This is a genomic window from Verrucomicrobiia bacterium (assembly GCA_023953615.1).
Lineage (GTDB): Bacteria > Verrucomicrobiota > Verrucomicrobiia > Limisphaerales > JADLHS01 > JADLHS01.
In genome coordinates, this window is the sequence record JAMLJH010000001.1 from 1 (window position 1) to 57,671 (window position 57,671).

A 57,671-nucleotide genomic window follows, 5' to 3' on the forward strand; every position below is an offset into this window, starting at 1 on the left:
ATGCCACGGCTACAACTTTAATTAAACCGCTGTAGTTGACTACAGCGCGCTTAAACGTCACTTAATCGGAGGTTAGCCGTTGACGCGATCAACCGGCTGACTAGGCTTAAAGCAATGTGAATTCTTTTTATATTAAAAATCACAATGCGAATTGACACCCTCAAAACCTTTTGCGACGTGGTGCGCCTCCACAGTTTCTCTCGTGCCGCCGACGCCAATGACGTCATGCAGGCCACGGCCAGCCTGAGCATCCAACGGCTGGAAAAGCATCTCGGGGTAACGCTCATTGATCGTTCACGGCGCCCGTGGGTGCTGACGCAGGAAGGCCGCCTGTTTTACGACGGGTGCCGAAAATTATTGGACGCTTACTTCGCACTGGAACGCGAAGTCAGCAGCAAACCCTTGAGCGCCGAATCGGTGGTGCGCGTGGCGGCGATTTATTCAGTGAATCTGGTGGACATGAGTCGTTGTGTGCGGCGGTTCAGCGAATTGCAACCGCAGGCGCGAATCGAGTTGGAATACCTGCATCCCAGTCGCGTTTGTGAACGCGTGCTCAACGATGAAGTGGACCTCGGAATTGTTTCCTTTCCACGAGGGTATCGTGGCTTGTCCATCATTCCGTGGCGCAATGAACCAATGGTGGTGGCCTGCCCGCCGCAACATCGCCTGGCTCGGGAAAAGCGGCTTTCAGTCAACCATCTGGCCGGTGAAGCTTTCGTAGGATTCGATGCCAATTTGCTGGTCCGAAAAAAGATTGATAGTTTTTTGCGGTTGCACGATGTCGCCGTGAAGGTGGTGTTGACCTTCGACAATGTTGAAGCGGTCAAGCGCGCGGTCGAGGCCGGCTCCGGGGTGGCCATTCTGCCGCGACCGACGCTGGAATTTGAGGTGCGCGCGAACACCCTCGTCGCCGTGCCTTTTACCGATCACAATTTCGTGCGGCCGCTGGGCATAGTCCATCGGCGCGGGCGCCAACTCCATCCGCATGCGACGGCCTTTGTCGAGCTGTTGCAAGCTGGCGCGGGCCGCGTGAAACGCTGAGGAGCCACAATCCTTCGTAAGGTTTGTTCGTCAGGCTGGATCTGCAAAAGTGCGGATCAGCAAATGCCAATTTGAGTCCTCGCTCCTTATCTCGTTGGGCAAAAAAATTCGTCTTTTGCAGTTGCTGCCACTCTCGACCATACTGGCGTGTGCTTGATCTTGCGGAATTCGATTACGGGGCGAAACAGAATTTGATCTCGATTCACGGCGCGCGCCAACACAATCTCAAAAACCTTTCGCTCGCGATTCCGCGCGATCAATTTGTGGTCATCACCGGGGTCAGCGGTTCCGGCAAGAGCACGCTGGCATTCGATCTTCTGTTCAACGAGGGACAACGTCGGTTTCTTGATTCGATGAACGTTTATGCGCGGCAGTTCATCGAACAGATGGCGCGCCCGGAAGTGGATTTGATCACCGGCCTGCCACCCACCGTCAGTATCGAGCAACGCACCACACGCGGTGGCGGCAAAAGCACCGTGGCCACCGTCACCGAGATTTATCACTTCATCCGGCTGCTGTTCGCGCGGCTCGGCACGCAGTATTGCCCGGATTGTCAGGTGGCCGTGACCGCGCAAACGCACGACGAACTCACCCGTCATCTGCAATCCGAGCGGCAGCGACGCGGCGAGCTGGTGCTGCTTGCGCCCGTGGTGCGGAATCGCAAGGGTTTTCACAGCGATATCGCGCATTGGGCGGCGGCGCATGGTTATCGCCAAATCCGTGCCGATGGCCAATTCCACCGTTCGGACCAACCCTTTCGCCTGGACCGATTCCGGGAGCACGACGTGGAAATTGTGGTCGGAATGTTGACGGCAAAATCTTCGCCTAAGGGTCGCGCGCCAGAGCAATTGGTGGACGAAACGCTCAAACTTGGTACCGGGACATTGTTCGCACTTGATCGGCGCCAACAACTCACCGTTCATTCCACGGAACGCGCCTGTCCGCGCTGCAACCGCTCGTTCGCGCCCCTCGATCCGAAGAATTTTTCCTACAACTCCTCGCAAGGCTGGTGTCCGCGTTGTCGCGGTTTTGGCGAGTTGTTCTATCTGCCTGATGTCGAGCGCGGCGCGGATGCCGACGCCATTGAAGAAAGCTGGTGGAGCTGGGCGCAGGAGCGCGAGGTGTGCCCCGAATGTCACGGCTCGCGATTGAATCCGGTGGCGCGCGCGGTGCGATTGCATCAAAAGCCGCCTCTGGTTGGTCGCCCCAAAATTACGCCGACAAAGGAAATTGCCCCGACGATTGACGATTTTTCTTCGTTTGATGTGGCGGCGGCACTGGCGTTCGTTCGTCGTTTGAAATTCACCGGACGCGCCGCCGAGATCGCGCGCAACATTTTGCCCGAGATTCGCGAACGCCTGCATTTCCTTAACGAAGTCGGACTGGGCTATCTGCAATTGGGTCGGGCCGTGCCGACGCTTTCCGGCGGCGAAGCCCAGCGCATTCGTCTGGCCGCGCAACTGGGTTCAAATCTCAGCGGAGTCCTTTACGTATTGGACGAGCCGACCATTGGTCTGCACGCCCGCGATAACGAACAACTCCTGGATGTGCTTCAAAAATTGCGCGCGCGTGGCAACTCGGTCGTGGTCGTGGAGCACGATGAAGCCACCATGCGCCGGGCGGATTGCGTGATTGATCTCGGGCCGGGCGCGGGCGAACACGGCGGCGCGGTCGTGGCCGTCGGCACGCTACAAGAGCTACGGCGACATCCGCAATCCGTCACGGGCCAGTGTTTGCGAGAGACGCGAAACTTTCCCGCTCGCGGACAGCGCCGTCCGCTATTCAATTCCCACCACCGCCGCTTGACCGGCAAGCTCACTTTGCGGAGCGCGGCCATCAACAATTTGAAACAGCTCACCGTCAATTTTCCGCTGGGCCGTTTTGTGGTGGTCAGCGGGGTCAGCGGTTCAGGCAAAAGCACGTTGATTCGCGAGTGTCTGTTGCCTGCGCTCGAAACGGCACTGAAGAAGCCCAGCGCCCGAACGACGGGACATTCGCCAAATCGCGCCATCGGTCGCTTGAGCGGCTATGAAAACTTGAAGGCGGTTTACGAAGTGGATCAATCCCCGATCGGACGCACTCCGCGTTCGATTCCCGCAACTTACGTGGGGTTCTTCGATGAAATTCGACAGTTATTCGCGCTGGTGCCGGAAGCCCGGATGCGTGGCTACACCGCGAGCCGGTTTTCCTTCAACAGCGCGCAGGGTCGTTGTCCCGAATGTCAGGGTGCGGGTCAGATCAAACTGGAGATGAACTTCCTGCCGCCCGCATTCGTGCGCTGCGAAACTTGCAACGGCTCGCGTTTCAATCCGGAAACGCTGGACATCCGCTACGGCGGGAAAACCATCGCGGAAGTGCTGGACCTGTCCGTCGAGGCCGGCATCGCGCATTTCGCCGGTGTGCCCAAAATCAGACGCGCCCTCGAAGCGCTGCGCGACACGGGCCTGGATTACCTCAAACTTGGGCAACAAAGTCCGACGCTGAGCGGTGGCGAGGCGCAACGCGTGAAGTTGGTGACGCACTTGTTGAGCGGATTGAAACCGCAGCTCGATTTGCCAGCGCGCGCACAATCGAAAGCCACCAAACACAACCTTTTCATTCTCGAAGAACCGACCATTGGCCTGCACATGGCCGACGTGAAACGGCTCGTGGAAGTGTTGCAACGGCTCGTGGACGCCGGGCATACGGTCATCGTCATTGAACACAATCTCGATCTGATCGCCGAAGCGGACTGGGTCATTGATCTCGGCCCGGAAGGCGGCGCGGACGGCGGACGCATTGTCTGCGAGGGAACGCCGGAACAAGTGGCACGGAACCAAGCTTCACATACCGGTCGGTTCCTGCGCAAACTGCTCCCACCATGATTGCCTCGGGCGGCCAAGAAATTCTGAACGGAAAAACTACGTTCCAACCAGTCTGAATGTCATCCACTGCTTTCACCCGCTTGCGAGCATCGTCCGTTGCGCGGAGGCTGCGGAATCCATGCGGATTGATTTTGCTGAGTTGCGTTCTGTTCGCCAGCGCGTGTCACTCGGTCCGCCCCACTCCCCCGCCACTGGAGTGGGTTCAGGTAATCACGAGCCAACGCGAATTCGCCTTTGCGGAAAGCAAAAGAAAATTCATTCCGTGGGGGTTCAATTACGATCACGACCATAAAATGCGTTTGCTGGAGGATTATTGGGAAAGTGAGTGGGAGACGGTCGCTGCGGATTTTCATGAGATGAAGCAACTCGGCGCCAACGTGGTGCGCATCCATCTCCAATTGGCCCGGTTCATGAACGGCCCTGAGGAAGCGAACCCAACTTCATTGCAACAACTCACCCGCCTGCTCCAGCTCGCGGAGCGCACCGGGTTGTACCTGGACCTCACGGGTCTGGCCAGTTACCGCAAATCGGATGCGCCCAAGTGGTACGACGCCATGGACGAATCCGAACGCTGGCGGACGCAGGCGAAATTCTGGGAATTCATCGCCGCCACCAGCGCCAACAGTCCGGCCATCTTTTGCTACGACCTCATGAACGAACCGTTCGTGCCCACGGAACCGCGCGCTCCCGGCGACTGGCTTACGGGGCATCTGGGCGGATTTTATTATGTGCAGGCCCTCACGCTCACTCCCGCGGGGCGAACTCCGCCACAAATTGCCCAGGCGTGGGCGGCGCAAATGGCGCGCGCCATTCGACAGCACGATCAGCGACATCTAATCACGCTCGGCATGTTGCCGAACAGCGGCCGCGCGTTGGTGGAAGCGGTGGCGCCGCACCTCGATTTCATTTCCGTTCACGAATACCCTCGGAGTGGCCAAGTGGAGGAAAGCTTGGGCCGGTTGAAAAAGTTCGATGTGGGCAAACCGCTGCTGATCGAAGAGCTGTTTCCCTTGACCTGCACCGCGCCGGAACTCCGTGAATTCATCGAGCGTTCCTCCCCGCCCGCGTCCGGGTGGATTGGTTTTTATTGGGGGCAAACCCCGGAGGAGTTGGAGCAAATCGAAGGCATTCCCGCCGCCCTTACGCGCGCCTGGTTGCAGTTATTCGAGACCGCCAATCCAAATCAGAATCACTGAGGCACGGTTGGTTCGGACAGAGCCGCAACGCCCCCATCAAAGCCCCCGGCTTTACTTTGCCTGCCGCGCCCCACTTCCGTCCAGTCTGCAAACGCTGGCTGAAATTAAGATCGCCCGTCCGACCGGCGTTTCCACAATCGAGCGACCTGCAGCACGGTGACTAGAAACAGGGAAAAGGCTGTGACCGCTGTGCCCAAAAAAATTCCCCAAATCATTCCCACGGCCATCGCGTAGCGAGTCAGGTTTGCCGTTTCCGCCGGCGAGAACAGTTCACGCACGAAATCAGGAGAAATGAGCGCCACCATCGCGGCAAATAATCCACCCAACACCGCGGAAAACAGCGCTCCCAGCACCACATAGAAGAAATATCGTAAAAACATCATAAGCCAACTACATCTCGCCGGTCGAATAGAGCCAGTCTCGTACCGGGTACCGATTAAACCGGACTGCAGACGCACCCCGTTCCGAATTTTACAAGTAAAGCGACTGCTTCAGATCGCGAACCAGAATGCTCAGAAACGGATAGCGTTTGGCTGGATCAAGTTCCAGACACTTGAGAATGATTTTTTCCAGACCAATCGGCAGATCGGGATTCAACTGACGCGGGAGCAAAAAATTGGTGCGGTCGATTTGCGCCAGCAAAATCTCGGTTGAGGTCTCGCCGGAAAAAGGTTTCTGATTGGTCAACAATTCGTACGCCGTGACGCCAAAAGCAAAGACGTCTACGCGCCGATCAATCGCTTGTCCCGACAATTGTTCCGGGGCCATGTAAGTTGGCGTGCCGGGGTTTTTACCGATCTTCAACGGTTTGTCGCCAATCGGTTGCGCCAGATCAAAATCCACCAAGCGCACGGCGGCATTGGGCGAAACGATCACGTTTTCCGGCTTGAAATCGAGATGTAAAAATCCGCTCTCGTGGACATGTTCCAGCGCCTCGGCCATGTCTATGAGAATTTGCGCCACGTTATCGAGCAGCACCTGATCGTGGCGCGCGTAAAGCACCTTCAGACTCGCGCCTTCGACGTATTCCATCAGGCAGTAAAGCAATCCGTCAATTTTACCGTGCTCGTAATAGCCGATGATCCCGGGATGCCCCTGACAGGTTTCCAAGGCATCGCAACCATGCAAAAACCGTTTTTTGGCCGTGGAATCTCCGCGCAATTCGGGCAGCAATCGCCGGACGGCAAATTGCTTCCCGGCCGGATCGCTCGACAACCAGATTTCCGCCATGCCGCCGGTGGCGATCAATTCATGCAGGGTGAACTTCCCGAACGGCCCGGGCGTGGCGGAACTAACCTGATGGGATTTGTTAAACAAACCGAACACGCAAGTGATTTAGCAGGAAACCCGCTCGCTCGCCACTTTGTTTTATTGGCCGGCGATACCGGCAAACCGCATCGGCAAACCATCGGCCGGCCCATGCAGTTTAGGCTTGGTCTGAGGCGCGGCGATTTTTAAGGTGACGCATGACCCGACATTCCGCCTTGAAATCCTTCAGCGAAGCGGGTCTGGCTTGGTTTTATCCGCGTGTCTGTCAGCTCTGCGCGAATGAAATGGCCTCGCCGCAGGACGGCTTTGTCGGCGCGAACTGTCGGAAGCACCTGCAATTCATCGAACCGCCCTTTTGCGGGCGGTGCGGATTGCCCTTCCCGGGAGACATTTCAGGGACGTTCGAGTGCGCCAATTGTCGCGACATGGAATTGCACTTCTCCACCGCGCGCTCCGTGATTGCCGCGAAAGGAATCGCGCTGGACGTCATCCATCGCTTCAAATACCAGCGCGCACTTTGGTTCGAGCCGTTTTTGATGGATTTGCTCATTCAAGCGGCGGGGCCGATTCTGCAAACGCCACCCTGGGACTGCGTGGTTCCCGTGCCGTTACACCCGCTCAAACAGCGCGAGCGGGAGTTTAATCAAGCCGAACGACTGGCGCGGCCGCTGGCCCAGGCGTTGGGAATTCCGCTGCGAATGGATTTACTGCGACGCATTGTCCCAACGCGAACGCAAACTTTGCTATCAAGAAAGCAACGCGCCGAGAATGTGCGCTGGGCCTTTGCGGCGCGGAATAACGCTAAATTGAATGGCGAGAGGATTATCCTCGTGGACGACGTTTTGACCACCGGGGCGACCACCAGTGCCTGCGCCCGGGTGTTGCGGAAAATCGGCGCGGGCGAAGTTTGCGTCTGGACAGTTGCGCGCGGACTTTGAATAATAAATTGGCTGTTAAGATGAGTCGTAGCTTTGAAACCGAGCCTGCCCATTCAGGCGACTTGCTGGCCATGCCAGCCGCAATCCCTTTTTGACCATGTCCACCACCACTTTCACCAAAGCCGGGCCGGACGTTTCCCCGGTTGAACCCGCACTCACCCCGCCGCCTGAACCACAGGTCGGCACGTCCACCTTCGTCAAAAAGAAACTTAAAATCGCCACCGGTAAAACCAAAAAGAAGGAATTTCCAGCGGGGTTGTGGACGAAATGCCCGAAGTGTGAGGAAATGCTCTTTGACAAGGAGCTGGATGAAAATCTGAAGGTTTGCATGAAATGCGGCCACCATTTTCCAATCGGGGCGCGTGAACGCATTCATTCGCTTGTGGAAACGTGCTCCTTTGAGGAAACGAACGCCACCATGACCAGCGTGGATGTGTTGGGCTTCACCGGCGCGTCCTCCTACAAAGACAAGCTGGCGGCCAGTTGGAAGAAAACGAACCTCAAAGACGCCGTCATCACCGGAATCGGACAGATCGGCACGCAGCGGGTCGCGTTGGGCGTGATGGATTTCAGCTTCATTGGCGGCAGCATGGGCTCGGTGGTTGGGGAAAAACTAACGCGCCTGATTGAAACCGGAACGGAAAAAGAAATCCCGATCATAATCATTTCCACCAGTGGCGGCGCGCGCATGTACGAGGGCATGTTCAGTCTGATGCAGATGGCCAAAACCTGCGGGGCGCTGGCTTATCACGCACGGGCCAAATTGCCCTTCATCAGCGTCCTGACCCATCCCACCATGGCTGGAGTGATGGCCAGTTTCGCGACGGTGGGCGATTTGATTCTTGCCGAACCCGAAGCGATGATCGGCTTTGCCGGAGCGCGCGTAATCAAGGACACCACCCAGGCGGAATTGCCGCCGGATTTTCAAACCTCGGAATTCCTGCTCAAACACGGATTGATTGACGCCATCATCTCCCGCAATGAAATGAAGGAACGCCTGATCGAATACATGGCTTTCCTCATGACCGGTCGCAAAGCGACAGCGACTGGAGCTGCGGCTTAACCTCCCGTTTCCTGACCAATCACTTCACCCTGAACGTCAGACTGTCGCCTTTGGCGCTGACGTGGATTTTTTCGCCGGGCTTGAATTCTCCCGCCAACAGCTTGCTTGCCAGCGGATCGAGCAGATGGGTTTGAATCGCGCGTTTCAGCGGACGCGCGCCAAATTGCGGATCGTAACCTTCGCTGGCCAATAGCTTCTTGGCCGCAGCATCCACGTCGAGCGTGAGACTCTGCTGCGCAAGACGCGCTTCCAACCGCCCTAGCTGGATGTCCACAATGCGCGCCAACTCACCTTCGTCGAGACTCTGGAAAATGATCACGTCGTCCACGCGATTCAGAAATTCCGGTCGAAAATGCCGTTTCAATTCCGCCATCACCTTGTCCTCCATGGCCGTCCGCGCGCCGATGGTGGTATGCCCGTCCATGAAGTATTCCTGAATGATGGGCGAGCCGAGATTGCTGGTCATGATGACAATGGTGTTCTTGAAATCCACAGTCCTCCCCTGCCCGTCCGTGAGCCGGCCATCATCAAGCACCTGCAACAACACGTTAAACACATCATGGTGCGCCTTCTCGATTTCATCGAACAGCACCACCGAATACGGACGCCGCCGGACCGCTTCGCTGAGTTGCCCGCCTTCCTCGTAACCAACGTAACCTGGCGGCGCGCCAACCAGCCGCGCCACGGTGTGCTTCTCCATGTATTCGCTCATGTCAATGCGGATCATGGCGTTCTCATCGTCGAACAGAAATTCCGCCAGCGCGCGGGCGGTTTCCGTTTTACCCACACCAGTAGGGCCGAGGAAAATGAACGAGCCGATGGGGCGATTCGGGTCCTGCAAACCGCTGCGCGAGCGGCGCACGGCATTGGCAACCGCCACCACGGCTGGTTTCTGACCAATGACGCGCTGCTGCAACCGGGCCTCCATCTGGAGCAATTTCTCGCGTTCGCCTTCGAGCATTCGGGACACGGGAATATGTGTCCATGACGCCACGACGCGCGCAATGTCCTCATCGGTGACTTCCTGCCGCAACAGCCGCAGTGGCGACGAGGCGTCGCGCCTGGTGGAGGTGACGCCATCGTCACCTCGGGATGAAGTTCCACCGACGGAAGCCAACTCGCGGCTACTGCCGCTCTCCGGCGACGAGGCGTCGCGCTTGGTGGAGGTGACGCCATCGTCACCCCGGGACGAAGTCCCACCGACAGAAGCCAACTCACTGTTACTGCTGCTCTCCGGCGACGAGGCGTCGCCGCCACGTTCCAGCGTTGCAGCCACGGCCGCCAGTTTCTTCTCCAGCGCAGGAATTTTGCCGTATTGAATCTCAGCGGACTTGCTCAAGTCTCCCCCGCGTTGCGCTTTCTCCAATTCAATTTTCGCCTGCTCCAACTGCTGCTGCACGATGCTGACCGCGTTGACCGCAGTCTTTTCGTTCTGCCATTGCGCCGTGAGCGCTTTGGATTTCTCTTTCAGATTGGCAAGTTCCTGTTCCAGCAATTTGAGGCGCTCCTTACTGGCGGCATCTTTTTCCTTGGCCAACGACGTGCGCTCGATCTCCAATTGCAAAACCTGCCGGTCCAGTTGATCCAACTCAGTGGGTTTGGAATCCAGCTCCATTTTGATGCGCGAGGCCGCCTCATCCACGAGATCAATCGCTTTATCCGGCAGAAACCGGTCCGCGATGTAGCGATGCGATAACGTCGCCGCCGCCACCAGCGCCGCGTCTTGAATCCGCACACCGTGATGCACTTCGTAACGCTCCTTAAGACCGCGCAAAATGGCAATGGTTGCCTCGACCGTTGGCTCGGTCACCATCACCGGTTGAAAGCGGCGCTCCAAGGCCGGGTCTTTCTCAATGTGCTTGCGGTACTCATCCAGCGTGGTGGCCCCCACGCAACGCAGTTCGCCGCGCGCCAATTGCGGTTTCATGATGTTGGCCGCATCCGTCGCGCCTTCCGCCGCACCGGCGCCGACGAGCGTATGCAACTCGTCAATGAACAGAATGATTTTGCCTTCGCTGGCGGCAATCTCCTTGAGGAACGCCTTCAACCGATCCTCGAATTCGCCCCGATATTTCGCACCGGCAATCATCGCGCCGAGGTCCATTGCCACCAGTCGTTTGTTCTTGAGCGATTCCGGCACGTCACCGCTCACGATGCGCCGCGCCAATCCTTCCGCGATGGCGGTTTTGCCGACACCCGGTTCGCCGATGAGCACCGGATTATTCTTGGTGCGCCGCGTCAACACCTGCATCACACGCCGGATTTCCTCGTCGCGCCCGATTACTGGATCAATTTTGCCCTGCCGGGCCAGCGCGGTAAGATCGCGCCCGTATTTTTCGAGCGCCTGAAATTTGCCCTCGGGGGCTTGATCGGTGACGCGCTGATTACCGCGCAACTCTGCCAGCGCTTTAAGTACCACCTCGCGTTTAAGCCCGTGGGTTTTGAAAATCTGCTGCAATGCCGAACCACCAGCGTCGAGGATGCCCAGCAACAGATGTTCGGTGCTGAGGTAATCGTCTTTGAGTTTGCCGGCTTCCGCCTGCGCGGCGTCCAAGGCTTTCTTCAATTCGCTGCTGAGATAAATATCCGCACTGCTCGTACCCTGCACCTTATGGCGACGTCCCAGCTCCTGCTCCACCTCCGATTGCAACGCGCTGGGCGGCACGCCGATCTTTTCCAACAGCCCCGGCACGAGGCTTTCGCCCTGCCCAATCAACGCCAGCAACAAATGCTCGCAATCCACCCCCTGATGCGAGTAGCCGTGAGCGATCCGTTGCGCTTCAGCCAGCGCTTCCTGGGACTTAATGGTCAACTTGTCCAATTGCATAGTTCATCAATGTGCTAAACAACTTCGCCGCGTCAAGTTTCCCCCGGCGACACCGCAAAACCTGCCTGAAAACGCGGGATGAACTCTGGATTTTCATTCAGTCCGGCGCGGAAGCGCTCACTCGCGGCGCAAAGAAATTCTGTTGAACCCAGACCTTCTGCGCTACGCTGAATGTGTTGCCCAAATGGCTTCGGCAAAATTTCGCGAGCATGGAGAAAACTTTACTGTGAAACACATGGGTTTAATTGGTGGGCTGAGTCCGGAATCCACCGTCCACTACTATCAGATCATCTGCCGCGAACATAACCGTCGCTGCGGCGGATTGAATTTTCCCCGCCTCACCATCGAAAGTCTGAACCTCGCCGAGTTGGTGCGTTTATTTGAAGTCAATGATTGGGAGGGCGTAGCGACCATTCTGCTAGCCGCCCTGCACCGCTTGAAAAACGCCGGAGCGGAATTTGCCGCCATCCTGGCCAACACTCCGCACAACGCCTACGAGCGCATCCAAACCGCGACACCGCTCAAAATCGTCACCATCATGGAAGCCACGGCGGTGGCCCTGAAACGGGCCGCCCACAAAAACGTCGCCTTGTTGGGCACCAAAGCCACCATGGAATTTGGCTTCTTCCAAAAATACTTTGCGACCGAAAACATTCAAACCGTCGTGCCTGACGCCGCGCAACGCCAGGAACTGGATCGCATTATCTGGGACGAACTTGCGCATGGTCAGCTCCGTCCCGAATCGCGGCAGGCGGCGTGCCGGATGCTCGCGACTTTGCAGGAACGCGGAGCGGAAGCGGTTGTGCTTGGTTGCACGGAGCTGTCGCTGTTGATTCAACCGGCAGACACGCAACTGCCTCTTTTCGACACCACAAAAATTCACGCGGAAGCGATTCTGGAATTTGCCAATTCCTCCGACGAACCACCAATCACTCCGACCACTCGGATCAACGCCGCCCGATCATGAGTTCACCGCAACGATCTTCCGAATCCGACCGTCCCGCCCAAGCGCCGATGCCGTCTCAATCCGAAGGCAGCGAAGACGAAATACTGGAGGCCTCAAGCCCCACGTGTTATCTGGGTGAATTCGAAAATCTTCTAAAACCACCGCCCAACATCCAAATCAAAAGCATCCACGAAGCTCCCGCTCCCTCTGACGGCACACGAGTTTTTGTCGAATGTGCCAAGCCTACGAAAGCGGAGCCCGTTCGCGACTCGACCGCTGATTGGCATCAACAACTCGCTCCCAGCGCTGGCTTGCGGGAGTGGTTCCTGGCCGATCCGCCAACGCGTTGGATTGAATTTCGCGAGCGCTATTGGAACGAACTCAACGGTCGGCAGGAAGCACTGTCACCATGCTATGCCGCCCTTCAGAACGGCGCGCTGGCATTGATTCATGACGGTTGCGACGCGCGCCATAATCCAGCCCTGGTGTTACGCGAATACCTGTTGGCCCACCTGCCTTGACACACGCACAGCGCAGCCCGAATTTTTGTTTCCATTTCACCTCGGCGGCTAATCCCGACTCCACGAACGACTGACTTGCAACTCAAAGCGACTAGGAACTGGCGCTGGTATAGCGGCGCACGGACCGACGCCAGATCCATTCCGAGGCCAGGGCGCATAAAATCGCCATGCCCACCAGCAGCCAGATGGAGGTGGGGGTCAGGCGATCGGTCAAGAGGCGCACGGGCACGTTGGAGACGAGCAACACAGGCAGCACAAAGGTGAATACGGAACGAAACACGCCGCCGCGTGGAAACGCTTCGTCGGGCATTCGGGCGATGTTGAACAGGTTGTAGTAGCCGTGGACAATCCCCTGGGCGCGCACGGTCCAGAAGCTGATCGCGGCGAGCGAGAACATCAGGCAGTAATGGATGCAAATCCCCAGCACGCAAAGTCCCAGAAAAATCAGCAAGCGCGACAGGGTCAGCGTCAGCCCGAGTTTTCCTCCGGCGTAAAGCATCACGATCACGGCAAAGGAGGCATTGACCAATCCGCCCAGATCGAGTTGCCGCAGGGAGAGCAGGAAGCGCGTGTTGACGGGCAGCATCAGCAGAAAGTCCAGTTTGCCGCTGCGCACCAGTTCGGAGAGGTTGAGGCAATTCACGAGGAAAAGGGTCTGGTAAAGTTGCTGGATGAAATGGCTCGCGCCGATCAATAGCACCACCTGCCATTTGGTCCAGGTGCCGATGGCTTCCGTGTGCAGGTAAAGCACGGAGATGAATCCAATCTGCATGGCAAACCAGGCAATCTCGACCACGATCCAGAGCAGGAAGTTGCCCTTGAACATCATTTCGCGGGTGACGGAATTTTTCAGCAGCGCCCGGTAAATCGCCAGGTAACGGCGGCCGCGTTGCAATCCATTGGTTGAAGGGGTCGTCATGTCAGCCTCCTGCCGCCGCGTATTTTTTGATGCCGCACCGCCACGCAAAGCGCGCCAACAGGTAGGCGACGAAAACCCAGGCGGCTTGCATCAACAAGCCGATGGCAAGTTCGCGCCCGGAGATTTTTTCCAGATAAATGGCCACGGGCAAATACAGTTGATAGGGAAACGGAGTGAAGTTCATCAAGAAAAAGCGGAGTGAGTCCGGCAAAATATCGAGCGGGAACATGTGGCCGCTGGCGATGTATTCCAGCGCGTACAGAATGAACACGAAGGTGGAGATTTCGAGCAACCAAAACGCCAGCATGGCCAGCGTGTAGGAGAGGAAAAATTGCAGCAGGGCGGTCAAGACCACCGAGAGCAAGAATAACAGCAACACGCCAAAACTGGACGGCAGCAGGAAGTATTGGTGCAACAGCAAAATCACGGCGGTGATGGGTAGCGCGGCCACGGTCAGATAAACCGCGCGCCCAGCCAGAAACACGCAAAACCGGAACCACAGGTAGTCAATGGGCTTGAGCAAAAACTGGCTGATGTTGCCGTCCTTGATGTCAGCGGCGATCTGCCAATCGTCATCATTCACGGCGGTCAAAACATCCACCACGGTCACGATCAAATAATAGGTGGTCATTTGCGCCAGCGTGAAGGTGGCCACGGCGGCGCCCGCCTCTTTGCCGGCGTAAATGGTCCGCCACAACAACAGCAACGCGGTGAGCGGAATGAAATCGAACAGCGTGCGCGCGAGAAAATTAAATCGGTACGTCAGATGGTTCTGCACCCCGATTCCAATGACCTGCCAGTATTTCCTCATGCGCTACCAAGGCAAAATTATCAGGCGCCCGGCGCGGCTCCCAGCCGTTTGTGCGACGCCCTTTGCCGACGAAATTTCACGGCGAACGGGCGGCGGAGAAACCCGCGAAACGCGCGCGGTCGCGCAAATCGCGGTCAATGCGAATCAACTCGTTCCACTTCACCAGGCGTTCGCTGCGAGTGAAAGAACCGACCTTGATCTGGCCGGCGTTGGTGGCAACCGCAAGGTGCGAGATAAAGGCGTCCTCGGTTTCACCCGAGCGGGCGGACACGATGGGCTGCCAGCCGGCCTGCTGCGTCAGGTGAATGGCGTCCAGCGTTTCCGTCACCGTGCCGATTTGATTGAGTTTGATCAGCACCGCGTTGGCGACCTTTTGCTCGATACCCTGTTGAATCCGCGCGACCTGGGTGGTGAACAGGTCATCTCCCACCAACTGTACGCGCGCGCCAAGGGATGACGCGATCTGCCGCCAACCCGCCCAATCGGTGTCCGCCAGCGGATCTTCAATCGAAACAATTGGATAACGGGCGCACCAATCCTCCATCAGTTGAATGAACTCAGCCGAAGTAAATTCCCGGCGTTCGAGGCGAAACTGATATTTCTGCGTGGCCGCATCGAACAGATCACTGGCGGCGATATCAAGCGCGATGGCCGCCTCGCGACCGGGAGTGTAACCGGCGCGTTGCATGGCCTCGACGATGACGGCGAGCGGCGCTTCGTTGGTGGCAAACTCCGGCCAAAAGCCGCCCTCGTCCGCCACGCCAAAATACTGGCCGCGTTGTTTCAGCAAATCACCGACGGCGTGATACACGTTGTGGGTGATTTCCAGCGTCTCGGCAAAATCGCGCGCGCCGACGGCGATCAACAAGTAATCCTGCACGTCCGTCCGCCAGTTCGCGTGCGCACCACCGCCGATGATTTGGATTTCCGACACCGGCAGCAACGTCCCCTTTCCCGCTCCCAAGCTGACATGCAACGCTCCACCGCGTGCGTGCGCGGCGGCCCGAGCCACGGCCATGGAAACCGGCAGCACGGCGTTCGCGCCGAGCCGACGCTTGTTCGGCGTGCCGTCCAGATGGATCAACAGTTCGTCAATGGCGCGTTGCTCGAAAACATTCCGTCCGCGCAAGGCCGCGGCGATTTCGTTTTCGATGTGCGCGATGGCTTTGAAAACGGATTTGCCTCGGAAGCGGCGCGGGTCCTGATCGCGTAATTCCAACGCCTCGAACTGTCCCGTGGAAGCCCCCGACGGCGCCAGGCCGCGCCCCAAGATTCCATTGGCCAGACGCACCTCCGCCTCGACCGTGGGCACGCCGCGTGAGTCGTAAATTTGCCAGGCCGTGACAGATGCAATTTTCATGTTTTAGCGGTCAGCGGCGGAAGGATTTTCAGCAAATCAAACCACAGCTCCGACAGAGCGTTCACGGTTGGGAGCTGCGCCGCCAGCGCCGACGGCACAAAGTTACGGATGAACGCCACGCGCGTCGAATCCAGATATTCCACCGGCGACTTGCCGTCCACACGCGCCAGCAGCAGCAGCGTCAGCAAACGCGTGACCGTAATTTCCAGGTCGCGGCTGGTTGACGACCGTTCGGCGCGGTACGTCCGCCAAAACATTTGAATCATTTCTGCGATTCCCGGATCACGCGGCGCGTGATAAAGCGCCTTGAGGAACAGATGATTCAGCAGAAACGCCACGTCGAAGGCGGCGTCTCCGTACCAGGCCACTTCCGCATCCAACAGCACCATGCGTGCGCCGCAAACCAGAAGGTTCTTCGGACTGAAATCGCCATGCACCAGACATTCTTTGACGGCAGCGAGGCGGGTCGCTTCGGCTTCGTAAAATTCTCGCAAATCCGGATGACGTTCGCCCGTCGTCAGCAGGTACGGGGCAAGGCGAAGCTGGTGGAAATTTTCGAGCGTGTCAAAACGCCGCCGCAACTCGGGACGATTGGCGGTCTCGCGGTGAATCGTTCCCAAAATGCGCCCGGCGATCTGGGCGGATTGAATTTCGCCGGCACCGCGCAGCAACAGTTGTTTCCAGTTGGCAAAGTCATCACCCAGATATGCCATGCCGAAGTAGCCGGCGGACGGATTGGCAAAGCGCAACTGCGGCACGGCATCCGGCAAGAACTGCGACACGCATTGGAAGTAATTCCATTCGCTGACGTTGCGGCGCGGGTCGGCAAACCAATCGTCCCGGACTTTGAGTTTGGGCAACGCCCGCTTCACCACGAAGCGCTCGGCGCCGTCCACGACCAGGTAAATCTCACTCGAGACGCCACCACGCAACGGAAGCAGTTGCGCCTGCGGATCGCGCAACCAACCGTCGCGGCGCAACCATTCCTTAAACTCATCAGCGTCAGCCATGTGCCGGGTGTAAACCTACGCGCCCGCCCCGGGCCAAAGCAGTAAAAAAGACGCCACGAACGCGGACGATTGAAGTGGAGCAAACTCAAGCCAAAGCCGCATGCACGGCCGTGACCAGCGCCTTGACCCGGACTTCCAGTGGAAAATCGGACGGCGCTTCGAGCGTGTACGACAGCCGGGTTTTGTGTTGGATCAGCCAGAACGATTCGGGCCAGAGCGTACGGGTGTGCGGGTCCAGCTCGGGGCGGATGATGCCCCCGCGAGCGGCCCGGCCTTCGATCAATTCCGAGTGATCAATCGGGCAGACCGAACGAACTGCGGCGACCATGGTTTCCGCGAGCGAGGGCTGTTGGTCGGGATTCAATTCGTAAACGTAAAAGCCCAGCGATTCCCAGTCTTCGTGCAGGCACAGGCACAGGTCAAACTGCGGTTGGCGCTGGAGCCAGGCCAGATGCGCCCGCACTTCCGGTGAGCGGACATCGCGATAATCGCGGTTCAGATCAAGGCCCTCGGGACTCTCCCGACGGTTCAGTAAAGCGCCGCGCGGATTTAACGAGGGCAGAAGGGTAATCGCGGTGTTCTGCGGCCAGCAGTTTTCCTGAAGCAAGCGCAGCGCGGCGAGCGGCCCCGCCGGTTCATCTCCATGAATGCCGGTGCTGAGATAAATGCGCCGTTGCGCCGCACCAATATTTTTTTGCAACGCGATCCATTTGAGTCCCTCGGCAACGTGAAAGGTTTCCACCGACCAGTCGCAGGACGCCGCTGCGGTTTCCACTTTGTTGAGAACCTCCCGAATGTTGATGCGTTCCCCGAAGTACCCGCCGACATTTTTGCCCAGCCGTTGTATCACCTTAAGAATTTTTTAGCACGATTTTGTGAAGCGTCAAAGCTCGCATCTGGCGCGCGAATAAAAAAGCGGCTTCCATTTACGAAATCGCATTTTCCACCATCACGCACGAGCGGAACGACAGCCTGACGCAACTCCGCCGGGCTTGCCAATAGACGCGTTATTTGGCCGCGAGTTCAGCGAGCGCCTCCGTTTTTGCAACCGGTTCGGCAGCGTCCGCCTCCTGCTCCTGATTATCGAAACCGCTGTGATCCCAGTCCGGGTCCAGCCCCAAATCCTTGAGCATTTGCAAGTCGCGCTCGACCGTCTGATTGAGGGTCGTGAGATAGTTGCCGACCAACAGCGCGCTGGCGCCCGCCATGAAGACCAGGCTCTGCGCGTCGCGCAAATTCACGCCGCGTCCCCCGGCAATCATGATTTCCTGCCGCGGCATGATCAGGCGAAAACACGCGATGGTTTTGAGAATTTCCATTACCGGCAAACGCGGTTTGCGCTCGAACGGCGTTCCGGCGATTGGATTCAGAATGTTGATGGGCGTGATATGCGCGCCGACCGCCTTCAACTCGAAAGCGAGATCGCAACGGTCTTCGCGGGTTTCGCCCATGCCGATGATGCCGCCCGAACAAATCTTGATTCCGGCCTGCTTCAAATGTTTCAGCGTTTTCAGCCGATCCTCATAGGTGTGCGTGGTGCAGGTGTTGGCGAAATAACGCCGCGAGGTTTCCAAGTTGTGGTTGTAACATTCCAATCCCGCCGCCTTCAAGCGATCCGCCACGCGCTGTTCCTCGATCAACCCCAACGACGCGTCCGGTCGCGTTTTGCCGCCAGCCTTCATTTCCTCGATCCGCTCGCACACTTCATCAAGCAACGGACCTTCTTTCAAGCCGCGCCAGGCGGCGACCAGCCCCACGGCGGTGACGCCATTTTGATTCGCCTCTTCGGCCGCGTTCGCGATGGGTTCGGGCTCAATAAACCCGTACTTGGGCGAGCCGGTCTGGTAATGGGATGATTGCGAGCAGAAACTACAGTTTTCAGAACAGGATCCGGCCTTCGCGTTCACGATGGAGCACAGGTGGATTTTATTACCCTTGTTTTTGATGCGCACACGGTTCGCCCACGCCATCAACTCAAAGATGTCCGCTGACGCTTCGAGGTTGAATAGAAACAGGGCTTCGTCGCGCGTGATGGTGCCGCCCGCCAACACTCGCGCTCCCAACGCGCCGATTTGAGAGTAATGCGTCCCGTCAAGTAATTCCGCAGTCATGCTTGACAAGATAACGGAAGCGAGTTTTCAGGCAAGCATGCAGATAATGACGCGGCGCCATCCCGCCGCAGCTCACTCCAGCGGCGTTCGGCGATGCGACCTACTCCCCCTCGGTCAAGCGCTCCGGCTCGGACGGATCGGATGGGCCACGCTCCGATCAGCGATCATGGGCAGCACAATGTCAAAATGCTGCTCGTGAAAACGCAGCACAATCTGCATGTCTATGATCTTGTGCGCCGAACAAAACTCGATGGCCTGCGTGGAACTGAGAAAATCCATCGCGTCGGCGGCACTCGAAGTGGTGAACCCCACCTCTTTGAGATAGAGTCCCGATTCCTTGTGTTGAAGCAGAACTTTCATCAATGCGGTATTAGCGTATTCCAAGTTCGCCTCCCAACACGGCATCCCGCCACTACCCGTAGTGGCAGACTTGGTTGGCTTCGCAACTAATTGTGCAAAACCGCTCTGAAAGCGCAACAACTATTTCTGAAAATTTTCGCCCTGCCTCGCGGACGGGTTAACTGACAAATTCCAGCTCCTGCCGATGCGGAATAAGTCGTTGCTCGAAGGCCCGTCCCAAGAAACGGCGGATGGATTCCCGGCCTTTTTCGCCGTAGTCCAAAGTCCAATGGTTCACGTACATCCCGACAAATTGGTCCGCCAGGTCGCGGCCCATATCCCGGGCATATTGCAAAGCGTGCTGCACCGCGGCGGGGCGATGGTCCAAACTGAACTGGATGCTGCGCGTCAGCAGATCGGAAATTTCCTTTCGGGCGACCGGTTCGAACCGCTTGTGAATCACGTTCCCGCCCAGCGGCAACGGCAGCCCATCATTTTCCCGCCCCCACCACTGGCCCATATCCTCGCAAACCACCAACCCTTCATTTTGATATGTCAATTGACCTTCGTGAATGATCAGCCCGACCTCCGCCCGTCCTTCCCGCACGGCTTGGAAAATCTGATCGAACGGCACGACTTCGTAGTGCAACTCGCTACCGGGGCAGTTCAACCAGAGTTGCAGCGCCAGAAACGCGCTGGTCATGGTGCCGGGGACGGCGATTTTTTTACGCCGGATTTCCTCCCGCGAAAATTTCTGCTTCGCCACCAGCATCGGCCCATAGCCATCGCCCATGCTCGCGCCGCTGGGCAAGAGGGCGTATTTATCCGACACGTAAGCGTAGGCGTGGATGCTGATTGCGGAAATGTCGAGTTCTCCACGCGTGGCGCGTTCATTCAAGGTTTGGATGTCCTGGAGAATATGCTCGAAGCGATATCCGGGCGTGGCGATGAGTTCCCGCGCCAGTCCGTAAAACATGAAAGCGTCGTCCGGATCAGGCGAGTGTCCTAATGTTAGCAATTTTGCCTGCATCGCTCCATCTTTCAGACATAAAAAAGGTCTGTCGAACAAATTCGCCGGGCAAGCGAAGTGCTGACCTTTGCAGCAGTGAACGGTTCATCCACAGGTTACGCGGGGGAATCACCGTCGCCGCATCGTAGTTGGCGACGTTTTTTCAAAACCGCCCCGCGCCCCAACTCCAACCCGGTCCCGGCCAAAACTTCCGAGCCGTCGGCATCGCGACGTCGCGCTGGCAGTGCCGGTGCCGCGCCGATCGAGAATCCCGCTCCGTCTCATACGGAAGCGGTGTTTGCCGGTTTACGCCGACGACTGGGTACCACGGTTTTTCTCGCCACCGTTCCGGTGGTGCTGTTGATGTATTTCCTGCACCTCGAACAATGGGTCGGTTTTCTCATTGGCATGTTGGCGCTGGCCGCCGCGTGGTACGGCGGCGAACGCTTTGTCATGCGGCAGTTGCGCACGTTGCTGCAAGCCGCCGAGAAACTCGCGCAGGGCGATCTGACCAGCCGCACCTGTGTCAAGGATGGCAAGAGTGAGCTGGGGCAACTTGCCCGAACTTTTGATACGATGGCGGAGTCGCTCCAGGAACGAGCGCATGAAAATGAAGCTTCCGAAAAGCAACTGCTGAATCGCGCACAGCAACAAGCCGTGATTGCGGCGATTGGCCAGTTCGCCATGCTCAATCAGGATTTCAACGCGCTCCTGAACCAGGCCTTGCAACTCGTCGCGGAAACTTTGGAGGTGGAATTGGCGCACATCGTCGAGTTGCAACCCGAAACGGAATCTCTCGTACCTCGCGCGACGCTGGGCTGGCGCACGGGGGGAAATCGTCTCGGCTCCGCGGCGATTGAAGCGCACGGATTGTCACTGGGAGCGTATGTGTTGCGCCGCGGCGAACCGGTCATCATCGCCGACATGAAACAGGAACGCCGCTTTGTTGCGCCGAACCTGTTGCTTGATCACGCCGTGGCGAGCGGCGTCTGCCTGGTCATCGCCACCCGTCAACAACCCTACGGCATTCTCGGCGTTTATACGGCGACCTTGCGCGCGTTCACCGGTGACGAAATTCAATTTCTCCTCGCCGCCGCCAACTCCCTCGGCATGGCGGCGGAACGGCGCCGCACGGAAGTTGAATTGCAGAAGCTCGCCGCGTTTGCGCAGCTTAATCCCAATCCCGCCATGGAATTGACCACGGCCGGTATGGTGACTTACTTCAACGATTCCGCGATGCAGCTCGCGCTGTCCGTGGAATTAAATCATCCGCGCGAATTACTGCCGAACAAAGTTGGCGAGATTCTCCGGCGCTGTTTGGAGGAGAACGTCAGCCGGACGGATTATCAATCGAAGATCGGTGGACGGACTCTTTCCTGGTCGTTTCACCCGGTGGCGCCGAGCCGGGTTGTTCATTGTTACGTGGAAGACATCACGGCCCATCTCAATCTGGAAAGCCAATTGCGCCAGTCACAAAAAATGGAGTCCATCGGACAACTGGCCGCCGGCGTGGCGCATGACTTCAACAACATGCTGACGATTATCCAAGGCCATGCGGGCATTTTGATGACGCGCCCCAACATGCCCGCGCCCTCGCTGGATTCGGCTCAAGCGGTGTTCTTCGCCGCAGAACGGGCGGCCAGCTTGACGCGCCAACTGTTGATGTTCAGCCGCAAAAACATCATGCAACCGGAAAATCTGGATTTGCGTGATCAGGTGTCCAACCTCAGCCGAATGGTGCAGCGGCTATTGGGCGAATTAATCACGCTGCAATTTACGCCACCGGCGGATTTGCCTCTGGTGAAGGGCGACGCGGGAATGATTGAGCAAGTGCTGATGAACCTTTGCGTCAACGCGCGGGACGCCATGGAACGCGGCGGAGTGCTGAGTATCGAACTGGGCGTCGAGGAGATTGGGCCGGACTACGTTCACGCGCATCCGGAAGCCCACGCCGGGCGCCACGTCTTCATGCGCCTCACCGATACCGGCTGCGGTATGGACAGCTACACGGTCACGCGCATTTTTGAACCGTTCTTCACCACCAAGGAAGTTGGCAAGGGAACGGGACTGGGGCTGGCCACCGTTTACGGAATTGTCAAACAACACGGCGGCTGGGTGGAGGTTTCAAGTCAGCCCAACTGCGGCACCACCTTCAAAGTGTATCTGCCCGCCACCAACGAAACGGTCAAGACTTCGGCGGAAAACATCACTCCCAATACTCCGATCCGGGGCGGTGAAGAAACCATTCTGGTCGTGGAAGACGAGCCGGTGTTGCAAGAGATGGCGCAATTGATCCTGGAGGAATACGGCTACAAAGTGCTCCTCGCCAACAACGGTCAGGAAGCCCTGCAACTATGGCAGCGACACAAACCCGGAATTGATTTGCTCTTCACCGACATGGTCATGCCGGGCGGTTTGACGGGCACCGAGCTGTCCGGCCATTTGATCGCGCAACACCCGCAACTCCGGGTCATCTTCGCAAGCGGTTACACCGCCAATGACATCAATACGGATTTTCTGACCCGTAACAATAGCGCGCGCTTTTTGCAGAAGCCCTACACCCGCACCAGCCTGACGCGGGCGGTGCGCGAGGCGCTCGACGGTGCGCCCGGCATCTCTTCCCGCCGACCAGAATCCGCCACGGTCACCGCGTAAGTTCAGCTGGGATGGCGACGCAACCACGCCACGATTTCTGCCGCCGCTCCAGCACTATCCACCGCCAGCATCGCACCCTGGCGCGGCTTGATCTCGACCTGACCTTTGGCCAGCGATTTCTCACCGATGGCGATGCGAAGGGGAAAACCAACCAGATCCGCGTCCTTGAACTTTACGCCCGGACGTTCGTCACGATTGTCCAAGATCACCTCAATCCCCTGAGCGGTTAATTCCTGATACAATTTTTCCGCGCGTTGCATCACCGGACTCTCCGCCGCGACACTCAACGGCGTGATGCAAACCTGATACGGGGCCACCGCGAGCGGCCAGATGATACCGTCCTTATCGTTGCATTGCTCGATGATGGCTTGCAACGTGCGCGTCACGCCAATGCCATAGCAACCCATGACGCAGGGCCGCCGCGCCCCCGCTTCATCCAGATAATTGGCTTCCAGCTTTTCACTGTATTTCGTGCCCAGTTTGAAAACGTGCCCGACTTCAATCGCGCGCCGGATCTTCAGCGGCTTCGCGCATTTGCCGCACGGTTCACCGGCGGCAACCGTGCGCAAATCGAACCAATCGGAAACGCGGATATCGCGCTCCATTGAAACCCGACGCAAATGGAATCCGTCCTCGTTCGCCCCCGTCGTCATGTCATTCGCACCGCGCAAACGCTCATCGGCCAACACCCGCACCGCCGCCGGCACCCGCGCGACCGCGCCCAGCGAACCCGGTTTCGCGCCCAGCACGGCCACACATTCCTCCGGCGTGGCGGGACGAAAGGCCAACGCACCCGTGCGCGCGCTGAACTTGGTTTCGTTCAGTTGATCATCGCCCCGGATCAAAATCAAAACCGGCTGGTTATCGGCGATATACACCAGCGTTTTAATCTGCCGATTGGCGGGAACTCGATAAGGCTCGCGCGATAACGCTTCAATCGTAACTACGCCGGGCGTCGCAAATTTTTCCGGCAGTTCCCCCGGCTCGCGAGCGGCCGTGCGCGGAATGCCACTCGTCGCTTTCTCGATATTGGCCGCATAACCGCAGGCGTCGCAAAACACCACCTCGTTTTCGCCCGTGTCCGCCGGCACCATGAACTCGTGCGAATGGCTGCCTCCAATGACCCCCGAATCGGCTTCCACGGGAAAATTCTGCACGCCACAGCGATTGAAAATGCGTTGGTAGGCGTCATACATTTTTTGATAGCTTGCCGTGGCGGCGGCATCGGTGACGTCGAAGGAGTAAGCGTCTTTCATGATGAACTCCTTGGCGCGCATCAACCCGAATCGCGGCCGGATTTCATCCCGAAACTTGGTGCTGATCTGATAGAAATTCTTGGGCAACTGCCGGTAGGAATTGATTTCATGCGCCGCCAACGTGGTGATGACCTCCTCGGCGGTCGGGCTTAGAAACCACTCGCGCTTCGCGCCATCTTGAACTTTGAACAACACCCCCTGGGCCGTCCCGGCGCGACCGGTGCGTTCCCAAATTTCCCGGGGTTGCAAGGCCGGCATCAACACCTCAATCGCCCCGGCGCGATCCATCTCCTCGCGAATGATTTGCTCCACCTTCCGCAGCGCCCGCAATCCCAACGGTAAAAAAGTATAAACCCCGCCGGCCAGCTTCCGGATCAGACCGGCGCGCAGCAGTAGTTGGTGTGAGAGGATTTCCGCATCCGACGGAGCTTCGCGCAGGGTCGGAATCAACGTTTCAGTCCACTTCATGCGGCGCGCAGCTTAAACCAAAGCCCGACGCAGAACGAAGTCTTTTCGGAGCAAACGGCTACTTGACCAGATTCACCAAGGGCGACAAACCGGCAATCCGGACTTCCAGGCGATCGCCAGATTGGATCGGACCGATCCCGGCCGGCGTGCCGGTCAGGATGACGTCGCCCGGCAGCAACGTCATTTGTGCCGAGATAAAGCTCACCAATTCGTAACAGTTGAAAATCATCTGCCGCGTATGGGAGTTTTGTCGCAACTGACCGTTTTGGTAGAGTTGAATGCTCAGCTCCTTGGGATCAATTTTCGTTTCAATATAGGGGCCAAGCGGCGTGAAAGTATCGAACGATTTGGCGCGACACCACTGACTCTCCGCGCCTTGGATCGTGCGATCCGTCAAGTCTTGAGCGGCGGTAAAGCCCAAAATATAACGCGGTGCGGACGCCACCGGTACCGCCCGAATTTTTCGCCCTATGATGATGGCCAGCTCCGCCTCAAAATCCGTTCGATGTGCGGGGTGTGGAAGTTCGATTTTCCCCCCATCAGGAAGCAACGAAGTCGGCGCTTTCAACCAAATCAAAGGTTCTTTGGGCAACGGCTGCTTTAGCTCCCGAGCGTGATCCGCGTAATTCAATCCTACCGCAATGATTTTGGAAGGGGTGACCGGCACGAGCGTACGAATGCCCTTTCGAGGGAGCGGTTTTCGGTCGAACGTCGGAGCGCCGAAGACATCGCCATGCAAACGGAAAAGTTCGCCGTCCACCATTTTGGCATAAAAAATCTCGTTGCCTTTCTGAAATCGCCCAATGGCTGCCATAGGTATGAGCGAAACCCTAGCAAACCGATGCGCCCGTTCGCAAGCGTAAAGCAGCGGCAGCCGCAGTTTCGCCTGGCTCTACCGCCGATGTTGGTTGCGCCCGACAAACGCAAAATCTGTTGAGGCTTCTCGCCGGTCTTGCCATCCGGGGTTAAAACTGACATATAAACCGCATCAAAGATTTTCGCGCTACACCGAGGTTTCCGTAGCCGAAGGCAACACATACGCGATGAATACCAAACTCATTACCGCCAGTTACCGGGTATGGAGTCCGGAAATGGTCTGCTACGGGCCAATCGAATTGACCACTTTGTTCGAGTGGGTGCGCGAACGGCGCGTTAGCCCCGAACATTGGATTTTCTCCGAACGCCGCAACACCTGGGTCAAGGCGGCGCAAATGGATGAGCTTAAGCCGTTGTTCGATTCTTCACGCCGCCGACCCGGACATCTGCTCGACGTGCGGCAGGCGGGGGTGAATGCGGATGCGTTGTTGCGCATTAAAGTCTTTTCCGGACTGAACGAAGACCAGTTGCAGGCGTTTATCCGTTACATGGAAATGGTGGTGCTCGAACCGGCGGCGCTGGCCGTGCGCGAAGGCCAGCGTGGCGATGCCATGTTTTTAATTCTTGAAGGTGAAGTTCGCGTTCGCTGGTTGCGCCACGGCAAGGAATCCATTGTCACCACTTTGAGAACGGGGGATTTTTTCGGCGAGATTTCCCTGCTGGATGAAGGGCCGCGCTCGGCGGATGTGATCGCCAACGAACACACGACGTTGTTGAAGATTTCCAAGGCCGCCTTCACCAAACTGCGATCCGAAGCCCCGTCGCTCGCCGAACCGTTCCTACATTCGCTCTCGCAGATCCTCGTGGGCCGATTGCGACAGTTGAACAAGCGTTACGTGGATTCGGTGTTGATGCTGCGCGCGCTTTCGGAACCGACTCGCGTTAAAACAACCCGCCCCGCAGCCAAACGCGCCCGTTAAAATTCCTTCGCACAAAGCAGCGCCATCGCTCGCGGTCTCGACGTGGCTGGCGAACGTCTCGCGAGTACATTCGCGTTATGCCAACGCTATTCAGTTGTACTCGCCTCGCACCTTGGCTGGCTTGTGTTCCAACGAACCAATCCCCCACGTCAAGTTCAGTCTGCAAAAAATCGCATAATCGCCTCTGCCCCCGAAACCGGAAGTTGCGGGATAATTTCCAGCCCGCTAGATTGGAGCTGTGAATTCGATGACGCACCAGGAAAAGCGGGTGCTCTGCCTGATCCTGGGTTTGTTGCTCCTCGGTTGGGCGGTTAAAACCTATCGCGTGGCGTACCCGCCCGCGGCGACCGCGCATTCATCAACTCGTTAATATGCAGGAATTACCTTTTGAAGCGATGCTGGAATTGATTCTGGCGAAGGACTCGCGTTACCAACGTGACGCATATTTGTTTGTGCGGGACGCGCTGGATTACACGCAGAAAAACCTCCGCCGAGCGAATAAGGGCGAACTCCGCCACGTGAGCGGACAGGAGTTGCTGACGGGCATTCGCCGTTACGCGCTGTCTCAATTCGGACCGATGACCATCACGGTCTTCGAGGAGTGGGGTATCCGACAGTGCGAAGATTTTGGTGAAATCGTCTTCAACATGGTGGACATCGGGTTGCTCGGAAAAACCACGCAAGACCGGCGCGAGGATTTTGCCGACGGTTATGATTTCGTGGCGGCATTCAAACACCCCTTTCTGCCGGGGAATGAAGTCAAAGTGTCGGTCGGTTGAACCCGCTCGCACCAAGTCCACACCGCCCGGGTTTCGTTCAGCAGCGTTTTAAGTTTTATCATCATGAGCCATAATGTTTCCGCCTTCGACCCCAACGACAACGCCGCACCCGCCATGCCTTCCGGCGTCCGGATCGTCACGCTGGAAAACGGACTGACCATCATCACGCGCGAAGATCACAGCGCGCCGGTGGTTTCCGCCCAAGCCTGGGCCATGACGGGCAGCATTCACGAAGGCCGCTGGCTGGGCGCGGGGTTGTCTCACGTGTTGGAGCACATGCTGTTCAAAGGCACCACCACCCGCCCCGGCAGTCGGATTGACCAGGAAGTTCAGGAAGCCGGCGGCTACATGAACGCCTACACCAGCTTCGATCGCACGGTGTATCACATTGATGTGCCCAACACCGGAATGGAGACGGCCCTCTCCATCCTCTGCGATATCATGCAAAACGCGTCCCTGCCCCCCGAGACGTTGGCCAAGGAGCTTGACGTCATCCGCCGCGAAATGGACATGGGACAGGATGATCCCGGACGGCGCTCGGGCCGGCGGCTGTTCGAGTCCGCCTATACGAAAAGTCCTTATCGCTACACGGTGATCGGCTACCTCGATATCTTCAACGAGTTAAAGCCCGAAGACATCCGCCAGTACTATCGAGAACGCTACGCGCCCAATAATCTTTTTTACGTCGTCACGGGCGACTTCAAACACGAGGACGCCGTCGCCCAAATCCGGGCGGCCTACGCGCAGACCAAGTTCCACGTCCAACCCGCCGCAGTGCTGCCCGCCGAGCCACGCCAAACCGCGCCGCGCGAGGTCATCGAAGAGGCGCCCATCGAGTTGGGCTACTTGCATTTCGCCTGGCACATCCCGGAAGTGCGCCATCCGGACGTGCCGATCCTGGACGTGCTGGCGGTCGTGCTGGGGAACGGACGCAGTTCGCGTTTCTACCAGGAAGTACGCGAGAAACAGGGTCTCGTCCATTTTGCCGAAGCTTGGACGTACAATCCGGGCAACCCCGGACTTTTCGGGACCAGCGCCATGATTGACGCGGATCAATTCAGCGCCGCTCGCAACGCTCTGTTGGCGGAAATCGAGAAACTGAAAAGTCAGTTGGCGCCGGAAGCCGAGGTGCAAAAGGCCAAAAAACAATTCATCAGCGCCACGCTGGCCACGCGCAAAACCATGCAAGGCCAGGCCCAGGACCTTGGGAACAATTGGCTCGCGGCCAATGATCTCAATTTCTCGCAGCATTATCTTGCCGCCGTTCAATGCGTCACGCCCGCGGATTTACAGCGGGTGGCGCGGGAATACTTGCGCGCGGAAAATCGGACGCTCTACGCGCTGCTTCCGGAAGGCGCCACACCCGCCCCGGCGGTGGTCAACGAAAGCAACTCCACCCACGAAATCCAAAAATTTACTCTCGCCAACGGATTGCGCTTGTTGGTGAAGGAAGACCATCGGTTGCCGTTTGTGGAATTCCGCACCGTCTTTCGCGGCGGCGTGCTGGCCGAGGACAAAAACAATCACGGCATCACGCAACTCATGGCGCGCTTGATCATCAAGGGCACCAAAACCCGAAGCGCCGAACAGATCGCCAGCGAGATCGAATCGCTCGGCGGCAGTCTGGATAGCTACGGCGGCAACAACAGCTTCGGCATCAACGCGGAAATTCTTCACCCCGACTTTGACGCTGGATTAAATCTATTGGCAGACGTGATTCTCAATCCCACCTTCCCGGCGGCGCAACTGGAGCGCGAGCGGGAAATTCAGATCGCCGGCATCCGCAACAATCGCGACGATTTGCTGAAAAGTGCCTTCCAGTCCATGCGCCGCGAACTCTTCGGGCCGGCGGGGTATGGGCTTGATAATTTGGGCACGGAGGAAACGTTGGCGACGCTGGACTCCGAGCCGATCGCGCAATTTTATCGGCAGCTTGCGCGCCCCGATAATTGTGTGATCGCCATCTATGGCGACCTCAAAGCGGAAGTCGCCCGCGCCGCAATCGAACAGCGGTTCGGCAATTGGCGCGCTCCGTCGGCGCCAGGGCCAGTCGCGGCGTCCGCCAAATCGAACCCGGTGCAAGACGGTCCGCGTCGCGTCCTGCAAGCGCGCGAGAAGAAGCAAGCCGTCGTGGTCATCGGTTTTCCCGGTTCGACTCTGGATGCGTCCGATCGCGAAGCGCTCGAAATTCTGCAGGAAATCTGCAGCGACCTAGGCTCGCGACTATTCCTGCGCATCCGCGAAAACCTCGGTCTCGCCTATTACGTCGGCGCGCAAAATCTTTTGGGACTCACGCCCGGTTATTTTGCTTTTTACGCCGGGACGGAACCGGCCCAGGTCGCCCGGGTCGAAACGGAAATGTTCAAAGAAATTGAACTGCTGCGAACGGAGGGAATCACCGCGAGCGAACTCAAACGTGCGCAAGCGAAACTCATCGGCCAACGCAAGATCGCCCGACAGGAATTGGGCGGCTTCGCCTCCACAACCGCGCTCGATGAGCTTTACGGTTTGGGCTACGGCAACACGTATCGCGAGGACGAAAAAGTGGAAGCCGTGACGCTGGACCAGGTGAAGCGCGCCGCGCAAAAATATCTTCAACCCCACTTGGGCGTGGTGGCGATCATCAATCCTGAAAAACCGGCGCGCTGACTAGCCGCGCACACACGCGCAACACCATTCCCGCATCGGAAATTCGTCTGCTACCGCTGGATTCGCGCCGTGCCGCCGCGCGCAAACGCTTTGACCTGTTCGAGCGTGGCCATGGTGGTGTCGCCCGGAAAAGTAGTAAGCAACGCGCCGTGCGCCCAACCGAGGTTCACCGCTTCCTGCTCCGTCGCGCCACTCAGCAAACCATAAAAGAATCCCGCCGCGTAGCCGTCGCCACCGCCCACGCGATCCCAAACGTCCAACTCGCAAACCGGAGATTGATACGTCTGACCGTTGACCCAGGCCACCGTAGCCCACGAATGGCGATTGGTGGAATGAACCTCGCGCAAGGTGGTGCCGACAATTTTGATGTTCGGAAATTTCTTAACCGCCCGTTCGATGGTCGCGTAAAAGGCGCTGGGGTCCAGCTTGGCCTTCTGCTCCACGTCCTGGCCCGCGATATCGAGGCCCTTTTGCAAATCCTCCTCGTTGCCCACCAGCACATCCACATGCTCCACAATGCGACCCAGCACATTAACCGCTTGCGCCTGCCCGCCCCAGATGTCCCAAAGTTTCTGCCGATAATTCAGATCGAACGAGGTAACCGCCCCGGCAGCCTTGGCGGCCCGCATCGCTTCAATGATGACTTCCCCGGTCGTTTCCGAAAGCGCGGCAAAAATTCCACCGGAATGAAACCACCGGACCCCGGTGGCAAAGATTTTTGACCAATCAAAATCGCCTGGCTTAAGTCGGCCCGCGGCTTCGTTCGAGCGATTGTAAAAGACCACCGGCGCGCGCACCCCATGACCGCGATCAGAATACACGGTGGCCATGTTCGGTCCACGCACTCCGTCATGTTGGAAAATTTGATAGAACGGTTTCACGCCCATCGCCCGGATGCGTTCGGCAATGAGGTCGCCGATCGGATAATTCACCATTGCCGTGGCGATTCCAGTGTTAAGCCGGAAGCAATCCGCCAGGTTGGCAGCGACGTTGAATTCGCCGCCGCTGACGTGAATATCGCAGTGCGTCGCCTTACGGAACGGAACAATACCCGGATCCAGCCGATGCACGAGGGCACCGAGAGAAAGAAAATCCAGCGCGCCAGTTGGGGAAATTTTCAAGCCATGATTCATAGCAGTCATCTTTAATCGCGAAGCCATCATGCGAAATTTTCGCCGCACTTCAATCTTCTTCAACCAGGAAGCCAGAAATGGGGTCATCTCTCGAAGACAGCAGCATTCGCCGTCAACCGGCATGGTGCGGACTCGGACTCTGGTACGTTTTCTCCTTTTTCTCGTTTTGAAGTGGCGAAACCCATCCGGACGCCGCACAATGTTTCCGCATGAGTTCACAGAACCAAACCGCGAACCCGCCGATGATCAAGCCGCGGCGAATCTTGGTAGTGGATGATGAACCATTCGTGTGCGATGCCATCCGGATGATGCTCGCCTTTGACGGGCATCAAGTGAAAACCGCCGGGAACGCCAAGGAGGCGCTGCAAATGTTTGCGCCCGGCGAGTATGATCTCGTCATGACCGACTACGCCATGCCCGAGATGAAAGGAGATGAACTCGCCGACGCCATCAAGGCGCTCGCGCCCCAACAACCGATCATTTTGATCACGGCGTATGCGGAAATGCTCCGCTTCGATGACGCGCCGTTGCGCAGTGTGGATTTCATCATCAGCAAACCGTTTTTGCTGGAGACGCTGCGCACGGCCATTCAGAAAACCACCGGCGAACCGGCCGCCCCGGTTTAACCCGCAATTTTCTCGATGAAGATTCGGCGTCCATTGCCGAATCATTGCGTGAAACCGGGCCGATGGCGGAGTCGAACCCCATCCGCTTCAGCACGTAAGATCACGACGACTACCCTCGGGATGACCAACCGCGTTCCGGGATTCCAGCAATGAGCGGTGGCCAAACAGAGACTCGATCGCTGAACGTGGGAGAGCGATTGGTATGAATCCATTCAAGTCCGGGGTTGGGAATCCCGGGACGTCTGTGGACGTCCATTTTCAAGACTGCTGGGAAAAACCTGCCAAGCTTCGGATATGAAAGATGTCAGCAAAAGAAGGCAAGGCGTTGAAAAACCGACCTCAACGGTGATTATTTTTGAGAGAAACTCATTGATTGAAAAATGTTCGATTGGAAAAAGTTTTGCGACAGCAGCAATACTGGTGCAGCACTTGCTTGAGTTGAACCATACTTTGTCATGAACTGGAAAGCTAAACTCGCCGCCTACCTGCACGATCCGCCGCACAAGCCAGTTGGCATCCAACACCATGAGCAGGAACGCGGCTCGTTTCTAAACCGTTTTGGTTTATCCTCCGAGGACATGGCCGCGTTCGAAAAATCTGCTGATTGGCAGGCTGCGGCTGCGGATCGTCTCATCTTTCCCGATCCGGCCAAGTCCAAATTACGGGTGGATTGGAAAGGAAGTTGGATGGAGTTCTGTCACCCGCTGGGAGGCGGCCGTCTCAGGGCGGGCGCATTTCCTCCCACGGCCGCACAACTGGAAATCGAAATCACCCGCGCTGTGGAAGCCGTGGCGCTCCGAGATGCCCAAGACTGGTCGGCCAAATTCATTGCTGGATGGCGGCTATGGCCGGAACTGGCTGCCCGCGAGCAAAATCCTCACCACGCCTATCTCGTCGCCGACACGCGCATTCCCGACCACACGCTCTGGCACCATAATGCGCTGGCGGCGACCTTCACGGGGTGCAACGGGAAACCCGCCTTTCTGTTGTTTCAGATTGGCCCGGTACAGGATTTCATTGCGCAAGCTCGGAAGACCCAGGATCTCTGGTCCGGCAGTTACTTGCTCAGCTTACTCATTGCTCAAGCCATGCTCGCGGTGGCTGATCAAATCGGGCCGGACGCCATCATTTTTCCACAACTGCGCGGCCTGCCCTTGGCGGATTTCCATTGGTGGAAGCGTGGCTACCTCGGAGATTTGAAATTTCGAGCCAGCCACCCCAACGAACTACTCACACCTAATTTACCCAACCGCTTCCTCGCACTGGTGCCGACCGATCAAGGAACGGAACTGGCGCAAACCGCCGCCGCTGCAGTCCACCAGACCTGGAACGACATCGCCGCCAAGGTCAAAACCTTCCTGGATAAGCAACTCAACGGTCAATGCCCTGATTGGGACCAACATTGGACCGCCCAGATCGCCCGTTTTCCCGCAGTGGATTGGGTGGTTCATCCGTGGAGCAAAACGTCGGAAGCCCTGCAATCCGCCGCTAACGGCACGCCTCCCTTACCTGGCGGTTGGCAGAAACATGCCTTGCGACAGGCTCAACGTTGGGCCGAGGAGTTTATTCCCACCAACGAACGGGAAGCCTACGGGCCATGTTCCAACGCTGGTTTTGCTTGGGCATTACACTTCGCCACCACGGATTGGAAACTTGCCGCCGCCAAGAACGCCCGCGGTTTTGCAGCATGGCAATCAGTCGGTCGGCTCAATGCCGATGGCGTCCCCAAAGATCACTTGGATGGGCGCAATGAAGTGCTGGGCGGCCCGGACCACGAACGATTTTGGCAAGTATTACGCGAGCGATGCCCGAAACAATTCAAGGGTTCGCAACTCTATGGCGCCTTGTCCGTGATCAAACGACTTTGGCCGGAGGTGTATTTGCCAGACACGTTAGACTTGGATTGTAAGGATCATGGTCATCCGGTGTTTCAGCCGGTCGATGCAATTGCTCAAATTGACGATGCGATTAGTAACGACCAAGAAGGTGCGGAAACCTACTATGCCGTGCTCTGTATGGACGGTGATGATATGGGGCAGTGGATCAGTGGCAGCAAAGCCGCGCCGCTGCTGAACAGCCTCGCTCAAGAAGCTCAAGACTATTTCCGCCGGCATTGGCAGACCGGAGAAGGTGGCCTCGCGGCGGATCAGGTTCAACGCCCGTTGTCGCCGGGTTACCATGTCGCGATTTCGGAAGCCCTTTCCAATTTCAGTCTCTACTGTGCGGGACCCATCGTGCGGGCTTTTGGAGGGCAGCTGATTTACGCGGGCGGCGACGACGTACTGGCCATGCTGCCGGCGCGCAACGCCTTGGATTGCGCGCAGGCACTACAACTGACTTTCCGAGGCGTCAACCCAGATCACCCAGATGCTCACGCTTCGGAGGAGGTGAAAGCTGTTCTTGGTGGACTGTTCGACTTCCCCGCTCCCGGCTTCATTACCTGTAAGCGTGACGCGGGCTACAAGACACGCCTAAAACCCAACTGGCCCTTGCTGGTCATGGGACCGAAAGCCACAGCCTCGGTCGGCATCGCCATCGGCCATGTCCGCTCACCGATGCAGGACACCATTCAAGCGGCGCGCGAAGCCGAGCGGCTGGCCAAGGAAGTCCCGAACAAAGGCGCTTTTGCGCTGCAAGTTCTCAAGCGCTCGGGCGAAGCCGTTGGTTTTACGGCCCGTTGGTCATCCGGAGTGGTGTCGGTCTGGAGCGAATTGGAAGCTGGGATTCATGATTTGAGCGGACGGTTTGCCTACCGCTACGCCAGCTTGGTCAAGGCCCTCGTTGTCACTGGCGGCGGACCGGATGGCGCCGGCTACGCCTCCGAATGGACTGAAACGCTCCGTGAAGTCATCGAAGCCGAATTACGCCACGTGTTGATACAACAAGGCGACTTCAAAGCGGATAAGGCGCGCGAGCAAGCACAACACTGGTGTGCAATTCTCACGGAAGCTCTCAATCCACGCGACTACCTCCATTTCTGGATGACTTGGGCCTTTATCAACCGCCTGACCAAACCCTCAACCGATGATTAGCTATGAACCCACTACTCATTGAACCCACCGACGTTTTGTTTTTTCGCGATGCCGTGCCGATGTCCGCTGGCCAGGGCAAAGGCGCCGGGTGCCGACTGCCTTTTCCCAGTACGCTGCATGAAGCTTTTCGGGGCAGTCTATTGCGAACGTCAGGCGAAACCATCCGCAGCAAGCAAATCGAAGGTCGCCCGCGCACGGCGAGCCGCTCCGGCAACTGGCATGTGGACGGTCATGACGGCAGAACGTTCATCGCCACCAAAGCCTATCGCTCACTGCGCACCATCGGCCCGTTGCCCTACCAGAACGGACAGTTGCGGCTGCCGGTGCCGAATGATGTTGCGCGCGCTCCCGATGGTCGCCTGTCCCGATTACAGCTCTGGCGCGATGCGGCCGTTGCCGCCCGGCAAACCGCGCCACGTCCGGCTGAATTTCGCCCGTTCTGTCTGCCGATGGCGATTACACCACCCGACAAGCATGGCCAGCTTTCCGGCTGGTGGACCACGGCTCAATACCGGGCTTACCTCGATACCGCCCGCGCACCAGGCGAGCACAAGAATAGCCCCGGCGAATTTTTCCGCCCACTGCCGACTGCAGATCTTTGGGTCGCCGAGTCGCGCGTAGGCGTGCAAATTAATCCCCGCTCGTCCGCATCCGTCGAGGGGCAGCTTTACGCCAGCAGTTATTTGCGTATGGGACAACGCACCCGCTTGGTGGCTTGGGCGGAAGTCGCTGACCCTCTACAGGCCCGCAATGGCGAGGCGAAGGCCCGTCAGCACGAGCGCGATCAACTGGCGGGGCTGGATTGGCTTTTGCTCGGCGGCGAATTTCGCCTCGCCCGCCTCTGGCACCAGACCGAAGACAGGCAGGCAATCCCTGATCCGTTGGGCGAACTTCTCTTACCGCCGGACCCGCCGTCGGGCGATGGCCCTTGTCTGCTCAAATGGATTCTCGTCACTCCGGCAATTTTTGCGCATGGCAGCCTCCCGGGCTGGTGTTGGAACGCATCCGATGGCCGCCCCCCAGGCGAAGTCCGGTTGGGCGCGTCCAAACGAAAAGCTGATCACGGACCCCTTCCCACTCGCGGCACCAATGTTGGAGCTGGACATTGTGAACCCGCATTACGAAGCGGACGGCCGCGATAAGCGAAATCTCACCCCAAACGCTTTCCTCTGTGTTGAGCCGGGCATCATCTGGCGCTTCGTGTTCTTCGTCCGCGCCGGCGCACCAGATGCCACTAAACTGAAAGAACAAACGCAAACTTGGATTAAGGATACGCTAACCCAAACCGGTATCGGTGCCAAAACTGCAGCGGGCTATGGTCGCTTTCGTCTCCCTACTAAAGACGATCGAACCGCTCAGGAAAAACGTCAGCATGAGGTGGACGCGGCTCAAGTCAAGGCCGCGGAGCAGGCCAAGTTGGAAGCGGAAAAAGCCAAGCTACGCGATGAGGCTCAAGCAAAAACGAAGCATGACTATCCCAACCCAGCTTCGTTCAAAAATCTGGTGCTTGATAAACTGAACCCCGGTCAGCTCGAGCAACTCCGCAATCAAATTCCTGCGCTGCAAAAACCGGAAAATGAATCCTGGCGCGAGGAATTGAAGCAACGGCTGGCCTCCCGTGACTACAAAGACATCCGCAAACGCCTCCGGGGGAAAGACTGGTTCCCCCCGGATTGGTTGCCGCCACAATAACACCGCGCCATGCAACTGAAATTCCAAGAATACAAGTTTACCCTGCTCACCCCCTGCTTCAGCGGTACGGCGTTGGGCAAGTACGGTGACCATGCCGAAATGCGGATTCCCCCCATCCGCGGACATGTTCGTTTCTGGCATCGGGCATTGTTCGGCGCGAACGACGCGAACCGTATTTGGGGCAGCGCCAGCGGTAATGAAGGACAAGGCAGCCGGGTGGCGCTCCGCTTTGTCGGTTCGGTGCCCAGCAAACACGCCCATCCCAAAGCCACCACGCTGCCGCACAAGGATAATCCGGGCCAGCGTGGGCCGCGCCCCGCTTTGGCGGCCGGCGAATCGTTCACCCTTCACCTGCAACGCTTGGTCGGCTGCACCCACGATGACTGGGATCACGCCCGACGCGCCGTCAAACTTTGGTTGCTCCTTGGCGGCCTCGGGCTGCGTGCCAACCGCGCTGCCGGCAGCGTGTGGCCTTTGCCGTCCGGAGGTTGGGACAAACCGCCAGCGACCCGAGAGGAGCTCAAGCAAACCCTGAGAGATATTGGCTGCCGCTGGCCCGTCAGTTTGATCGGAGAAAATGCAGAAAAGGACGCAACGGAATTGCGGGAGGTCGCATCAGACACGGTCAACAATGCAGAATACTTTGGTTCTGCCGGCAGGGATCGTAAACCGTCCCCCACCAAATTCAAAGTGATCCGCCTGGGATCAGCCTGCTGTTTGTTGGCCACCGCTCCGCGCGCTGACAACCACTCCAGCCCACTCCCCGGTGCCCATGCTCTCTTGAAGGATAAATTCCGCTGGAAAGCGCTCGGCGAATGGCACCCTTTACTCCCATGAAATCTCGTTTGCCTGATCCCTCGTGGCCGCCGCCATGGGCCCTGACTGGAAAGCCAACCCTCAATGGTCTGCTGCGCATTCAGACACCGACCGACCGGCGCATCTCCAAACGTCCACTTTATTTTTGACAAAACTCTGATGTTCCAACCTATACCCAAGTTATGAAAACACAGCTCTGCTTGCTCAGTGGCGAATTGATGCCCAACGTTATTGGCGTGCTGCATTCGGGCGTCCGACAGGTGCTGCCCATTGTCAGCCGTGAATCCGCGGCCCAGGTGGATAGTTTCCGGCAGACACTGGCTGCCACCGGCAATCCGGTAACCGTACTCGACCCTGTCACGGTGCTGCCGTTTGATCCTGCGGACTGCCGAAACACTCTCAGTCAAGCCATCGGAAACCATCCAGATTTGGAAATCAATTGGACCGGTGGAACCAAGATCATGAGCTACGCCGTCCGCCAGCTGGCGGAAAAACACGGACTTCCCGCCTTGTACGTCAATACCAATGGTCGGGAAATCCTCCGCGAAAATCCCGCCGACGGCAGCGTACGGTCCGAGATGATTGATACGGCGCGACTGGGGTTAAACGTGTTGACCCATATTCTCGCCGCCGGGCATACGGTCGAAGGAGGGGAGTCGCTGGAGGCCTTTCGCACCCGCTGTACGCCCGCTCCCGAACTGGTTCAAGCGGCCACCCTCATTCTGGATGCCCGGCCATCGGAACGTTATGAATTGCGTGAACTGGCAAAAGCTGATCGCGCCGCTTTCCAACCACAACAACTGAACGCCGATTTTCTCAAGGCGCTGACCCAGGCCGGTCTGATTGAGCCCGCTGCGGATGCGGGAAAATTCTTCCTCGCGCATACCACCAAACTCCATCCGTTCCATCGGCAGAGTCCTGAGGAGCAAAATGCTATTTTCCTGCGCAGCACTTATCTTGAAGTTTTCTTGTGGTCGCAGATTAAGGAGCGCAGCGCGATCGAAGACGTCGCCTGGCATGTCGCGCTCAATCCCGGCGTTCGGGGCCGTGCTGCTGAACTGGACGTTGCCCTGGCTCACGAAGGGCGTTTCGTGGTGTTGGAATGCAAACAACACTTGGACCTGAAAGAGCTGGCGAAGGTGATTGAAGAGCAGGCGGCTCGGACCCGTCGCATCGGGCGATTATTTGGACGCTGGATGCTCTATATTCATCATTCGCGGGCGGAATACGATGCCCCCGGATCTGACGCCATTATTGCCAGTCAGGCAGCCAGAGCTGCTGACTACGGCGGCAAACTACTTTGGCACGACGATCTAAAAGATCTGCCGGTCACGGTCGCCTCTTTTCTTAACGAAGGTCGGCTCACGCTTTGATATGGGAAAATCATGACCCTCGACGTTTCCACTCTCTACGTCGCCACCGGCACCGCCAAATTGGCCGATCTGCCCGCTTACGAAGCCCGTGTGCGTGAACTCGTTCCCCCCGGTGCGGACGTAACTCTCACCGGCCCGGGACCGGTCTGGCTTTACCTCCGTCTCGCCCACCGGCTGCATGGTCGCGTCCGCATCCTGACCTACACCAGTCCCGTTAGCGGCCCCGTCGAGATTTTCAACCATAACCCCGGTTGAATCATGAAGACCGAACGCAAACCCCGTGCCCGCGCGAAGTCCAATCTGGCCGGCAAACCTCCGGCCCGGTCACTTCCCGCCGACACCAGAAAGCCTGACGTGAAATCACGAGCGGTGTTGCTCGCGGTCATGGGCACCTCCCCGGCCATTCTCACCGAAACGGTCTGGGCCTTGGCCCAAGGCGATGACCGGCACCCGCCCGTCATTCCCGACGAAGTCGTCGCCATCACCACCTGCCAGGGACGGGACAAAATCAACGCGCAATTGCTCGCGTCGCCGCCGGACGGGAGCGGGCAAAGCATCTGGCAATCCCTCCGGCGGACGCTATTGGGCGCCGACGCGGTGGCGGAACCCCGGCTCACACTCCGGATCGAGGTCATCGCGCGCCCGGCCCCGCTGACCGGACAGCTCACGCTCCTGACGGATATTCTGACCCTCGAAGACAACCTGGCGGCGGCCGAATTCATTTTCCAACACGTCCGCGCCCATGTCAGTGCCGACGATACCCGACTCATCGCCTCGCTGGCAGGCGGGCGCAAAACCATGAGTTCCCTGCTCCACGCCACCTTCAGCCATCTGGCCCGACCGCAAGACCGCTTGACGCACATTTTGGTGAACGAACCGTTTGATGGCGCCGTCCAGCCGCTATTTTTTTATCCCGGCCAACCCCAGCAGAAACTGACGGATCGAGGTGGAAAAGTGTGGACTGCTCGGGACGCGCGGCTGCTGCTGGCCGACGTACCCTTTGCGCCCATGCGCCTGCGGTTTCCTGACATTGAGAAAATCCCCATGCGTTTCCACACGCTGCTGAAAACCTACTCGGAAACCTGGCAGCGCGACGCCACCGAACCCGCGCGCATCGAGCTGCACCACACGCCCCCACGCGTGGTGGTGGATGGTCTCAGCGTGGAACTCGAAAGCGAACGCCAACTCACCGTCATCCAGTTTCTGCTGCGGGCCAACCGAGAGAGATGGGTGCAAAAGAACCAGGACGAAGCGCTGGCTATCTTCAAGGCCACGCATGGGTACCCACCGGAATCGGGCAACGTACCCCCGGCGTTAAAGGCCACCCTTGAGAAACTCTCCGCCGCAGGTCAAAAAAAGCCGGGTCCCGAATGGATCAAAAACGCAACCACGGACGACATCAAACGTCCATTGAGCTACTGGCGGCGCCTTCTCGAGAAAAAGGGCAGCCGCTGGGTGCCTCCCAAGCGTGACTTGCGCTTTCCTCCCTTCGAATTGGTGTAGGTCCGCGAGCCACCGTCACTACGACGTCCCCGGACGTCCACCAGCGCGACAACTTTATCCCGGTCGTTTACTCTATGCACATGAAAAAAATAGCTTTAAGCTCATTTTCGAACAACTGGCCGAACCGTATTGAAATCGTCCTGCGCATCAGCGTGCTGGTTCTTTTGATCACCATGCTGATCAAACTGATGCTTCTGCCAAGCCTAACCCTCATAATGAGTCTGGCGGTAATGACCATCCTCGCGTCCGCCGTTTCCGGCATCTTGCGTGAATTGCGGCGGTGGCGGTCCTGAACGGCTCCACCACATGCCCACGCTCATCCTCAACCAAGCCCGCTGTCGGGTCGCCTTGATTTCCGAACGGCTCGAGATTCTCAGTCCGTCGCTGGGAGAGCCGGATGCCGAACCCGAGCGCCGCACCGTGTCGCTCCTGGATGTGGAACGGGTAGTGGCGGGGGAGAACACGCATTTCACTCCGGCAGCTTGGGCGGAAATGTTGCGACGCCAAATTCCCATTCAGTTGTTCGCCTGGAACGGTCGCTTCCTTGGTGGTTTTCTGCCTGCCCAAAACCAACACGGTCTCTCCCGTCTGCGACAGTACCAACGCACTACCGATCCCGCCTTTGCCTTGCAAATGGCCGGTCGGATTATCGCCGCCAAAATTTATAATCAACGCCGCGTGATCCAGCGACTTCGAGCCAATCGCACTTTGACACAATCCACACCGGCCACCCCGGCAAATTCGGACCCCGGTCAGGCGACCCTCGCCTGGCTGGACACCAGCCTCGCACAAGCCGCCCGGGCTCGTTCCCTCGGGGAACTGCGCGGTCATGAAGGCGCGGCCACTGCCCGATATTTTCAAGCTTGGGCGGACTGCCTGCCTGCGGCGTTCCCTTTTGAACAACGCAGCACCCGTCCTCCCTTGAATCCGGTCAACGCCTGCATCTCCTTTGGTGCCACCTTGCTTTATCACGAAGCCGTTGCTTTTATCCACGCACACGGGCTGGATCCCGCCCTTGGCCTCCTGCACGCCACCGAAAACGGACGCTGGTCACTCGCCTTGGACCTCATCGAACCCTTCCGTCCCGTTCTGGTGGAAGCGCTGGCGCTGGATCTGTTCAGCCATCAAATTCTGAACACCTCGCATTTCGATGCCCGCGACGGTGGCTGCTACCTCAATGAAGCCGGCCGCAAGAAATTCTTCTTCCAATACGAACGCCGCATGGAACGGCAATTCCTCAGTGAATGCGTTGGCCACCGCACCACCCTGCGCCAACAACTCGAACATCAAGCCGTACAATTCAAAAGCGCCTTGGATCAACCCGAAAAATTTGAACCCTTCCTCATGAATTGAAACTCCACCTCCAAACACAGATACCGGCTGCTGGTCCAACGCCCTCGATGCCGAAAGGCATTGGAGACATCGCTCTTGGTTATAGGTGCCGAAGCCAGCTTGCGAGGGGCAGAACGCCCTCGATGCCGAAAGGCATTGGAGACCGAAGATTTGGAAGCGCTTGTCTTTGCGGTTCAGGAAGGGGCAGAACGCCCTCGATGCCGAAAGGCATTGGAGACAAAGCTTTTGAGGGGTGAACCAAGTCCCGTTGATTACTGGGCAGAACGCCCTCGATGCCGAAAGGCATTGGAGACATTTGGTTAAGGCATGGGACATGCTCGAAGAACGCAAGAGGGGCAGAACGCCCTCGATGCCGAAAGGCATTGGAGACTTCTTGAATTCCAACCCCAGGGCGATGCGGTCTAAGCCCGGGCAGAACGCCCTCGATGCCGAAAGGCATTGGAGACTTGCCTTTGGCGTTTGACGCCATGCGGGTGACAATCCAGGGGCAGAACGCCCTCGATGCCGAAAGGCATTGGAGACTTAAGATTTTCTCGACAGCCTCACGTAGAGGCTTGGGGGGGCAGAACGCCCTCGATGCCGAAAGGCATTGGAGACTCCCTCCATCAGGACTTTATTGACAGCCTCACGTAGAGGGCAGAACGCCCTCGATGCCGAAAGGCATTGGAGACCAGTTCCGCCCGCACCTTGGCTATCGTCTTGTCGTCCAGGGCAGAACGCCCTCGATGCCGAAAGGCATTGGAGACAGAGACTTGGGCAATTCAACGTTCACCTTGCTAAAGGTGAGGGCAGAACGCCCTCGATGCCGAAAGGCATTGGAGACTCACCAGATCAAGCGCGTGTTCTTCCATTCGTAAGACGGGCAGAACGCCCTCGATGCCGAAAGGCATTGGAGACGCATTTTGTCGCGTAGTGCCTCCACATCGCTAGCCGCGTGGGCAGAACGCCCTCGATGCCGAAAGGCATTGGAGACAACCGTGTCCCCCGGGAAAGGAATCTCTTAGCCGGGCCAGGGGCAGAACGCCCTCGATGCCGAAAGGCATTGGAGACAAGCTCTTGGGTAGTTCAACATTCACCTTGTGAAAGGTTGGGCAGAACGCCCTCGATGCCGAAAGGCATTGGAGACGTCTTTTCAATGGCGACCAGGTATTGTTTGCCCGAGATGGGGCAGAACGCCCTCGATGCCGAAAGGCATTGGAGACTTCGCTTGGTTTGTTTGTTAGTGGCAAGCTGCGAGCGAGGGCAGAACGCCCTCGATGCCGAAAGGCATTGGAGACCCCGCGCCGCTTCAATTTGCTCACGTCAATATCACCCGGGGCAGAACGCCCTCGATGCCGAAAGGCATTGGAGACTTGCTCATTTCAGCAGGGCATTGATGCGCCGTAGTTCGGGGCAGAACGCCCTCGATGCCGAAAGGCATTGGAGACAAAAGATTTGCGGTTTGCCGTTCACGTCCCGCATATTGCGGGCAGAACGCCCTCGATGCCGAAAGGCATTGGAGACCGCGCACTCAATTAGCGGGGTCATATTATCCTTTCGTGGGCAGAACGCCCTCGATGCCGAAAGGCATTGGAGACGTTTGAGCGCGACGTTTGAAGCCGTCGTTACTCCCCACGGGCAGAACGCCCTCGATGCCGAAAGGCATTGGAGACCAGCGCCGCGTCCGCTTCCATCTGCGCCAAAACGCGCGGGGCAGAACGCCCTCGATGCCGAAAGGCATTGGAGACTAAAACGTGCCGCCTCCCCAAGTTTCTTGTAGCCAACACGGGCAGAACGCCCTCGATGCCGAAAGGCATTGGAGACGAACCCGTAAGAAACACCATGTTTAATAGACTGTATGCTTCGATGTTCCACGATTGTTTATCTTTTCTGACCAAGGGCAGAACGCCCTCGATGCCGAAAGGCATTGGAGACTTCAGTTTCCCGCCGGGTAAGTTTTAGCAATTCGGATTTGGGCAGAACGCCCTCGATGCCGAAAGGCATTGGAGACATGTAGGCTTCGGTGCTCGCCAGCTTTTCCAAGATTTTGGGCAGAACGCCCTCGATGCCGAAAGGCATTGGAGACGGAAAGGCCCGTGTAGCGTCCCACCAGATCCAGGATCTCCGGGGCAGAACGCCCTCGATGCCGAAAGGCATTGGAGACCACCAGGCCCTCCTTTCTATCTCGTCACCGCCTGAAGGCGGGACTACGAACCAAGTTGCCTTCGCTGCCTGAAGGCGGGACTACGAACCCAACGCATCCCCCCGCCTGAAGGCAGAACTACAAACGAAACACCTCCTCCGCCTAAAGGCGGGACTACGAACCAAGTTGCCCTCGCTGCCTGAAGGTGGAACTACAAACATTCCTGCTGCTCGTAGTCCTGCCTTTAGGCAGATTGAACTTTCTCTTGTTGTTCGTAGTCCCGGCTTCAGCCGGAATTACAACCATCCGGCCGGGCGGTTCCGCATTGCTTCCGTTCGCGTGAAATTCCACTATGTTCACGGTGGTAAAAGTGACCAGCGACAAACTAAAAATCCGATAAACACCATGAAAATAAAATTGATGACAACAACCCTGGCGGCAGCCATTGGTTTCAGCTTCGCTCCCGCGAGCTTTGCGCAAGCCCCGAAGGTGGATTTCCCGGCGCCCAGCCCGACGTCCACGCTGAAGCAGCGCGTCGGTCTGACGGACATTGAAATTGTATATTCGCGTCCGGGAGTAAAAGATCGCGAAATTTTCGGCGGCCTCGTGCCTTACGGCAAGGTCTGGCGCACGGGCGCGAATAGCGCGACGCGGATTTCATTCAGCACGGATGTCAAATTGAACGGACACGATGTGCCTGCGGGAGCGTACGAACTGTTCACCATTCCCGATGAAAATGAATGGACCATCATCATCAACAAGGGCACGGGGCAATGGGGCGCGTTTCAATATGACGAAAAACAGGATTTCCTGCGCTTCAAAGTCAAGCCACGGCAACGCGCGCGTTCCGTGGAAACATTCACCATCGGCATCAGCAACATCCGGGACGAATACGCCACCATCAGTCTGGCTTGGGATAAAACCAGCATTCCGATCAAATTCGAAGTGGATTTAACTTCCAAACTCGTTCCACAAATCGAGGCCGCCATGGCCGCGCCCGATGGCAAGAAACCTTACTTCCAAGCCGCGACGTTTTATTACAATCACGGGCTTGATTCACAAAAAGCCTTGAAGTGGGTTAATGCTGCCGTCGCCGAAAATGAAGCGCATTACATCGTGCATTTGAAGGCCAAGGTTCTGGCGCGTCTCGGTGACAAAGCGGACGCCATCGCCGCCGCGAAACGCTCGAAGGAACTGGCCATCGCCGCCAAGGACTTCGGCTTCGTCAAGCTGAACGATGATTTGATCGCCAGCCTGCAGTAAACGCCTCATGAATCCGACGCAGGCTCCTGCTCGGTCGGCACGCTGGCTGGGAACGGTGGGAACATTGGGTTTGCCCCTGGCCCTGGCCGGCACACTGTGCTGGCCGGGTCAGGCGAAAGGAACTGAATTGCTCGCCACTCCCGCCGCCATCAAACAGGAATTGATCCGTTTCAACACGATCGGCAGCGTGTTGTTGATCGCGGCGCATCCCGACGACGAGAACACGCAGTTAATCACCTACCTGTCGCGGGGGCGGGGCTATCGCATGGGTTACCTCTCGCTGACGCGCGGTGATGGCGGACAAAATGTGATCGGGCCGGAGTTTGACGAAAAGCTCGGCGTGGCGCGCACGCAGGAATTACTGGCCGCGCGCCGATTGGATGGCGGCCAGCAGTTTTTCACCCGGGCGATAGATTTTGGTTACTCCAAAACGCCCGAAGAGACTTTGCGCTTTTGGGACCGGGACGCGGTGTTGGGCGACATTGTGCGCGTCATCCGAAAATTTCAGCCGGACGTAATCATAACTCGTTTCCCCATTCCGCCCGGCAGCGGTGGGCACGGACATCATACGGCATCAGGAATTCTGGGGCTTGAAGCGTTCAAGCAAGCGGGCGATCCCAACGCCTATCCGGATCAGATCCGAGCCGGGCTCCAACCGTGGTCGGCCAAACGCGTGCTGTGGAATGAATCCAGTTGGCAACGTCGCGATAGTTTGGAAGGACCAACCATCCGGGTGGACATCGGCGGCACCGATCCGGTGACGGGCGAGGGCTTTGGAAGCATCGCCGCGGCCAGCCGGGCGCAACATATCACGCAAGGCTTTGGCAACTTCAATCGCGGCAGCGGCAGCGGCCCCACGCCTGAAACGTTCCGACTGCTCGCGGGCGATCCGCCCACAAACGATCTGATGGACGGTCTGGATCTTACCTGGGCGCGTTATCCAGGTGGGGAAGAAATCGCGCAACAGACGCAAAAGGCGATCGCCGCTTTCGATCCGCAGTCACCGGCGCGCAGTGTGCCGGAATTACTGGCCATCCGCGCCAAATTATCCGCGCTGCCGGACAATGCGGTTCTGGCCGACAAACGCGCCCAACTGGATCACATTCTGCAATCCTGTCTGGGCTTGAGGGTGACCACCACAGCGGCGCGACCGGAAGTTGTGCCGGGTGAAACCGTAACCTTTACGCAAACGGTTCAACTGACCAGCGACGTGCCGGTGCGTTGGGTTGAAACACGGTTGCGCTACCCGGCGCAAACAATCCCAGTACACGCTCCGCTCGCCGTCGGAAAGGACCAGCAACAGGAGCTGCGCGTCACCGTGCCGTTGGATACGCCGTTGACGCAGCCTTACTGGTTGCGCGAACCGGGCACGAGCGGCACGTATCGGGTGGATGATTCAAGTTTGATTGGCACGCCGGAAAACGCGCCGACGTTTCCGATGGATTACGTTTTTGATGTAGCCGGACAAACGCTGGTGATTCCGGATGAACCGCGGTGCCGGATTAAAGACGACCAGACGGAGCGGCAACGACGGGTGGATGTGATTCCGCCGGTATCGCTGCGTTTCATGGCGGAGGTGAATCTGTTCCATCCCGGTCGCACGCGCTCCGTCACCGTGGCCGTAACGGCAGCGCGCCCCAACCTCAAGGGCACGGTGCAGCTCGAATCTCCGGTCGGCTGGAAAATCACTCCCGCCACGCGCGAGTTTACGCTCGCCACCCCCGGCGCGAGTCAGTCACTTTCGTTTGAAGTCACCGCGCCGTCTGAACCGGCGACCGCGCGGCTCGGCGTCAGCGCCTCGGTCAATCATCAGCGCTACGCCAACCAACGCATTGAAATCAATTACCCGCACCTCCCCTTCATGCTGCTGCAACCCCCGGCCCAGTCCCGCTTGGTGGCGGTGGATTTTGCGGTGCGCGGAAAAAATGTCGGCTACGTGCCGGGCGCGGGCGACGCAACCGTGGCCGCACTGGAACAGTTGGGCTATCACGTCACGACCTTGACCGGCAGCGATTTGACGCCGGAAAACCTGAAAGGATTGGACACGGTGGTGATTGGGGTGCGCGCTTTCAATGAACGCCAGGACCTTGCCGCGCGAATGACCGATTTATTTGACTACGTAAAAAACGGCGGCACGGTCATCGCGCAATACAACCGCCCGAACGACTTAAAGACGCAGGAGCTGGGACCGTATCCGCTTTCGATTCAAGGTCCGGCGCCGCAGTTGCGCGTGACGGATGAACACGCCCCCGTCACCTTTCTGGATCCGCAATCGCCCGCTTTGACCACGCCCAACCCGATCAGCGCCGCTGATTTCGACGGTTGGGTGCAGGAACGCGGTTTGTATTTTCCGAGTCAGTGGGACGAGGAACATTACGACGCGGTATTGGCAATGGCGGATCCGGGAGAGGCCCCGTTGCGCGGCAGTTTGTTGGTCGCCAAATATGGTCAGGGGTATTACGTCTATACTGCGGTTGCGTTTTTTCGGCAATTGCCGCAAGGCGTGCCGGGCGCGTATCGGTTGTTCGCCAATTTGATTTCACTGGGGAAATGACCAAGCCGCATCCGCCATCTGAAGCGCCGTCCGAGGAAGCGCCGAACGTTCCCGGTTTCCGCACCTGGCGCGGCATTTATGTATTCGTGTTGTTTTGGTTCATCGGCTGCGTTGCGCTGTTGGCGTGGCTTTCCCACGCCTTCAAATGAACTGGATTGACTGGCTGGTTCTGGTGGGAACGATGGTGGGCATTGCCGCCTACGGCACCTGGCGCACCCGCCACACGCGCAATCTCAACACGTACCTCAAGGGCAACGTCAACACGGGTTGGTTGACCATCGGCCTCTCGGTCATGGCCACCCAAGCCAGCACCATCACCTACCTTTCGCTGCCCGGGCAGGCGTTTGAAAGCGGCATTGACTTCATCCAAAACTATTTCGGTCTGCCGCTCGCGTTGATTGTGGTCTGCATCGTGTTTCTGCCAATCTACCGCAAACTCGGCGTTTATACCGCCTACGAATACCTCGGCAAACGGTTTGACGCCAAGACGCGGCTGCTCGGTGCGGCGCTGTTTCTCTTGCAACGCGGTTTGCAGGCGGGCATCACCATTTACGCGCCGGCCATCATTCTCTCGACCGTGCTGGGCTGGCGATTGGATTTGACGATTCTGTTCACCGGTCTGCTGGTGGTGGTGTACACCGTCACTGGCGGCAGTGCGGCGGTGAACCTGACGCAGAAATGGCAGATGGGCGTGATCTTCGTCGGGATGGTGGCCGCGTTCGTCATTCTGGTGTTGAAACTGCCGCCCGACGCCACGCACATCGCCGGCGCGTTGGGCAAATTACAGGGCGTGGACTTCACCCCGGACCTGAAACGCCGTTACACCTTCTGGAGCGGCATCCTCGGCGGATTCTTTCTCTCGCTTTCCTACTTCGGCACCGACCAATCGCAGGTGCAACGCTACATCGGCGGCGCCGCGTTGCGCGAAGGGCGCTTGGGGTTGATGTTCAACGCCGTGTTCAAAATCCCGATGCAATTCTTCATCGTGATGCTGGGCGCGCTGCTGTTCGTGTTCTATCAATTTCAGCCGAACACGCCCATCTTCTTCAACCAAACCGAGTGGCAGCGTCACGCGCAAGGTTCGCAAGGCGCGGAGCTGCGAATGATTGAAGCGAGGTTCGCCACGGTTCACGCCGAGAAGCAGGAGAAAATTCGCGCGTGGGTCGCCGCGCGTGATGGTGGCGACCCGACGCTCGAAAGCGCGGCCCGCACCACCATGATTGAATCCCATCAAGCCGCCAACGCGCTGCGCCAACAAGCCCGCAGCACGTTGCTCGCGCTGGATCCCACGGTGAAAACCAAGGACTCGGATTACGTGTTCATCACTTTCATTCTGACGCAGCTTCCGCATGGACTGGTCGGTCTGCTGATCGCCGTGATGTTTGCCTCGGCGCTGTCCTCCAAAGCCGGGGAGTTGAACGCACTCGGCACGACGAGCACGATTGATCTGTGGCGGCACTTCCGGCCTCTGGCCGTTCACGACGAGGCGCGCAATGTGCGCAACGCCAAATGGTTCACCGCGTTGTGGGGCGTTTTTGCCATTGGTTTTGCCCTGTTCATCGGCTTTGCCGAAAACCTGATTGAAGCTTTGAACATCGTGGCTTCCATTTTTTATCCGTCGCTGCTGGGCGTGTTTTGCGTGGCGTTCTTCTTCAAACGCGTCGGCGGTTCGGCGGTGTTCGGGGCGGCCATCGTCGCGCAACTGCTCGTCTTGCTCATCTTTTTCTGCGGCAAACTGTTTCCCGCCTATGAAATCGGCTACCTCTGGCTGAATCCCATCGGTTGCGCCGGTTGCATCGGCTTCAGCCTGCTCTTTCAACTGTTATTCGGTCGCCGCAACCCGGCGATCGCCAAATCATGAGTGCGTCACCGATCATTTGTTTTGGCCAGCAACCTTGTGGCTTTTTTCCGCGCCGCTTTCTCTTCGCCAAAATTCAGACGGCCCGCCGGCTGCAGTCGGAGATTGGCGGTGAAATCGTGTTCTTCTATCACGATAGCGACCATGACCCGCGTGAGACGCGCACTTTGTTGCGGCATCGCAAAACCAACGAACTGGCGCACCTGAATTTCAGCGTGACGAACAAAATCCAACGCAAATTCGCGCCGTTGTTTTTGAAACGCATCACTCCGGACTGGCCGCAGAAAACAGCGGCGCAACTGCCCAATTACGTCGGACACGATTTGATGGATTTATTTCAATCCGTGACGGCGGATAACGTGGCGGACTTCTGTCTCGAGATGTACCGGCGACTCGGTTTGCTGGACGGCATCCGTCTGGTGCGCTCAGGCGATCCAGCCGTACGCCGCGCCGCCTGTGAGATCGAAGACCGCTTCGTGGATGTGCCTTATGAAGGCGAAATCGTCCGCGCGCGCCTCACGCCCGAAGGGTTTCAACTTCACGAGGGCGGCAATTCCTTCTTGCACTTCCCGACCACCGCTTTTACGAAGGAACAGGTCAGCCCGACGCGCGACAGCCGTTTGCGTTGGATGCAATCGGTCGTGCGTTGCACGCATTACGTCGCCGGCATGGGCGAACAAAATTATTTGCACCCGGAGGAAACGCCGGAGATTACTTTCGTGAAGCGCGATTTTATTGAACGTTCTGATGAAGCCTATACCGAAATCTCCCGTTAAACTCGCGCCGTTGTTGGTCTTCGGCGCGCACCCGGACGACATCGAATTCGGCTGCGGTGGCGTGGTCGCTTTGGAAACCCGACGCGGCCGCCCGACGCATCTGGTGGTCTGCTCCCGAGGCGAAGCGGCCACGCACGGCACGCCCAAACAACGCGCGCGAGAAGCGCAACAGGCGGCGAAAATTTTGGGCGCTACAATCGAGTGGATAACGCTGGACGGCGATGCGCATCTGGAATTAAAGGTCGCGCACACGATCAAGCTGGCGAAGCTCATTCGCCAACACCGTCCCGGCCTCGTGCTGGCCCCCTGCCCCGTCGAAAATCAGCATCCCGATCACGACCGGCTCGGCAAACTGGTGCGCGATGCGGCGCGACTGGCGCGTTACGGCGGCGTCAAGGAATTGCGCCGCCAATTGCCCCATCGCATCGGACAATTGCTCTTTTACGCGTTGACGGAAGAAGTGCAGGCCGTCGCGGGCAACGCCGTGTTGATTGACATTTCCGATCCGGCTCTGGTCGCCACCTGGACTCAAGCCATGCAAGCCCACGCTTCCCAAATGGCGACCCGGCGTTACGTGGAAATGCAACTTCTGCGCGCCCGGCTGAACGGTCATCGCGCCGGTGTCGAATACGCGCAGGCGTTGTTTCCCAACGACCCGCCGCTCCTGGAATCATTAACGCCGCTGGAACGTGGTGCGCGTCATTTTTGACATGGTGGAGCGTCCCTTAAAAATTGGCATTACCTGTTATCCGAGCGTCGGCGGCAGCGGCGTGCTGGCCACTTTGCTTGGCGAAGAACTCGCGCAACGCGGCCACGAGGTGCATTTCATCAGTTACGAACGTCCATTTCGCCTGCCCGAAAACGCGCCGCGCGTTTACTTCCATCCCGTCGTCATCAATGACTACGAACTGTTCAAGTATCCGGATTACACCCTGCCGCTCTCCGTGCGCATGGCGGAAGTCAGCCAACAATATCAGTTGGATATTTTGCACGCGCATTACGCCGTGCCGCACGCCACCGCCGCGCTGCTCGCGAACGCCATGCTGCCCGCCGACGCGCGCCCCCGCATCATCACCACCGTGCATGGCACCGACACCACGCTGCTCGGAAATGATCCCGGCTATCGTCCGGCAATTTATCACGCTCTGGCCAACTCGGACGTCGTCACCGCCGTCTCCAATCATCTGCGCGCGGAAACCCAACGCGTCATCGGGTTCAACGGCCCCATCGAAGTGATCTACAATTTCTACGGTCCGCTGCCGCCACAACGCGCTCCGGAAACCGTGCGACGCGAACTGGGATTGCGCGACGAAACCCTGATCTTTCACGCCTCAAACCTGCGGCAAGTGAAACGCATTGACGTGCTGCTGGCCGCCGTCGCCCAGCTTCGTGATCGCCACGACTGGAAGTTGCTCATCCTGGCCGGCGCGCCATTTGCGCCCTACGCCCAAGACGTGCAACGCCTCGGCCTGACCGACCGCGTCATCGTGCGTGAAAAGGTTCTGGACGTGGAAGATTACCTGCAAATCGCCGACCTCGGATTGTTCACCTCGGACACGGAAAGTTTTTGTCTGAGCCTGCTGGAAGCCATGTGCTTTGGCTGTCCCAGCGTTTCGACGCGCGTTGGGGGCATCCCGGAAGTGATCGAAGACCAGGTCTCAGGTCGGCTGGCTCCCGCCGGTGACGCCGACGCCTTGGCTCAAAACCTCCGGCATTTGCTCTCCGATTCCGTTGAACGGATCAAACTGGGTCACGCGGCAAAAATTCGCGCGCAGGAACGCTTCTCCGCGGAAGTCATCGTGCCGCAGTATGAGGCGCTATACCGCCGCGCGTTGGAAAACCAACCCAAACACAGTTAGCTCCCGCCAGGTGCGGATTCGCATCAAGACCAGCGGACAACTACGGGTCGCGCAACGCCATCAACGCGGGCGGGATGGCGCGAAACGCTCAGCCGCGGCCGCGCGAAATTCCTCGTGAATTTCATTTTTCGCATAATTGATCCAGGCCACATCAATAAACAGGCTGATTCCAAACCAACCCGCTACAGCGGGCAGAGGGCTGGGAAACATTTGGGCGAACGGAAGAAAAATCAACATTAACAACCAAGGCAGTGTCAAAATCGAACTGGCCGCCAGACGAAAATCCCGGCGGGTCGTCGGCGTGGCGACGCTCTTCCACAATCCCAGCCAGAAGAGCGCAAGCAAGTCGGGAACGAAAATCCCGACGACCACCAACTGAATGCTCAGCATCGAAATTTGACCGGAGAAATCCAAATCATGGCGATACCAGCAAGCGCCCAACAGCGGCACCACCGTAGAGAGCAGGAGCAGAAACGAGTTGCGAAACCGACGGCATAACGCCTGCCGTTCCCCCGCGATGATTTCCGCCACCGACAACGGAGTTACGAGCAACAGCTCAATCGCGCCGCTTTTCCGATCCCCCCACAGGCGCTGGCCCACTTCATTGCTCACCATCGCCTTGAAGGACGCCAACAGTGCCCAAACGGTCATCATATAACTAACGGGGTGAAGCCAATCCTGGCGCAACTCATAAAGTCCCCCAATCCAAAATGCGCCAAACAACGCGTACACCAGCCAGAATCCGTTGACGCCGCGGCGTTGGCGCAAGACCAGCCAACTGTAAGCATTTTTGTCGAGCAGCCCCCGGTGGCGGTTGACTTTCCGCCCACGCCGCGACCCCGGTTCAGACCGACCGCGCGCCGCAAGCGGGAATTTCATTTTCCCTTCAGCCGTGGTTCGCCACGAACGCTGCAACTTAACGCCGGCCAAAATCAGGAACAGCCAGCCGAACGCATGAGTGATGGCCAGCGAAGGATAGAATAGATTTCCAAGCGACTGCGAATAGGCCGACGCCATGCCCGCCAGATAAGTAAAGACCGGGCATGGCAACAAAAAGATGAGTCGGTACGAGCCGTTGGTAAGGGGCGAATGTAGTTCCAACCAGCCCAGGAACGGCGGCACGCCAGTCACCAGCAGAATCAAACCCAGACCGACTGACGCTGCGGTTGCCGCGCGTTGACACCAAACTGAAGCCAACATTCCCGCGCTGAGCGAGAAAAATAGTGCGTTCAGAAACACCAGAGTCTGGCGCACATACTCGCCCCCGGTAACGCCGCCCAGCAGCAAGGGAATGCCCAATAACGGCACCACCGCCAGCAGCGCATAAAACAGAACGACCGAATGGGCGAGCAACTTGCCCAGCACCACGTCGTAGCCGCGCAAGTCCGTCAGAAACAGCAGCCCGAGCGTGCCTTCCCGCTTCTCGACACTCAGACAATCAGCCGTCGCCCGATAGCCCGCCACCAGCGCGAAGAGCGTGAGGCCGCCGGTCGCCAGATAAAACAACCCGGCGCCCATTTCGTGGGCGGAAAGCACGCCAGCTCCCAGCCGAAACCAACTGGCAGCAATCAGCAAAATCAGAGGCACCCAAAAGCGGACCCGATAAGTTCCCCGCCGTCGCGTCGCCACGCGCAACTCACGCTCGACGATCGGTAAAACTTGCACGACTTGCAGTTAGCCAAGTTCGCCGAAAGATTTCCAGCCCGAACCACCTGAACTGGGCTCCGCCCACCGTAACGCCATCCAGACCTGCAAACTCCAAATTAAAACAACTTGCCTCCCGATAAGGGCCAAATAAAATGCGGCGGTATCCATACGTGAAAACGTCTGAGCTAATCCAACCATGAAGACCGAATACCGGTTCTTTTTTTCAGGATAAGTTCAGAATTTATTGCGTGGAAATTCGACGAAATTACAACCTAAAAGTAAAATGATGAAAGCAACCAGATATCGTAGTGTTCAACTCGCTCCGCATTCGCCGCCGCACGGCGCGCGCGGAGCGTTGGTCCGGACCGGCGCCCTCGTTTTGAGTGCGGCGGTGTCACTGTTCGCAACTTCGGCGCGCGCGATGTTGTCCGACTATCAGAACGCCGTGATGAGTGAGTCCAGCCTCATCTCGTATTACACCTTTGATGGATCGGATCTTTCAGATAGTAAATTGCTCCATTGGGGTGAAGAAAAAGGGACTCCCGCCGTCGCTTACGTTCCCGGTGTGGATGGTGAAGGCATGTCCCTCAGTTTAGGCGGGCAGAATTGGATCAACTTTAACGTCGTCCCGGATTTTGCGTTCACGGATGGCGACGGCTCAATCGAGGCTTGGTTCCGGGCCGGCGAGAGAAATTACAATTCACTCCTCTTCGCCAACCGCGACGGATCCACCCGTTACAGCGTCAATCTGGACGCCAATAAAAAAGGCATCGGGATGTGGAATGGCAGTGCGTATGTTCCCACGGTGCCGATTCCCGATGCGGGCAACGCCTGGCATCACTTGGTGGTCGTATTCGAGGGTGGCGACTTCAAGGTCTATTTGGACGGCGTTTATGCCGGTTCCGTAAACCGCCCGTTGGGAAGTCCGTTAGATCGCCCCACCCAACTCGGCTCCACGTCTCCGTTTGCGGTGGACGAAGGTTGGATTGGCGAACTGGATGAAGTCGCCTTCTACGCCGATCCCCTGCCGCTGGCGACCGTCGCGGCGCATTACCAGGCGTTCCTTGTGGGTAAATCACCGGTGATCGTCAAGTCGCCCAACGGCGGCACGTTTCTACCCGGAGTGACGCTTAATCTCAAAGTCCAAGCCACCGGACCAGATCTCACCTATCAATGGTTCAAAGGCGACGACCTTCTAGCCGGTGAAACGGCAGCCGTTCTCTCCCTGCCGAATTTAAGTGCGGCCGAGGTTGGCAACTATTCGGTCAAGGTGTCCAATGCCGCTGGGGAGGTAACCAGTGACACCGCTTCCGTGGCTTTGGAAACTGAACTGCCCGCGGCGCTGGTGTCCTATCAAACGGCGGTTTCAAACGAAACCAGTTTGATTTCGTATTACACCTTCGACCATTTGCAGCCGCTGGATGATTTCGGTTCGCATGACGGCACCCTGTCGGGTTCTGCCGGTTGGGGCACGGGATTGGGTGGCGGCCCGGCGCAGGCTCTGGCCTTGGACGGCAAAGGACATGTCCGCCTCGGCGCGGTGCCGGATTTTGATTTCATTTCGGAAAGCGGAACCGTCGAGGGCTGGGTTCGAGCGGATTGGAGCGCATCTGATGCCGTCGCCGATTATCCATGCATGTTTGCCAATCGCAACGGCGGCACTCGCTGGAGTTTGCACATGAGCAAGAACAAGTCCACCCTGACCTTCTACAACGGGAGTGGCAGTGCGCTTTACACCATTCCGGGCGGTGCCGGCACCGTCTGGCATCACGTCGCAGCCGTGATTGACGCCGGGTATACTACCTATTATTGGGACGGCGCATTGCTCGCCACGATAGCGCGCCCCTTGGGCGGCGCCAGCGTCACTGTGCAGTTGGGTTCGTCCGCAGACAATACGACGGCGGAAGGCTGGTTTGGCCAGCTGGATGAAGTGGCGTTTTACTCAGAGGCCCTGCCCGCCGCCGCAATCGAAGCGCATTACAACGCCTATGCCGGCACCTTCCCTCCGGAGATTACCGCGCAACCCAAAGGAGGATACTATTTAGCCAATCAGCCGTGGCAAATTTCGGTCGGCACGACCGGAGTGCAGTTGAGCTACCAGTGGTATCGCGACGGGGTGGCGATCCCGGGAGCAACGAGCGTCAGTTTTGGCTCGGGAGCGGCCAGTCCCACTCTTTCGGGTCATTACCATGTGGAAGTGTCCAACGCCAATGGCACGGTCACCAGCGATGACGTGGAAGTTCACATCGGTAATGACATTGCCAATTATCAGAGTGTCGTTCAGAGCGAAAGCAGTCTCATTTCGTACTACACCTTTGACAACGAAGACGCGGAGGACGCGCAGTCTCTCTATCCCGGCACCATCGTGGGCGCCACTGAAACCAGCGTGACCTTCGGTTCGGGTGCGGGTGGAGTGCCCAACAAATCAGTTGTATTGGACGGCACGGGACACATTCGCCTCGGTGAAGTGGATGCGTTCAATTTTTACAGCGGTAGCGGGACCGTCGAAGCCTGGGTGCGCGCCAACTGGGTTAATCCAGCCAGCTACGATCCCACCATTTTTGCGGATCGCTTGGGGGACAGCGTTTGGAGCATTCACATGGAGCGATGGAAGAACTTCATCGGCAACTGGAACGGTGAACGTTTTTATCAACAACCCGTTTTCGGCGCCGAGCAATGGCATCATTACGTCGTTGTCTTTGAAGGCGGCCTCACCAAGATGTACTGGGACGGCAAACCGATCGGCACCGCGATCCAAGCCCTGAACAATTACCTCGGACGCACGACGCAAATCGGCTCCAGCGCCCCCGACGTCACGGCTGAGGGTTGGATGGGCGCTCTTGACGAGGTGGCGTTCTACTCCGAGGCGCTGGATGATACCGCCATCTGGAATCACTACGTGGCGATGACCGGCTCGGCGCTGCCGTTGCCGCCCGCGTTGACCATCACCTTCAGCGGCAACCAGGTCACCGTGGCCTGGCCCGCCGAAGCAACGGACTTCGAATTGGTAACGGCGGACACTTTGCCGACCAACGCTTGGACGGTGGTTCCCGGAGTGGTGGGTAACAGTGTAACCCTTGACGCCACGGGGACCAGCCAATTCTTCCGCCTCCGGAAAATTGAAATAGGCGTGCAATAACAAAACACGCAATTAACGCGCTGGCATCCGGAAGTCGGAACACTTCCGGATGCCTCGCTCCCCGTTCCAGGCCGGCGCCAATGGCACTGGATTCAGTCGTCGCATCAGTCGCCGGGCTTCCGGCGAATTCCTGTCCTTCCGTGCTGCTTTTCCCCGATCTGGTTCTCTGGTCGGAAATTCGCCCGGATTCATTCCTTCGGTTTGGGTGCGACAAGGTTCAAATCAGGGGACTGGACGACAGCAGACTTTTTTCCTAAAGTCCGTTTGTGCCAAATCCAGCCAAGAGCACTTCATCCGCCACCGCAACCAAAACGACGATGCCGTTTGAGGAGGCATTAGAGAAATTGGAGGCCGTCGTGGAAGCGATGGAGTCCGGGGAGTTGCCATTGGAGAAATTGATCGCGCGCTATGAAGAGGGCGTTAAGTTTGCGAAAATTTGTCAGGAAAAGCTGGCGGAGGCGGAGGTGAAGATTCAACAATTGGAACAAACCGCCACCGGCGAGTTGAAGTTGAAGCCGTTGACGGCTGATTTGGTCGAAGAATGACATGAGCAGATATCTGGATATGGTGGATGGGCCGGCCCACTTGAAAAAACTCTCGCCGCCACAGTTGGAAGTCATCGCGTCGGAAATCCGTCAGGAACTGATCACCAGTCTGGCCAAAGCCGGCGGCCATTTAGGCCCTAATTTGGGAGTGGTGGAGTTGACGCTGGCACTGCATTACGTCTTCGATTCGCCTACCGACAAATTTGTCTGGGACGTGAGTCATCAAGTTTACGTCCATAAAATTCTCACGGGGCGCAAGGACCGCTTTCATACCATCCGCCAAACCGACGGCTTGAACGGCTTCGCACTGCGTACTGAAAGCGAGCATGATTGCTACGGCGCGGGGCATGCCGGGACGGCGTTGTCCGCGGCGCTGGGTATCGCCTCCGGGCGGGATCGGCGCGGGACGGAAGAGAATGTGGTGTGTATCTTCGGGGATGCCGCCCTGACGAACGGTATTTCCTACGAGGCGCTGAACAACATTTCGCAAACCACAAAGAAGTTCATCGGCATTCTGAACGATAATGAGTGGAGCATTGCGGAAAATGTGGGG

47 protein-coding genes and 2 CRISPR repeat arrays (1 of these 49 running past the window's edge) are annotated in these 57,671 nt (G+C 58.0%); of the genes, 32 read left to right on the forward strand and 15 right to left on the reverse strand.

What is annotated here, in order from left to right; genetic code table 11:
* Positions 1-144: 144 nt before the first annotated feature.
* The 3 genes from M9920_00005 to M9920_00015 all read left to right on the forward strand — a co-directional run bounded on the left by M9920_00005 (position 145) and on the right by M9920_00015 (position 5,101).
* Positions 145-1,041: a LysR family transcriptional regulator gene (locus M9920_00005; GenBank protein ID MCO5050675.1), complete on the forward strand. Its 897-nt coding sequence runs from the start codon at positions 145-147 to the stop codon at positions 1,039-1,041.
* A 149-nt stretch (positions 1,042-1,190) separates the two neighbouring features.
* Positions 1,191-3,905 (forward strand): excinuclease ABC subunit A, encoded by a 2,715-nt coding sequence (locus M9920_00010; protein ID MCO5050676.1) that lies wholly within the window; start codon positions 1,191-1,193, stop codon positions 3,903-3,905.
* A 131-nt stretch (positions 3,906-4,036) separates the two neighbouring features.
* The gene (locus M9920_00015; protein MCO5050677.1) at positions 4,037-5,101 is read left to right on the forward strand and encodes a cellulase family glycosylhydrolase; all 1,065 of its coding nucleotides are present in this window, start codon (positions 4,037-4,039) and stop codon (positions 5,099-5,101) included.
* A 104-nt stretch (positions 5,102-5,205) separates the two neighbouring features.
* On the opposite strand, the gene M9920_00020 is transcribed toward M9920_00015, so the two are convergent.
* Both M9920_00020 and M9920_00025 read right to left on the reverse strand, forming a co-directional pair.
* Positions 5,206-5,484, reverse strand: coding sequence for a hypothetical protein (locus M9920_00020; protein MCO5050678.1), 279 nt, complete (start codon positions 5,482-5,484; stop codon positions 5,206-5,208).
* An 88-nt stretch (positions 5,485-5,572) separates the two neighbouring features.
* A complete protein-coding gene (locus tag M9920_00025) occupies positions 5,573-6,427 on the reverse strand; it encodes a serine/threonine protein kinase (GenBank protein ID MCO5050679.1) in 855 nt (284 codons plus the stop codon).
* A gap of 140 nt (positions 6,428-6,567) precedes the next feature.
* On the opposite strand from M9920_00025, the gene M9920_00030 reads away from it, so the two are divergent.
* Together M9920_00030 and accD are read left to right on the forward strand one after the other, a co-directional pair.
* A complete protein-coding gene (locus tag M9920_00030) occupies positions 6,568-7,308 on the forward strand; it encodes a ComF family protein (GenBank protein ID MCO5050680.1) in 741 nt (246 codons plus the stop codon).
* 97 nt (positions 7,309-7,405) lie between these two features.
* On the forward strand, positions 7,406-8,371 hold the full coding sequence (accD, locus tag M9920_00035; GenBank protein MCO5050681.1) for an acetyl-CoA carboxylase, carboxyltransferase subunit beta: 966 nt from the start codon (positions 7,406-7,408) through the stop codon (positions 8,369-8,371).
* A gap of 19 nt (positions 8,372-8,390) precedes the next feature.
* On the opposite strand, the gene M9920_00040 is transcribed toward accD, so the two are convergent.
* Positions 8,391-11,198, reverse strand: a complete 2,808-nt coding sequence (locus M9920_00040) for an AAA family ATPase (protein MCO5050682.1) — start codon at positions 11,196-11,198, stop codon at positions 8,391-8,393.
* 235 nt (positions 11,199-11,433) lie between these two features.
* Here M9920_00040 and M9920_00045 point away from each other — a divergent pair, with 235 nt between their 5' ends.
* Together M9920_00045 and M9920_00050 are read left to right on the forward strand one after the other, a co-directional pair.
* Positions 11,434-12,165: an amino acid racemase gene (locus tag M9920_00045; GenBank protein ID MCO5050683.1), complete on the forward strand. Its 732-nt coding sequence runs from the start codon at positions 11,434-11,436 to the stop codon at positions 12,163-12,165.
* Positions 12,162-12,665 carry a DUF488 family protein gene (locus M9920_00050; protein MCO5050684.1) on the forward strand — a complete coding sequence of 168 codons (504 nt, stop codon included), beginning with the start codon at positions 12,162-12,164 and terminating at the stop codon, positions 12,663-12,665. Before M9920_00045 ends, M9920_00050 begins: the two co-directional genes overlap by 4 nt.
* A 91-nt stretch (positions 12,666-12,756) precedes the next feature.
* On the opposite strand, the gene M9920_00055 is transcribed toward M9920_00050, so the two are convergent.
* From M9920_00055 to M9920_00090, 8 genes are all read right to left on the reverse strand, one after another.
* Positions 12,757-13,584 carry an ABC-2 family transporter protein gene (locus tag M9920_00055; GenBank protein ID MCO5050685.1) on the reverse strand — a complete coding sequence of 276 codons (828 nt, stop codon included), beginning with the start codon at positions 13,582-13,584 and terminating at the stop codon, positions 12,757-12,759.
* A 1-nt stretch (position 13,585) separates the two neighbouring features.
* On the reverse strand, positions 13,586-14,395 hold the full coding sequence (locus M9920_00060; GenBank protein ID MCO5050686.1) for an ABC-2 family transporter protein: 810 nt from the start codon (positions 14,393-14,395) through the stop codon (positions 13,586-13,588).
* 76 nt (positions 14,396-14,471) lie between these two features.
* Positions 14,472-15,755, reverse strand: coding sequence for a phosphopyruvate hydratase (gene eno, locus M9920_00065; GenBank protein MCO5050687.1), 1,284 nt, complete (start codon positions 15,753-15,755; stop codon positions 14,472-14,474).
* A complete protein-coding gene (locus M9920_00070) occupies positions 15,752-16,765 on the reverse strand; it encodes a phosphotransferase (protein MCO5050688.1) in 1,014 nt (337 codons plus the stop codon). Before M9920_00070 ends, eno begins: the two co-directional genes overlap by 4 nt.
* An 85-nt stretch (positions 16,766-16,850) precedes the next feature.
* Positions 16,851-17,615: a M14 family metallocarboxypeptidase gene (locus M9920_00075; protein MCO5050689.1), complete on the reverse strand. Its 765-nt coding sequence runs from the start codon at positions 17,613-17,615 to the stop codon at positions 16,851-16,853.
* A 157-nt stretch (positions 17,616-17,772) separates the two neighbouring features.
* Entirely contained in the window at positions 17,773-18,876 is a 1,104-nt protein-coding gene (gene bioB / locus M9920_00080) for a biotin synthase BioB (GenBank protein ID MCO5050690.1), read from the reverse strand.
* 114 nt (positions 18,877-18,990) lie between these two features.
* Positions 18,991-19,236, reverse strand: a complete 246-nt coding sequence (locus M9920_00085; GenBank protein ID MCO5050691.1) for a hypothetical protein — start codon at positions 19,234-19,236, stop codon at positions 18,991-18,993.
* A gap of 157 nt (positions 19,237-19,393) precedes the next feature.
* Entirely contained in the window at positions 19,394-20,245 is an 852-nt protein-coding gene (locus tag M9920_00090; GenBank protein MCO5050692.1) for an ABC transporter substrate-binding protein, read from the reverse strand.
* 57 nt (positions 20,246-20,302) lie between these two features.
* Here M9920_00090 and M9920_00095 point away from each other — a divergent pair, with 57 nt between their 5' ends.
* Positions 20,303-22,879, forward strand: coding sequence for a response regulator (locus tag M9920_00095; protein MCO5050693.1), 2,577 nt, complete (start codon positions 20,303-20,305; stop codon positions 22,877-22,879).
* 2 nt (positions 22,880-22,881) lie between these two features.
* Here M9920_00095 and M9920_00100 read toward each other — a convergent pair whose 3' ends face one another.
* Together M9920_00100 and M9920_00105 are read right to left on the reverse strand one after the other, a co-directional pair.
* Positions 22,882-24,603 carry a proline--tRNA ligase gene (locus M9920_00100; GenBank protein MCO5050694.1) on the reverse strand — a complete coding sequence of 574 codons (1,722 nt, stop codon included), beginning with the start codon at positions 24,601-24,603 and terminating at the stop codon, positions 22,882-22,884.
* Positions 24,604-24,661: 58 nt separating this feature from the next.
* Positions 24,662-25,417, reverse strand: a complete 756-nt coding sequence (locus M9920_00105) for a fumarylacetoacetate hydrolase family protein (GenBank protein MCO5050695.1) — start codon at positions 25,415-25,417, stop codon at positions 24,662-24,664.
* 229 nt (positions 25,418-25,646) lie between these two features.
* On the opposite strand from M9920_00105, the gene M9920_00110 reads away from it, so the two are divergent.
* The 3 genes from M9920_00110 (at position 25,647) to M9920_00120 (ending at position 29,827) form a co-directional block, all read left to right on the forward strand.
* Positions 25,647-26,399, forward strand: coding sequence for a cyclic nucleotide-binding domain-containing protein (locus M9920_00110; protein MCO5050696.1), 753 nt, complete (start codon positions 25,647-25,649; stop codon positions 26,397-26,399).
* A 371-nt stretch (positions 26,400-26,770) separates the two neighbouring features.
* Entirely contained in the window at positions 26,771-27,178 is a 408-nt protein-coding gene (locus M9920_00115) for a hypothetical protein (protein MCO5050697.1), read from the forward strand.
* Between the two features lie 63 nt (positions 27,179-27,241).
* Positions 27,242-29,827: an insulinase family protein gene (locus tag M9920_00120; protein ID MCO5050698.1), complete on the forward strand. Its 2,586-nt coding sequence runs from the start codon at positions 27,242-27,244 to the stop codon at positions 29,825-29,827.
* A 50-nt stretch (positions 29,828-29,877) separates the two neighbouring features.
* Here M9920_00120 and M9920_00125 read toward each other — a convergent pair whose 3' ends face one another.
* Positions 29,878-30,960, reverse strand: coding sequence for a sugar kinase (locus M9920_00125; protein ID MCO5050699.1), 1,083 nt, complete (start codon positions 30,958-30,960; stop codon positions 29,878-29,880).
* 209 nt (positions 30,961-31,169) lie between these two features.
* On the opposite strand from M9920_00125, the gene M9920_00130 reads away from it, so the two are divergent.
* From M9920_00130 to bshA, 18 genes are all read left to right on the forward strand, one after another.
* The gene (locus tag M9920_00130; protein ID MCO5050700.1) at positions 31,170-31,586 is read left to right on the forward strand and encodes a response regulator; all 417 of its coding nucleotides are present in this window, start codon (positions 31,170-31,172) and stop codon (positions 31,584-31,586) included.
* A gap of 294 nt (positions 31,587-31,880) precedes the next feature.
* A complete protein-coding gene (locus M9920_00135; protein ID MCO5050701.1) occupies positions 31,881-32,045 on the forward strand; it encodes a hypothetical protein in 165 nt (54 codons plus the stop codon).
* Positions 32,042-34,618 carry a type III-B CRISPR-associated protein Cas10/Cmr2 gene (gene cas10 / locus M9920_00140; protein MCO5050702.1) on the forward strand — a complete coding sequence of 859 codons (2,577 nt, stop codon included), beginning with the start codon at positions 32,042-32,044 and terminating at the stop codon, positions 34,616-34,618. The genes M9920_00135 and cas10 overlap by 4 nt, the downstream gene beginning before the upstream one ends.
* Before the next feature lie 2 nt (positions 34,619-34,620).
* Positions 34,621-35,760 (forward strand): type III-B CRISPR module-associated protein Cmr3, encoded by a 1,140-nt coding sequence (locus tag M9920_00145; GenBank protein ID MCO5050703.1) that lies wholly within the window; start codon positions 34,621-34,623, stop codon positions 35,758-35,760.
* Entirely contained in the window at positions 35,726-36,310 is a 585-nt protein-coding gene (locus M9920_00150) for a hypothetical protein (protein MCO5050704.1), read from the forward strand. Before M9920_00145 ends, M9920_00150 begins: the two co-directional genes overlap by 35 nt.
* A gap of 9 nt (positions 36,311-36,319) precedes the next feature.
* Positions 36,320-37,147, forward strand: a complete 828-nt coding sequence (locus M9920_00155; GenBank protein MCO5050705.1) for a hypothetical protein — start codon at positions 36,320-36,322, stop codon at positions 37,145-37,147.
* A gap of 179 nt (positions 37,148-37,326) precedes the next feature.
* Entirely contained in the window at positions 37,327-38,499 is a 1,173-nt protein-coding gene (locus tag M9920_00160; protein MCO5050706.1) for a hypothetical protein, read from the forward strand.
* 12 nt (positions 38,500-38,511) lie between these two features.
* A complete protein-coding gene (locus M9920_00165; GenBank protein MCO5050707.1) occupies positions 38,512-38,754 on the forward strand; it encodes a CRISPR-associated protein Csx3 in 243 nt (80 codons plus the stop codon).
* A 3-nt stretch (positions 38,755-38,757) separates the two neighbouring features.
* A complete protein-coding gene (gene csm6, locus M9920_00170) occupies positions 38,758-40,002 on the forward strand; it encodes a CRISPR-associated ring nuclease Csm6 (GenBank protein ID MCO5050708.1) in 1,245 nt (414 codons plus the stop codon).
* A gap of 74 nt (positions 40,003-40,076) precedes the next feature.
* Positions 40,077-40,295: a hypothetical protein gene (locus tag M9920_00175; GenBank protein ID MCO5050709.1), complete on the forward strand. Its 219-nt coding sequence runs from the start codon at positions 40,077-40,079 to the stop codon at positions 40,293-40,295.
* A gap of 13 nt (positions 40,296-40,308) precedes the next feature.
* Complete coding sequence (gene cas1, locus M9920_00180; GenBank protein ID MCO5050710.1) at positions 40,309-41,355, forward strand: CRISPR-associated endonuclease Cas1; 1,047 nt, start codon at positions 40,309-40,311, stop codon at positions 41,353-41,355.
* A 31-nt stretch (positions 41,356-41,386) separates the two neighbouring features.
* Positions 41,387-43,158: a CRISPR direct-repeat array (repeat unit 37 nt; unit sequence GGGCAGAACGCCCTCGATGCCGAAAGGCATTGGAGAC).
* A 74-nt stretch (positions 43,159-43,232) separates the two neighbouring features.
* Positions 43,233-43,498: direct repeats of the CRISPR family, unit length 37 nt; unit sequence GGGCAGAACGCCCTCGATGCCGAAAGGCATTGGAGAC.
* 384 nt (positions 43,499-43,882) lie between these two features.
* Positions 43,883-44,740: a DUF2911 domain-containing protein gene (locus tag M9920_00185; protein ID MCO5050711.1), complete on the forward strand. Its 858-nt coding sequence runs from the start codon at positions 43,883-43,885 to the stop codon at positions 44,738-44,740.
* Positions 44,741-44,747: 7 nt separating this feature from the next.
* A complete protein-coding gene (locus M9920_00190) occupies positions 44,748-47,294 on the forward strand; it encodes a PIG-L family deacetylase (protein MCO5050712.1) in 2,547 nt (848 codons plus the stop codon).
* The gene (locus M9920_00195) at positions 47,291-47,443 is read left to right on the forward strand and encodes a hypothetical protein (GenBank protein MCO5050713.1); all 153 of its coding nucleotides are present in this window, start codon (positions 47,291-47,293) and stop codon (positions 47,441-47,443) included. The genes M9920_00190 and M9920_00195 overlap by 4 nt, the downstream gene beginning before the upstream one ends.
* Positions 47,440-49,155, forward strand: coding sequence for a sodium:solute symporter (locus M9920_00200; GenBank protein MCO5050714.1), 1,716 nt, complete (start codon positions 47,440-47,442; stop codon positions 49,153-49,155). Before M9920_00195 ends, M9920_00200 begins: the two co-directional genes overlap by 4 nt.
* Complete coding sequence (locus M9920_00205; protein MCO5050715.1) at positions 49,152-49,928, forward strand: hypothetical protein; 777 nt, start codon at positions 49,152-49,154, stop codon at positions 49,926-49,928. Before M9920_00200 ends, M9920_00205 begins: the two co-directional genes overlap by 4 nt.
* Positions 49,900-50,637, forward strand: coding sequence for a PIG-L family deacetylase (locus M9920_00210; GenBank protein ID MCO5050716.1), 738 nt, complete (start codon positions 49,900-49,902; stop codon positions 50,635-50,637). The genes M9920_00205 and M9920_00210 overlap by 29 nt, the downstream gene beginning before the upstream one ends.
* Complete coding sequence (gene bshA / locus M9920_00215; GenBank protein MCO5050717.1) at positions 50,618-51,787, forward strand: N-acetyl-alpha-D-glucosaminyl L-malate synthase BshA; 1,170 nt, start codon at positions 50,618-50,620, stop codon at positions 51,785-51,787. The genes M9920_00210 and bshA overlap by 20 nt, the downstream gene beginning before the upstream one ends.
* 60 nt (positions 51,788-51,847) lie before the next feature.
* Here the strand turns inward: bshA and M9920_00220 are convergent, their stop codons facing one another.
* A complete protein-coding gene (locus tag M9920_00220; GenBank protein MCO5050718.1) occupies positions 51,848-53,452 on the reverse strand; it encodes an ABC transporter permease in 1,605 nt (534 codons plus the stop codon).
* Between the two features lie 268 nt (positions 53,453-53,720).
* Between M9920_00220 and M9920_00225 the strand changes: the two genes are divergently transcribed.
* The 3 genes from M9920_00225 to dxs form a co-directional block, all read left to right on the forward strand.
* Positions 53,721-56,573: a hypothetical protein gene (locus M9920_00225; GenBank protein MCO5050719.1), complete on the forward strand. Its 2,853-nt coding sequence runs from the start codon at positions 53,721-53,723 to the stop codon at positions 56,571-56,573.
* Between the two features lie 266 nt (positions 56,574-56,839).
* A complete protein-coding gene (xseB, locus tag M9920_00230) occupies positions 56,840-57,118 on the forward strand; it encodes an exodeoxyribonuclease VII small subunit (protein MCO5050720.1) in 279 nt (92 codons plus the stop codon).
* Position 57,119: 1 nt separating this feature from the next.
* Positions 57,120-57,671 carry the 5' portion of a 1-deoxy-D-xylulose-5-phosphate synthase gene (dxs, locus tag M9920_00235; protein MCO5050721.1) on the forward strand. Its footprint extends 1,437 nt past the window's final position, so only the first 552 of its 1,989 coding nucleotides appear in the window; its start codon is at positions 57,120-57,122; its stop codon lies off the right edge, out of view.

Excerpts from the sequence above, each read along its gene's own strand:
- M9920_00005 (MCO5050675.1), top strand. The coding sequence starts at position 145 with ATGCGAATTGACACCCTCAAAACCTTTTGCGACGTGGTGCGCCTCCAC.
- M9920_00020 (MCO5050678.1), bottom strand. The coding sequence starts at position 5,484 with ATGATGTTTTTACGATATTTCTTCTATGTGGTGCTGGGAGCGCTGTTT.
- M9920_00030 (MCO5050680.1), top strand. The coding sequence starts at position 6,568 with ATGACCCGACATTCCGCCTTGAAATCCTTCAGCGAAGCGGGTCTGGCT.
- accD (MCO5050681.1), top strand. The coding sequence starts at position 7,406 with ATGTCCACCACCACTTTCACCAAAGCCGGGCCGGACGTTTCCCCGGTT.
- M9920_00040 (MCO5050682.1), bottom strand. The coding sequence starts at position 11,198 with ATGCAATTGGACAAGTTGACCATTAAGTCCCAGGAAGCGCTGGCTGAA.
- M9920_00045 (MCO5050683.1), top strand. The coding sequence starts at position 11,434 with ATGGGTTTAATTGGTGGGCTGAGTCCGGAATCCACCGTCCACTACTAT.
- M9920_00050 (MCO5050684.1), top strand. The coding sequence starts at position 12,162 with ATGAGTTCACCGCAACGATCTTCCGAATCCGACCGTCCCGCCCAAGCG.
- M9920_00055 (MCO5050685.1), bottom strand. The coding sequence starts at position 13,584 with ATGACGACCCCTTCAACCAATGGATTGCAACGCGGCCGCCGTTACCTG.
- M9920_00060 (MCO5050686.1), bottom strand. The coding sequence starts at position 14,395 with ATGAGGAAATACTGGCAGGTCATTGGAATCGGGGTGCAGAACCATCTG.
- eno (MCO5050687.1), bottom strand. The coding sequence starts at position 15,755 with ATGAAAATTGCATCTGTCACGGCCTGGCAAATTTACGACTCACGCGGC.
- M9920_00070 (MCO5050688.1), bottom strand. The coding sequence starts at position 16,765 with ATGGCTGACGCTGATGAGTTTAAGGAATGGTTGCGCCGCGACGGTTGG.
- bioB (MCO5050690.1), bottom strand. The coding sequence starts at position 18,876 with ATGACTGCGGAATTACTTGACGGGACGCATTACTCTCAAATCGGCGCG.
- M9920_00085 (MCO5050691.1), bottom strand. The coding sequence starts at position 19,236 with ATGAAAGTTCTGCTTCAACACAAGGAATCGGGACTCTATCTCAAAGAG.
- M9920_00090 (MCO5050692.1), bottom strand. The coding sequence starts at position 20,245 with ATGCAGGCAAAATTGCTAACATTAGGACACTCGCCTGATCCGGACGAC.
- M9920_00100 (MCO5050694.1), bottom strand. The coding sequence starts at position 24,603 with ATGAAGTGGACTGAAACGTTGATTCCGACCCTGCGCGAAGCTCCGTCG.
- M9920_00105 (MCO5050695.1), bottom strand. The coding sequence starts at position 25,417 with ATGGCAGCCATTGGGCGATTTCAGAAAGGCAACGAGATTTTTTATGCC.
- M9920_00110 (MCO5050696.1), top strand. The coding sequence starts at position 25,647 with ATGAATACCAAACTCATTACCGCCAGTTACCGGGTATGGAGTCCGGAA.
- M9920_00115 (MCO5050697.1), top strand. The coding sequence starts at position 26,771 with ATGCAGGAATTACCTTTTGAAGCGATGCTGGAATTGATTCTGGCGAAG.
- M9920_00120 (MCO5050698.1), top strand. The coding sequence starts at position 27,242 with ATGAGCCATAATGTTTCCGCCTTCGACCCCAACGACAACGCCGCACCC.
- M9920_00125 (MCO5050699.1), bottom strand. The coding sequence starts at position 30,960 with ATGAATCATGGCTTGAAAATTTCCCCAACTGGCGCGCTGGATTTTCTT.
- M9920_00130 (MCO5050700.1), top strand. The coding sequence starts at position 31,170 with ATGAGTTCACAGAACCAAACCGCGAACCCGCCGATGATCAAGCCGCGG.
- M9920_00135 (MCO5050701.1), top strand. The coding sequence starts at position 31,881 with ATGAAAGATGTCAGCAAAAGAAGGCAAGGCGTTGAAAAACCGACCTCA.
- cas10 (MCO5050702.1), top strand. The coding sequence starts at position 32,042 with ATGAACTGGAAAGCTAAACTCGCCGCCTACCTGCACGATCCGCCGCAC.
- M9920_00145 (MCO5050703.1), top strand. The coding sequence starts at position 34,621 with ATGAACCCACTACTCATTGAACCCACCGACGTTTTGTTTTTTCGCGAT.
- M9920_00155 (MCO5050705.1), top strand. The coding sequence starts at position 36,320 with ATGCAACTGAAATTCCAAGAATACAAGTTTACCCTGCTCACCCCCTGC.
- M9920_00165 (MCO5050707.1), top strand. The coding sequence starts at position 38,512 with ATGACCCTCGACGTTTCCACTCTCTACGTCGCCACCGGCACCGCCAAA.
- csm6 (MCO5050708.1), top strand. The coding sequence starts at position 38,758 with ATGAAGACCGAACGCAAACCCCGTGCCCGCGCGAAGTCCAATCTGGCC.
- M9920_00175 (MCO5050709.1), top strand. The coding sequence starts at position 40,077 with ATGCACATGAAAAAAATAGCTTTAAGCTCATTTTCGAACAACTGGCCG.
- cas1 (MCO5050710.1), top strand. The coding sequence starts at position 40,309 with ATGCCCACGCTCATCCTCAACCAAGCCCGCTGTCGGGTCGCCTTGATT.
- M9920_00185 (MCO5050711.1), top strand. The coding sequence starts at position 43,883 with ATGAAAATAAAATTGATGACAACAACCCTGGCGGCAGCCATTGGTTTC.
- M9920_00190 (MCO5050712.1), top strand. The coding sequence starts at position 44,748 with ATGAATCCGACGCAGGCTCCTGCTCGGTCGGCACGCTGGCTGGGAACG.
- M9920_00195 (MCO5050713.1), top strand. The coding sequence starts at position 47,291 with ATGACCAAGCCGCATCCGCCATCTGAAGCGCCGTCCGAGGAAGCGCCG.
- M9920_00200 (MCO5050714.1), top strand. The coding sequence starts at position 47,440 with ATGAACTGGATTGACTGGCTGGTTCTGGTGGGAACGATGGTGGGCATT.
- M9920_00205 (MCO5050715.1), top strand. The coding sequence starts at position 49,152 with ATGAGTGCGTCACCGATCATTTGTTTTGGCCAGCAACCTTGTGGCTTT.
- M9920_00210 (MCO5050716.1), top strand. The coding sequence starts at position 49,900 with ATGAAGCCTATACCGAAATCTCCCGTTAAACTCGCGCCGTTGTTGGTC.
- M9920_00225 (MCO5050719.1), top strand. The coding sequence starts at position 53,721 with ATGAAAGCAACCAGATATCGTAGTGTTCAACTCGCTCCGCATTCGCCG.